We start from the raw sequence: 48,943 nt of genomic DNA on the forward strand, positions 1-48,943 counted from the left end.
TAACACAGCAATTCATTCATTATTAGGCAGTTAATATTAAATAGTGTAATTTGTGACTGATAGACTACTTAAAGACAACTTAAACCCATATGAAGTTATGCTCTTAGCTCTTCACAGACGCCAATTATTCCCCGAACTCATCTTCTCTGATCAGCCTGGCATCAGAGTAGTCCGCCACCTAAGTTTTTGGACAATTTTTCTCGCTATCCATCTAATCCCCGGTCCTTCGCTCAGTGACCGTTTCGAAGGCTCACACGTGCTCTTTTACTGTTTGGCTATTCCCTTCTATTATCTGAGCTGTTATCTGACAGATAAAATGGTTTTAAGCGCAAAGGGAATCGCTGGTTTTGTCATCCTCCCGGCTCTGCTGATTCTGATCGCCCACCTTTCTTTGACCCTTATCACTGCCCTGCAAATTTACTTCCCCGTTTTTCAACAGCCTACACCCGCGCAGCTAGCGTTATACAGTTTTTCAGCCCACAGTCACATCACTGGCTTTTTGCAAGTTTTGGAATATGTGATTTTAGCGCTTTCCTTCATTTTTGCGCCCATGTCCGCTTTTGTCTTCAAAATCATCAAAGAGGTGTATCTCTCTCAAAAAACAGCCGCCCTAATCCAGACCGATGAGCCTCTGAACAAGGCAGACAAAGTTGTTACCGATCCAGGTGATCATTTAACTCTAAGCGCTCTGAAGGCCGTTACGCGCAACATACCCGCGCAAGCTGAAAACGTAAGGGCCGTTTTTGATAGTACGACCGATATAATGGATTATAGACTCAATGAGACAAAGAAAAAATACATTCCGCTACAGTCTGAACTTGACGTGATTGAAAAGCTGCTACACCTGCACCACTCCCGCTTCAGTGATACATTTAGTTCAAACATAAATATCCAGGGAAAAATACTTGCAAATCACAAGCTTCCAACAATGCTTCTGTTCTCGTTGGTAGATTATGGTCTTGCTCTGATTGTAGAAAACAACTATGAAAAAAGCGTGGTCTCGGTCGATGTTCTCATTGATGGCCCTCTACTTCATTTCAAATTCACACAGGCTATCACCGCGCCCGGCATGAGTGCTGCCACAATTAAGGCGCAGTGGCAAGAACATATTGAAACGCTCACCGACTATGCCAGCTGCTACTTTCTGAAAGGATTTAAGATACGTATGGACCATCAAGATAACACCCTTACAGTAGCTGTTATCATGCCTGTTTTATAGAGAACTGACCACTGGACTTACCGGGCAGATTTTGTGTACTCATTGTCAGGGTTCAGGTGACCCGGATAACCCTGGTAGGATCTACTAAGAAAAAGCAGTCTGAAGCACGTCTTCGGACTGCTTTTTCTTTGCAACTCTAAGAGATTACCAGTTTCATTTTTGCCATCGCATTTGAGCTGAGACACCCACCCGTCTTTGATTTTCACCTATTTAGAATCTGAAAGGGTTCAGGCCTTTCGGGTCTTATACTTTAGCTTTGTTTCACAAATTTCAGGCCCAGATAAAGTTTGCCAGCAAGTATCTGCCTGCACGTCAAGCGGGATCCTAACAGATCTGTAAGGTATGAAAGAGTCTTATAGAATGACTTTTTGAAAAGTCTGAAACCACCTGCTTTACCGTGGTTGGCCAGATGTACCAAAGTATCACATTTCAGCATTGGCCTGCTGCCGCAGCCCTGCTGAAATCTGCTACTCCGGGATCTGGCCCTGCCGGGTAGGCCGCGCCGCGTAGGCCGGTAGACCGGGCAGAACAGACCGCCCATCACTCGGAACTCGTGGGCGGTAGCCGTATTAAATCAGAAGTTGCTTTACACAGTGAAAAAGAAAAGTGGAGATGAAACAGAAAAGCAAAAAAGACAGATGGCTGCACGTGCGGCTCTCACAGGACGAGTACGAGGAAATAAAGGCACAATTTAACGCTACTACCTGCCGGAAGCTCAGCGATTTTATCAGGAAGAAACTGCTCTCACAGCTGATCGTTGGCTCCTACAGAAGCGCCTCACAAGACGCGATGATAGAGGAGCTCGCCACGCTGAAAGCCGAGCTTTCAGCGGCCGGAAACAACTTCAATCAGGCAGTTAAAAAGCTGCACACGCTGAGTAAAATCAAAGAGTTCGAGCACTGGCTGATTAGCTATGAACTAGACCGCCGCGCACTGGTAAAGCAGGTAGAAAAAGCCGCTGAACACATCAGTAAAAAGGCCGCGGAATGGTAGCCGTCATCCATGCTTCCGGCACGCTCCGCTCTGCCCTGAACTATAACGAGAGAAAGGTTTCTCAGGCAGTAGCAAGCTTTCTTGATGCAGGGTTTTACCTAGAAAACAAGCAGGATTTAAACTATCATAGCAAGCTTTCCAGGCTCGTGAAACGAAATGCTTTGAACCCGAACGTGAAGGTAAATACGCTTCACATCTCGCTGAATTTCTCACCGGATGAGAAGCTTTCGGATGAGCGTCTGAAAGAAATCGCACGCAGCTATCTGGCCAAAATTGGCTTTGAAAAGCAGCCCTACCTGCTCTATCAGCATCACGATAGTGGTCACCCGCATGTTCATCTGATTACCACTACTATCCGAGCAGATGGAAGAGCGATCCGCCTTCATAACATCGGAAGAAATCAGTCTGAGAAAGCAAGAAAAGAGCTGGAAACAGAGTTCGGATTAATCCGGGCAGAAGACCAGAATAAACAGAATTATGAGCTAAAAGCTCCGGCTTTACAGCTTGCACAGTACAGAAAAACAGAGACTAAAAAAGCAATATCTTCCGTGCTACATGGTGTTCTAAAACAGTATAAATATGCCTCTGCTGCAGAGCTAAATGCAGTTCTCGCTCTATACGGAGTGCTTGCTGACAGGGGATCAGAAAACTCCAGGATTTATAAAAACCAGGGGCTTGTCTACCGGCTTTTAGATCAGAATGGAACCAAGATCGGTGTGCCGATCAAAGCAAGTGACTTTCATTTTAAACCGACTCTGAAATATTTAAATGCACGTTTTGAAATCAATCAAACAGAGCGTGTACAGTACCGCGCACGGATTAAAAACGCTGTTGACCTCACGCTCCTAAGTCAGTCACACTCGGTCGAATCGCTCTCACTTGCACTTAAAAAGCAGGGTATACTACTTGTTTCCAGACGCTCAGATCAAGGTCAGATTTACGGTCTGACCTATATTGACCAGGTCACCAAATGTGTCTTTAACGGAAGCGCACTTGGTAAAACCTATAGCGCCAAAGCAATTGTTGAAAGGTGCAAACTAAAAGAGGAACCAAGGTACCTTGTGAGCCAAATGCCGATTAAATCGCCGCCGCAGCAGCCCTCGCAACTGGTTTCGAAAACCGTAGGTAAACAGCATATCCTGCCCGGGACAGGCAAGACTGCATCTGTTACCGATCCTCTTCTAACGGATCTTTTTGCTCCGGAAACTTCCTCTGAGCAAATCCTCTGGCAGCTCAAAAAGAGCAGAAAGAAAAGACGCAGAAAAATGCAGTAGTACATCATTTAACTTTATAGAAAACATGCAGACATCTGAAAATCAACAGGCGCTTGGAAAGATCCTGGACATGAGCCGCATGATAGCCATCGGCCTTCTAGCGCTTCACTTTTACTACCAATGCTACACAGCTTTTGAAAGCTGGCAGCTCGCCAGCCGCTTTAGCGACAGACTACTTGACAATATTATTAGGACCGGGCTCTTCAGTTTTTTTAGTAAGCCCAAACTGATCTCACTTTGTTTTCTAGCTCTTTCACTGCTAGGTGTGAAAGGGAAAAAGAAGGAAGATCTCTCAGTTAAAACCGGGCTTATTTACCTTGTTGTAGGGCTCTTTATCTACGTTCTGAGCTACTATACCCTAAGGATCACGGCGTCTGAAAAGCTATCAGCGATCTTATATATTACGGTCTGCTCACTGGGTTTCATACTTATCATGACCGGCGGTACGCTGCTATCACGGGTGATATATTTACAGATTAACAGCAAGGACATTTTCAATCAGCTTAATGAAACCTTCCCTCAAGAGCAGCGCCTGCTGCAAAATGAATACTCTATTAATCTTCCAGCCCGCTACAGACTCAAAGACAAATACCATGATAGCTGGATTAACATTATTAATCCATTCCGTGCCACACTCGTCGCCGGATCGCCTGGCTCGGGCAAGTCCTACTTTGTAATCCGGCACATTATCGACCAGCACATCGCCAAAGGTTTTTCAGCCTTTATTTACGATTTTAAATTCGACGATCTTTCTATTATCGCCTACAATGCGTGGCTGAAAAAAAAAGGAAATTATAAGGTGCAACCCAAGTTTTATGCGGTCAACTTTGATGACCTCAGCCGATCTCACCGCTGCAATCCACTTGATGCTGCCGGCATGAGTGATATCACCGATGCAGCAGAATCCGCCCGGACGATTCTTCTGGGACTTAACCGGGAATGGATCAGAAAACAGGGTGATTTTTTTGTCGAATCCCCTACCAATTTTCTCACTGCAGTGATCTGGTATCTACGAAAATATCAGGATGGCGCCTTCTGCACACTGCCACATGTCATAGAGCTTATGCAGCTTGACTATGACAAACTATTCACGCTTCTCAGATCCGAAAAAGAAATAGAGGTACTTATTAATCCTTTTATTACTGCCTATCTAAACGATGCCATGGAGCAGCTTGAAGGCCAGATCGCCTCTGCCAAAATCGCCTTGGCAAGACTCTCTTCTCCACAGCTTTACTATGTGCTTTCGGGCAGTGATTTTACCCTGGATATCAACAATCCGGACGCACCAAAGATCGTTTGCATGGGAAACAATCCTCAGAAAATTCAAACCTACGGCGCAGTGCTATCCCTTTATGTAAATAGGCTTGTTAAGATCGTCAACAAGAAAAACAGATTGAAGAGCTCGCTGATTTTTGACGAGTTTCCAACCATTTATCTAAGCGGTATTGATAGTCTGATCGCTACTGCCCGCTCCAATAAAGTAGCTACCACCCTGGGGATTCAGGATTTTTCACAGCTCAGAAAAGATTACGGTAAAGAGCAGGCTGATGTCATTGTCAGTATCACCGGAAACATTATCTCCGGGCAGGTCACAGGTGATACAGCCAAGCAGCTCTCAGAGCGGTTCGGCAAAATCATGCAGGACCGCACCAGCTACTCCATCAACAGGACAGATACATCTATCAGCCGCTCCAAACAGCTTGATGTGGCCATTCCTGCCTCGAAGATTGCTTCACTGAGCTCAGGGGAGTTTGTGGGCATGGTTGCAGATAACCCGGATGAGAAAATCGATCTGAAAACTTTCCATGCTCAGATTATCAATGACCATAAGGCCATCGCTAAACAGCAGGCTGAATATAAATCGATTCCAGTGGTTCGATTGCTAGATGACTCAGTTGTCATCCGCAATTATGATCAGATCCGTCAAGATGTACAGAAACTTACAGAACATGAAATTGAAAGAATTCTTTCGGATTCTGAGTTGCAGCATCTTTTGATTCAGAAGAAGTAAAAAGATATTACGCTGATACTAATAATCTAAAATACAGATAGAACATTAGATTCAAGCAAACATATTAAGAACGCCATCTGGGAGGTTCTTCTACTGTTTACAGATTTTCGACACCATATTTCTTGCTTTTACGTTGGAGGGCATATCGAAAATGATGCAGCTACCAATGACGAAGATCCTGATCATCCCATCATTTAAATAGATCTATATCACTAATGCAGTTTTTAGTTGTAAATGTTAATTGGCGTCTGAGCCAAGAAATCATGGCTTACTTTCATAGGACCGTCTAAATAGTTGAGATCATGAGTGGATAGACCATAAATCGCATTTAAGAAAGTTGAATTTCATTGGCGGTCTTCCAAAAAGTGTAACTGAATTAGCGCATGATACCATCAAGACAGTTAACAATACAACTGAGTTAGATTATATAATCAGCGAATCAACGATACTTGGTTTTGCTTTTACGTACAAATGAAAATACCGGCTGCCAATGGCCAGCCGGTATCTCATAAAGGTCATGTGTGCCCAGAAGAGCAATAAGCATAACCCAGTTGTATATGCCTGAGATTCCCAGGACATTTAATCAGGTCATCATGATCTGATCCTGTGGCTGTACAAGCAGCCTCATTTAGATTTTCATTTTACTTCTGCTGTTATATCAATGTGAATGTCTATTGCTAACAGCAGTGCTGACCACTTTTCGACTGCATAGCTTTTCTCACAGCCTCTCCGTGTTCTCAGAGAGAGGATTGTGAGAAAAAATATTATTGGGGGTAACCGCGTCAGAAAGTGGCGGGCTTGCATTTTGATTCGCCGGACAACTGCAGACTAATATTCCTTACTCGACCAATACAGCGATGCCGGCTTTATCTGCCTTACGCTCTATTTTTTCTTTTAACCCGTAATATCCCCAGTTCCGAAGCAAGAATGGATCCTTACCTGCCAGCTCTTCTTTTTCGGTCTGATCAACCAATAGCAACGTCGCTGCTTTGTTTTTCACGCACAGATCGATCAAACGCTTGCTATATACGTGCTGCTTTTGATTCACGTAACTACGCTCTGAGGCCTGAAGCTTTGCGATTGTGTTTTGCCGGATACGTTTCTTTGATGCTTTGTTCATAAAGGCTGTCGCCCTCTGCTTTCTTTGGATTGCAGCCTGAATCGCGAGCCGTTTATACAAATACTCGTCTTTGCTTCCGATCTCATAGGTGGCTTTACCGATTGTGACAGTCAGCGGCACATCCAGTGAAAGACTTGCTTCAGCTATGATATTCTCATCCAGTTGCTGCGGCTCATGCTGCTTTTCGAATACCGCGAGTATGAAAATCTTTCTTTTATCCATCACCAGTGAGCTCGTGCATAACTTGATCTCACCGCCAGCGAGTTTTTGCAGCACCGCTCTTTTATCATAGATGTCTCTTCCCAGATATGTCTTGAACGGAATATCAAACAGGGAGAAATAGAAGATTTTGCCTTCCGGGCAGCTTCTGAGATTTTTGACATCAGTGCCTTTAAACGGGACAGGAATCTCTTTTTTAAACGAAGACAACGACCTTTCACCTGAAAGATAAAGCGGTTTGTTTTTACCAAACTGACCCGTCAGAGTGCTATTCAAAGAGCTCATAATATGCATCGGAATCTGGCCTTTGTAATTACGCGCCAGGATCTGATAGGTGGTATTCATCTTTGAAGTGCACAGCATTCCGTCCGGATCTTTACTGATATCTGCCAGTTTCAGCTTTGTCTGATCGCTTAGATAAATAAGCTCCCGGATCTGCTGCTGCAAGTAATGGTGGGTGTAGATCTGATTAGCCGCTTTAAAACAGATGTATCTCCATTTGTATAGCGTATCAAGCACCTGACCTTTGTATTCAGAGTCCTGAGAATCGACAATCAACCGGATTTTGCGTGTGTAAAATGTCTTCTTCATCGCCGGGTTGGTTTAGATAAGTTAAATTATTTGCGGCCTTGCTTCCAGTAGGTTTTTACAACCTGGTAGGCTTGTATATAATGCTGCTGCACCTGATTCTGACACCAACCTAACTGACTGGCAATTCCTGCAAAGGACATTTTCTGTTCTTGTCTGAGCGCATAGACTGTAGCCTGCGGCTGGCTTAAAATATGACTGTATGGATAATCTTTGATAGGTTGTTTCTCTTTCGGGCTGCTGCTCTTCCTCACTTGGACAATCTGTCTGAGCTGCTCGACACTCTTTTCAATTTCCGTTGATATATGATGTGTACTCGATTTAAGCCTCTCTGCGATTTGACGTGCGGGCAGGCCGTCAATAAAATGAAGTGTAGCTATCAGCTGGCGTTTGTCTGACAGATACTGCATCACTTTTTTCAGCTCCTCGATCCTTTTTTGTTCTATTCCAGAGTCCTGTGAAGGCTGAGTATCTACGAGCTCACCAAAAGTTTTTTCAAAATAGTCTATATGAAGCGATTGTCGGTATATCTGATAGTTTGGTTTCTGGATCTGTTTGAGCACCTGCCAGCGCAAGTTCATTCTGATATAATGGTACGCATGTGGGAAGCTCTCAATCTTTTCTCTGTGCGCCCAGACTTTCAGATAGCACTCTTGCAAGATACAGTCAACTAGGAATTCGTCATCTATCAGTTCCTTGCCAATCCAGAAAAGGCTGGAGTAGGATTTCTGATAGAAGTAGGTCAAGCCTCTCTCGTCACCAGTTTGGAACAGAGACAGATTACGGCTGTTCTTTTCGGATTGGAGTGAGAGTTGGAGGAGTGACATGATGGCGACAGTTATAGTAGCAGCGAAATACTATAAAATGAACTTATTACATCACAAAGGTAACAAATAAACTTAAAGACACATATGTGTGTACTGTAAATTTTTATGGATACCGTTCTTCGTATGAGGGATGAAAGACCAAGAAAATATATCGCCAATTGATCAATATGTAATCGATTTTGTGAGAAGACTCAGAACGGAGCACAATCTTCTCCAAGATGATGTTGCAGCTATTCTTGGTACGACAAAATCTTTCGTCAGCAATGCGGAGAGCAATAACCACCGCGCCAAATACAATCTAAGACATATAGATAAGTTGGCTAATTACTTCAACATTTCTCCTCAGCAATTTTTGCCTGAAAAATCGTTATCGGTTGAATAGTTATCACTATTAGTAGTTTGCCGCTGTACTGTATATGAAATTTAACCTAAGGAGATTATCAGCGTTATGTAAATCCTATCTAGTAGCAAGTAATGAAGCTTTACGCAATTGTGTTTTTCAGAGTAAATCAGGGTCGACGTCAATCTACGATTAAAAAATTTAACATTTTAGTTCATTGTCCAAATCAACATGCATAGTAATCAACTAAAAAACAGCAAATTCTCCGTGTTTTGTATTATGAGATTATGAATCTGGCAGAAGAAAATTTAGACATGATATTAATGCGATCTCCTAACTCTTGTAGATAAATTTTAGATACTTAAACCTTTCTTCTATCAGTACTTTTATCTCTAATTATCGTTGCCGTATCTTCACTTAAAATTGTTTATATACTATCTTTTGCCTTATTACCAGCACTTACCTCCAAGTTTAGGGGAATTGATACCAAAAAACCATGTTTCCCGTGCAGTCAATGATTATAATACTCCCCAATAGTTGGACAGCTACTAAAATTTCTAAATTAGTGGTTGACTATGAAAAAGGAACGTAGCAAATTCAGTTCGAGCTTCAAGGCCAAGGTTGCCATCGAAGCCATCAAAGAGATGAGTACCGTCCAGGACTTAGCTTCTAAGTACAAAATCCATCCAACCCAGATTTCGGCTTGGAAACGGGAGTTTCTGGAAAAAGCTGACCTGGTTTTCGACAAAGAAGCGCCAGCAGCAAATGATTCAGAGAACTCTAAGGAGCAGGAACTGTACACCAAGATCGGAGAGCTTCAAGTCCAGGTGGATTTCCTAAAAAAAAGTCTTGGGGAAATGACAACCATGGAAAAACGCGAACTTTTTTCTCCGGAATACACCTTTCTCAGCGTTTCAGCACAATGTAAACTGATTGGCTTACAGAGAAGTAGCTATTATTATTTTAAGCCAAAAGGTGAATCATTAGTAAATCAACACCTGATGAAGGCCATAGACTGAAAGTTTCTGGAATGTCCGTTTTACGGAGTGCAACGCATGACTGATTACCTACGCGGTTTAGGATATCACGTTGGAGTAAAGCGTGTACGAAGACTATATAGGCTCATGAATTTGCGTACAATCGTATCGCTCCGATAAAACCCATCTTGGTAATTTGACAAACGTAGTTTGGGGTTAATTTTCGAGATTTCTGAACTTCTCCCAGTTGTTTGGTAGCAATTGATAAAGATCTTTATGTTTATGGGATTGGATTCTTCGGAATACGTCTGTTAGCCATTCCTGCTCATCAATACCATTTTTCTTACATGTTGCCATAAAAGAGTACATGGCAGCTGTCATTTCTGCTGCCTGGTGCGATCCGGCGAACAAAAAAGCCTTTCGTCCTAGGTTATGTAAAGCTTTACATACCTAGGTCGGAAAAATTATCTTTTTGCCGGATCACACGACGACGCCCAGCGAGCTGCCATGATATACTCTTTCTTCTCGTTCTGCAAAAAACATAATGTCAATCCCTACAATTGGCTAAAAAACACCCTGCTAAACATCTCCACAATCAATCATAAAAACATTACCAAACTATATCCGCAAAACTTTAACAAAGTTCAGCAACTAACAAATATGTAGTTGGTAGGCCGGATACTATTAAACTATCATTATAAATCATTCACAATAAAATATGAATACAACTGCTGTAATAGTGAATGATGTAACTCTCTTCTTAACAGACCAAGGCGTGGCTTACCTGACCGTTAATGGCGAATCCGATGTATTAGAACAGTTATTAAACGGCTCAGGAGGGAGCCATACAACTCATTAGACGTACACCGATCACCTCGGTTCGATTCTTACTGCTACCGATAGTATGGGAACTATTGAGGGGGAACGGCCATTTGATGCCTGGGGAAGAAGGAGAAACGTGACAAGTTGGGCGTCGCTTCTACCAACGGCTTCAATCGGTCTGCAGGTTTGGCTGGTATTACTTCCCCTTAAAGCTATAATTTTAGCAATAAATTTTAGCGTGTGTATTCGAATGGTCAATAGCGTTTTAAGGCGCACGATACACGGTCGTGGCGACTCCTAAATGGAGATTCCGGCGAAAGTGTCCGGAATAAGTGGCTCTCTTTGCTCCGGAATATCCACCTAAATCGTAACGTTACGAAAATTTCGAGCGGCGTACTTAGCGATATGAGAGGCGTCATATTTGGCCTTTGAATGCCAATGGAGCGTTTAATGTAAAGGGGTTATTCAAACCAAAGATGAATTTTCTTCTCTTGGGCGACACTCATGAGATGGTGAGCATAAATGTCTTCAGCACAGAATAGACACGCTTTTAACTTAATTTATAGGGTAGAAACAATAATGGACAACAGATCGCTAAACGCGTTTCTTCATTTTTTACCTCGCAAGTATAGAGACAAACTTCCTGTTTATTTAGCACGGCGACATCCATCGTAACCTCGGATATGTCTATCCCATTGAAGAATTTGTAACCCTTAACGAGTCGATTTCTATAGTGAAAGACCTCCCAATGTGTGCTTTACTGTTTGCTCGCATATTAACCTGAAAGCCAAGGCTTCTCTAAGCATCACAGTAAATTGCAAGTCGACAGTGTTGATCCTGGCTATTTTCTATGGGAATAACAGGTCTGCGTTTCAATCTCACAAACTCCTCCTAGATAAGACGGTTTCCGCCACTGCAAAGTGGACGTTACTACTCGCTCATTCAACACCTATTAATATCAATAAACTTATTAAGTGGTTACACTGACGAGTTTATTTTCGAGAAATTTGCTGACTAAATCTATCTCCTCCTTTTGCAATATGAACAGAACGTTTATTTTATTCAAGTGCACTCTGATGCTATTTTTTTTCCCTTCCCTAAGTGTTTTAGCCCAATATAGTTTTGAAAAAACAGATATTTTGATCAGGGAAGGTCGTTCGGAGCAAGTGAAAATACTTTATCGACCGGACAAAAATTTTAAGCGTCAGGTAGTTAAAATCAGAGTGATTGACAAAACAACCACAGCACAAAAATCTGGCTACATGATCCAATCTAATAATTCACTAGATTTTTCAGTACAGGATAAGCAATCATTCAAAATTGACGCTTTCAAAGACACAAGCAGCCCTATGGATAAATTTTTATCTCTTGAGATCGTTGACGCAAATGGCAAGAGTTTAGATACCCTACAAGTTCAAATTACGAAACCTACAAAAGTGCTAGGAAGTGGCTATACAATCGATAATGTTCGAGGAACTTTTGGGATAGATGTTGATCAAGATTGGTTTCTCGACTTTGTACCTGGTCTGAACGAGGATAGAAATTACACACAAGGAACTGCTTTCTCCTACTCCAAACTTAATCTGGATAAATCAGTACTCTTCTTGCCCGTCAATCTTTTTCAAAAACTTGCATGGAGTTTGACCGGTACTGACCGCGATAACATCGATAAGCGTCCCTCATCCATTTCGCTTGGCGTAACTGCATTTACGCCCCGAGTACTAGAAGATAGTCTAAATCCGGTAATTGGAGATAGACCATTCTCGAATGTTGTTTTCCTTCAAACGGCTTACAGATTCTTTAACAACAAAACCAAGTTTTTAAACACAACTTCGTTTGCATATGGATTTATTGGAAGTAACATAGGAAACACTTTTCAATCCTTTGCTCATAAATCAATAGTCACAGGGCGACCAACTAACATTGGATGGCAGCATCAAATTAGTGATGGAGGACGGCCTGCTTTTCTATTCTCGCATGAAGGCTTGCGAAAATTAGGTAAACTCCCGGACTTACCTCAATCCACCATCGATTATCTAGCACGAAAACATTTTGAGGTCTATTTCGGCTATAAAGTCAATCTTGGTTGGTACAATAGTATTGCTGTAAGCTCCACTTTGAGACTAGGGAGATTCACAAAATATAGTGGGATCGAGGGAATAGGCACTGCAACATCTTCTGCAAATAAGTTTCGTGATGATTCGAATGACAATTACTTAGATACAGAGAAAAATGACAGAGATATAACTTATGAATATGTCACTCCTAAAAATAGGTGGGACTGGTACTTCTTTGGCACACTGAGTCCTAGGCTTATACCGTATAATTCTTTATTATTGGGGCAACCCTTTCATAAATCGTCATACACTTTACCCAGACAGAATTATAATCCATTCATACTAGATATGGAGGTAGGCTTTTTTGTAAGCAAGATTCGAATCGTTCCCGATGTCGATCTGCCACTATCTAGATGGGATCTTGTTTTATCTTTTAACGCAAGAACATCTGAAATCATTTCGAAAGATCCAACAGTCGAAAATCAATATAAGCGAATGCATTCGTGGGGGAGAGTTTCTCTTCGCATACCCATCTTCCGGGACACAAGTAACCAAAGATGGACTAAAAAAGATTACGACGCTATAAATTAAAAACTTTAAACTAACTTGGTTGAGAGTAGCTATTTGAGATCTTGACAACTGCAAATCGTCACGGCCTACACATTTGCAATACATCCATTGAACCGGATTGTGTGGTGCACACAATAGTTAAATTATTATAACATAGATACATCTGTAACCATCAAAAAGTGCAAACTCCAGCCGAAAAACACTGTCCCTGTCCCCAAAATATAATATAAGAGCGGGACCGAACAAAAAACTTGCGGCATTACCTATCGTCAAACACTTGTCAAATCGTGAACGGGAGCTGTGCAGGAAGGTAGACAAGTAATCGATATAAAAAACAAAGGCCATTCTCTGAGATGGCCTTTCTCATTGTTGATACCCACTATCCAGCCGCAAATTGTTTAGATAGAATTTTTTGTCACGCATTCAATTTTGTTTCGAACTATTAGAACCCAAAATCAAATCTAGAAACGAAGTGGCCTTTAAAAAGTAGTTTGGATTTTCCTCTAGTTTCTCTTTGATTAAAATCAGTCCACCGTTTGTATACGACTCCATAGTTCCTAGCAAAGATCTTACAGCGTTATCTTCATCTAATTCCCCTTTCTCTAAAGCTACCAAATCTAGATCAGTTTTTGCAAAAAGTGCCATAAACATATTTTCTTGCAAGTTGGTGAAGTCCTTGCGAGTAGATACGTTTGTTTTACTTCCCCAGTGCTGAATATGATGACTAAAGTCAATCTTTTTCTCGCCTTCAGATAGTGGAGCAAATTCATTTCTGTACAATCCTAAGAAAAATGCGTAGGTGTATAATTCATAATTGGTACTGAAATGTTTTCCTAGATTAATTTTCTTTTCGCCTTCCGCACCAAATTTTTGAGAAAGTGAGGCAAATAATTCTCTGTGCACCTCACTATATTTCGGAATCCGAGTTTTCCATTTGTCAAATAAGCTCTTCATTTTACAATGTGATTACCTGTGAATTAATAGTTTTCAAATTGTTTGAATCAAATGGTCTCTCTAACTTCACCCAAAATGCTTTGTCCCTTCTGACATTTTCAAACTCCTTTTTAATTGACAGAGCCCTCGTCAACTTATCCGTTTGAAGAAAGTCTTTGATCAGCAGAACTTTCTGACTTCTTGTTTCAAAAATTAAATTTAGGAATTGAGCTGTTTTGTTTTCCCCGAATGATGATGTTGGAGCATCAAAAATCATCGGAAAATTCTCCTCCTTTATTTCAGTTGCCAACTCCGATATAGCAAAGAGAATTGAAATGTGCATAGAAGTTAGCAACGATTGATTCGGCTTGTAAAATGTTCTATCAGCTTCTCGCAATTCCACTTCGACAATAGTACGATTCACCTTATTTCGTTTAGCAAAGACTATCATTCCAGTGAAAGAATCAACATTAATTGTTTTAAAAAAAATGTTCGATTTATTTTGAAGTTTATCAATAAAATCATCAAACTTTTTATCTTTTGTTTGAGTAAAAATCAATTCGATATCCCTTAAAATATCTCTTGTTTTTATAAGGAATTCATTAGCCGAATTTGTATCAATTTTATCTTTTTCCTCTTTCTTTTCTCTAAGCTTGGACTCAATATTTTCTATTTGTGTTGTATAGTTAACTTGCTCTTGATTTCGAACTTTTAAGTCCCGATGCCAAGCATTATAATTCCTTAGGACATCACTTAATTTTTCTTCAGCGATGCTTGAATTACCCAAAATTCTCTCTCTTTCTGTTATTTCTCTTTCGAGCTGTTCAGTGAGGTCTTCAATATCCTTTTTACGATCGATATTAAACTTAAAGAGGTCTTCAATTCTACTTCTTATTAATCTGAGATTTTTTAAGTTGTCCTCGTGACTAATACTTAAATTATCGAGCCTATTTGTATAATCAAATTTGAAAAGTGGTTCATCAATTTCAAGTTCATCTTCTTCTACAACTTGGCTTTCCAAATATGCCCTAAGTCGCTTTATCATAAACTCATAAGCCTCTGAGCCTTTTTTAGCGTCCCGATTACAAACCTTACATATTTCATCTTCCAACATCTCTTCCATATGAGATTTAGAAGGTACTCCAACAGGAAGCGGTACAGCATTGTTCAATAGTTCCGCTCTTACCTTTTTTTCTCCCTTTTTAATGCCTTTTTTAATGTCATAATGGGATTGAAGCTCTCGTCGGGTTTTGCTGTGTGCAGATATTTTGCCTGCAAATTCTTCATGGAAAGACTCAAAATTGACTAAAATCCAATTTTCATCAAACAGAAGAGTTGTATAATTCTCATCAATTCCAGCTGCCAGTTTCGAAATTTGTTCCCTCATTTCTCTAATTCGCGTATTCAGAATTCCTAAGGCATCCGCATTACTTACGTGACTTTCTGCCATTTGTATATTGCCCTCAATCTTCCTAATTTCCTCTTCTGTTGAATTCAGGTGCACAAGATACTTAGCTTTATCTTTTTCTAAAGATAGAATTTCGCCCTCAAGCCTTTTATAAAGAACCTCGTTTCTCTTGTCGAGCTTAGAAGAATCATCTACCGCCTTTTCCGCTTTTTCCCTAAGAAATGTACCTTTTTCGGAATACTTGCTGTAATGCCTTGCGTCAGAAAAGAGACTTATCAGATTGGCTAACGCACTATCACTTTTGAAAATATCCAAGTCTGCTTCACCTTTAAACATTGAATATTTACGTATTTGAAAAGGAAAGATCCTGTCTAAAAGTTCTCGGCCATCAACTTGTGTCCGTTCTCCCGAATTATTTTCTGATACTCCTTCGATCATGAAGCTAGATGTAGAGCATTCATTAGGTTTCTCCTTTTTCGCAACAAAAGATCTAGCAATGATATTTTGCTCGCCGTACTGCTCAACAGTCATTGTCACTCTTACTCTAAAGCTATCGCCAATTGCTGTTTCATCCAACTTTTTGGCAGAAACTAACATATTTAATTCCCGATTCTCACCATTAAAAAGCCAATCAACAGCCTCAAAAAACTTAGTTTTACCTTCGCCGTTTTCTCCAAGGATGATGTTTAATCCTTCTGATAATTCAAAAATATTGCTATCATAGTAACAGAGATAATTCTCAATTTGTATCTTTCTGATTATCATAGAGCCGCATTTAATATTTGAGTTACCTGGTTGCGTAAAACGGAATCCGTAACCGGCGCCGTGCCATCCAAACCATCCACTATCAACGCAATAGCTTTCAGGATCGGCTTATCTGAATTTAAAGCTTCTCTAACTGATGTCGGAAGGTCTTCAGTCTTGAGTTTATACTTGGTTTTGAGCTGATCATGAGTTAAAAAACTTTTTAGTATTTCGTCCTTTCTAGCCATAAGTATATTTATAAATCGTTAAGGTTTAAGTCGTAGTAGTCCAAAATGTTCTTGAATGTTTCGTAAGTGTCAGTCTTATTCATCGCAAGGTTAGCAAAGTCTACTACTCGTTCCAATTCCTTCCTCACCAAACCTCTTTCCATTTCAAAGGTATTCTCATCTGAAACCTCCGGAACTACAACCAAGTCGTGAATAGTAGCGTGGATTTTATCCTTATGCAATCTCAGAACTCTTCCTCTTCTCTGGATAAATTGTCTTGGATTTCCTGTGCTCGAGCAAAATATTGCTAACTCTGATCGAGGTACATCTACTCCCTCATCCAAGCATTTCATTGAGGTCAAAACGTGAATTCTACCTGCTTCGTAGTCTTTCAAAATGCCATCTCGGTTTACAGAGTTTGCAGTAAATTGTTTTACCATTACCGAATCATCCGTCTGACTTACTGCTCTTGTATATTCGTCAATTAATTTACTTTCATCATCCGTTTCCACAGTAAAATCCTCTACGTCAAAACTTGCTTCAATTCCTTCAGGCACATAAATCAAGGCATACTTCAAGTTATTTCGTTTATCGAATTCGGCCCTTAATATCTCTCTAAAAGCACTTAATTTGTTAGCGGCTTTATGGATTATTCGTTTCCTTTCAAGGAGTTTTTTCTCAATTTCAGGTGTGCTTCTGAAAGAGCCTGTCTCTTTATCAAACATCCCCATTTTCAACAATTGAACAGAGATATCTTTGTACTTACCCATTTCTCCATCTGTAAGCTTGACTATATGTGGATGATATGTGTACTTACATAACCAACCAATGTTCAACGCTTCTTCCATTGAGTAAGAAACAATGTATGGCGGCTCATCATTAAAAAACTCTTGAATATATTTATTACCCACGTCATCAAACTTTCTGTGTGGTGTTGCCGATAGTCCGATTCGTTTTTTTAGATGAACGTTTGGGAGCAACCTCAAAAGACCTTGGGATCCTAAATTGTGAGTTTCATCAGCGATTAAAATGGTGTCTTGGGGAAGTTGATTGAAGTAGCTCTGAAACTTTAATCTAGGCAAAGAAGCATAAGTCACTATGACGATATAGGAGGTGTCGATTAATTTCGAAGCAGTATTGAAAAATGCAAGATTGTTATCCCAGTTCTCTTTCGAGCTAACTGCAATAATGCTTTTAAAATTGAATTTAGTACACTCAATTTTCCATTGCTCCACCAAGGCGGTTGTTGGAACCATTATGACTACTCTATAAATCCCTGTTTTCTGGTATTCATTTAGCACGCAATTGAGCGACGTGATTGTTTTACCAGTTCCGGTTGCCATAGCGAACATTCCTTGATAATTGTTTGCTACCCAGCTGTTATAGGCATCAGTCTGATATTCTCTCGGACCCTCTGCGTATGGAAATCTCGGCACTCTTCTTATGAGTTCGATTTCGCTAAAAAGTCTGCCAATTGTCTTTCTAAGTTTAGGATTTGAAAACAAACTTTGTTTCCTTTTGAGTAATTGTTCTTCTTGAACCAGCAATTCGTTAATATCTTTCTTACCAAATCTATCTTTTAAAACTACTTCAATTTCTCGAACAGAGATGTATTCAACATCATCATCCCTCTCCATGAAATAGTCATCAATCAGCTTTAATTGTTTTTTGATGAGTTTATTCGACCTTCCATTCTCCCAACTGAGAAAAGCTTCTAATTCCTCCAAATTCTCGGATAAACCATAAAGTGTAAAATTACAAGATGCCTTGTAACCAACAAAGTTGTGTCCATCACTAAAAATTCCAGATTTATAATGAGCAATTCCTCTTCCCGTTTTTGGTTTGATTACTTTTATCTCAATTCGTCTTTCACCGATGAGATAAGCCAAGCATTCAAAAAAGTGCGTATCATATTCATCGAGTACCCTTCCAAGCGAAACAACATCCGTAAGATCAAAAACCTTGTTAAATGATGCATCATAACCTTTCTCAACGGCTTGCTTGTCTTTGGAAGAAAGTAAATGGTTAATAACCATCTTCATTCTCCCTCCTTTGCTTATAAATGTGGCGAAGCCTACAGAAAGAAGGTTAATGGCAGATGAGCTAAAATATCCAAGTAACAGACTAAATTCATTACTATTTGTTAATCCATCTAAATAGAATTGTAAGGGTTCATCGTCTGAACCAGTTTTGTAATCTCTGTCCTGCGACCAGTCGCAATCCCTTAGCATAATTTAACTTGATTGAGTGAGTTCCCTTATTTTCTCAATTACTGTGTCAATATTTTCGCCGGTGTTGTACTTCCCAAGTGAAAAACGCAGTGAGGCAAATGCATCTTCATCTGTAAGCTTCATTGCCTTTAACACGTGTGACGGTTCTACTATTGCAGATGAACACGCTGAACCATTGGAAACGGAAATATTTCTCATTCTACCAATCCAAACGTTGGCGTCATGACCACTGAAACAAATATTTGTTGTGTTATAAATTCTATTTACTGCACTGCCATTTAATGAACAATTAGGCAATTTCAACAATTCATTCTCCAATCTATCTCTTAAATCACCAATTACTTTTTCATTGTCCTTCATTTCTTCCTCCGCAATTTCGCACGCCTTGGCCAAAGCCACAATGCCAGGGACATTAAGTGTGCCGCTTCTCAAACCTCCTTCATGACCACCGCCGTGCATCTGCGGTGTGAGCTTTATCTTGTTAGCACCTTTTCGGACGTATAAGACTCCGATCCCTTTTGGAGCATACATCTTGTGACCACTAAAGCACAGTAAATCAATGTTCAATTCATCTACATCAACATCGATCTTGCCAACCGCTTGAGTAGCATCAACCATTATAGCAGCCCCCTTTGCGTGGACCAAGGAAGCCATTTCCTTGATTGGTTGAATAACCCCAGTCTCGTTATTGACGTACATCACACAAACAAGAATTGTATCTGCCCTAATGGCACTATCAAAGTCCGCTAAATTGACAAGCCCATCTTCTAGTACTGGTAGATATGTTATAGTGAATCCTTTGCCTTCTAAATCCTTACAAGTATCTAAAACCGCTTTATGCTCAGTAGAGATTGTGACAATGTGCTTTCCTCTATTTGAATAATTCTGAGCTACACCTTTAATAGCGATATTGATAGACTCTGTAGCACCACTGGTGAAAATCACTTCGTTGTGCTCCGCATTGATAAAACCAGCTATCTGCATCCTAGCCATTTTAACTTTGTGGTTAACAGCTTGACCAAAATGGTGCGCGCTATTCGAATTAGCAAAATTTTCCCTAAGAAACGGAAGCATTGCGTCAAGTACTCTTGGTTCGATGGGAGTCGTGGAGTTATTATCTAGGTAAATATTATCTTTCAACGGCCAAAATCTTAGTTTAAAATTAAATCACCCCATTTATAGATCTTTTTCTTTTTAATTAGAGATCTGGTACGCTGTATTTTCTTTAGCAGTGTATCAGATGTAGTATCTGTCTCAATCTCAAATACTGAATGAAACTGCTTAATAATGTCAAATACCTCTTTACATCTTGACTTATTACTTTCGAAATAAATCCAATAACACATCAATTTACGAAAATCCAGATTTTCAAGTTGGCTCACTAAATCCCTAATCATACTAGCAATATCTTTTTGGGACTTTACAAAAACACCATTAACTTTCTCCCTGTAAAATGCATTCAACCGTCCCTTTAATATAGTAACCTCCACAGCATATTGCGAGTAGAGATCGCTTAATATCCTATCAAGTTGGACGGTATTGAAATCCTCGTCGATCCAATAAAGAAAAATCAAAAAATCAACCGTATCTTTAATCTGACCTATTTGCTGGAATTCAAAAAAATCAGAAAAGAACTCTTTTGCGGGGAAATCATCCGTATAAAAAAAAATCTTCTTCTCGTTGAACCGACTTAAGTATAAAGCGTAGGCAGTTGAGCACAACTCTCCATTTGTTTTTTTTGTGTAGCCTGTAATTTCCTTAATATCATTAAAATAACTACTACCTAAGTCTTTTAACAACTCAGCATTGTCGCTTTTCTTTCCTCTAAAAAAACTAACCTTCCGGTCAATTTCCTTCTTAAACAATATCACCTTCTCCTCATTGTTATATTTAGAGTCATTATTAGACAATCTGTCATATACGTTTGATCTAATTTCATCAAAAACGGTTTCATTTATATGAAGATCAAGTCGTTTGATCTTTTTTAATAAAAAATCATCATCATCGATGTGAATAAGATTTATTACGGTACACGCGTCTAGCAGACAACATACATTTCCCATGCGTTTAGTCCTTTTGCCAGATTATATCATCTTTGTATTCATTGTACACATCCATATCAATAGGACATTTATTATCCATATCTGAGAGTTCAAGCAGTAATGATAATGATTCATTAAACTGCCTTAGCGACACATTGCCCTGTGTTCTGATAATCTCATCTATCACATTCTCCTCAAAAGGAAAGTACTTGCTATCAGCTGCAGAATCTCTAAATAGAGTAAGTAATTCAACTAAATAATCTTTGAAAACCATTTGGCTTGGCAAGTCAAAACTAATCCTTTCCTTGATTCGGGATCTAACGCTATCATAAATATATTGACCCAAATCTTCGACTGAAATTAAAGCAGATTGCGTAAGGTTTAAAAACAGTAACAAATTATTGGGAACATTGTCGAGAATCTCCCGAATAAAATTATTGGTCTTATCTATGCTAGTGTTATTTAGCACCGCAATATCTTCAAACTCATCAATCCAAAGAATAATACACGAAAACTTTTTCTTATCAAAGGTTAATGACGAGAATAAACCCGCAATTAAAGAGCTATAATCAGTATCATCTCTTAACATCCTAAGAATTCCATGCCTGTTTAAAGACTTCAAATCTGACACAGACATATTCCCATAAAGATATTTCTTAATGTCTAAGTGATCAATTTCAGAGTTAAAAATCCCTTTTAGAACATTTTGAATATGAATATTGGAACTGATCAAAGCTATATACTCACCGACGCTTGGAAGTATGTCAGAGAACAACTTCCTTATTTCTTCAATATTCAACTTATCTATTACAGACGTATAGAGACTAAAAATTGGCTCCTTTCCTTTTGGCAGCGAAATTACCATAGAATAGGGAATGACCCTTTCCACATTCTTAGCAAGCTCCTCCAATACATCCTTTTTATTAAAATATCTAGCCGCATGAGTTTTTCCACTACCGTATTCACCCCAATTTAAAACTAAGGTTGAATTGGGTATTCTAATGCTCCTTTGAATTCTCTTTTCAAACTTATCTTTCATGTCCTTAAATCCCGCCCATTCCAATTCATCGGGATTTGTGGTAGGCGTTAACCTAAATGGATTAGTTTTAAGCTTGAACGATTCTGTTATATCTGCCATTAATAAATTTTTTGTATGTAGCCGTCCTGATATTGCTCTTGAAATTTAAAGATAAACTTTTCTTCATCTTTGTCAGATAGCTTATCCAATATATATTGATATCCAACCTTTATACGGTCGTCTAAGTACAACTTATACTTAGTATAGTTTGCGGCTTGTGATGCGGTGACTCTGTTGGGAGCCAGAGTTTTAAAAAAATCAAAACTCTCTCCAATGTACCTATGCATTTTTTCTAGAATCAAGCTTTCTTTATCTGGATTTATTGCACCGCTATCATTATAACAATCGTCAAAAAGATGGACCATAAACCTATCAAGAAATCCATTTGCCGAAACTATCTCATTTGTATTCACATCATTCCAAATACACAAATGCCGAAATATTTTTTTCCCAATTTCCGTGATTGCGTACTCATTGTTAATACGACTAATAACATTCAAATCTAGCATCCAATTTAACCTTGGCATTATTACATGCTCTAAGTATATGTCCGCTTTCTTCCACCCTTTTATTCTATTTAGTATTATGTCTAAATTACTTAGCACTTTTCTATCACCAAACTCACTCGATTGTCTATACCTTTCTAGACGAGAAACTATCTTATGTTGGAAAACCTTATTCAAGTGAGAATACGTTGTTCTCTCCTCGATAAACATTAACTCCAAAACACAACTAAAATAGAAATAGTCATTTCTTAAAATATGTTCTAAAAAAAAAATTTTATCAAAATCACTTAGAGAAAAAATATTGTCTAAATCCGAAAACTCAGTCTGTAAAGTTTGATAGACTTTAAATGTCTTTCCTGAATAAAAAGCATTATTTATCCTATTTAAAAATTCTAAGTCACAAGCTGTATCGATATAAGGTTTTGCAGAAATACCAGTTTTGGTTGTATTTATCAAGCCTTTATTAAACTGATTACTCTCCAAAAAGCCTTTATATTTCAAACAATAATTCTCGAATTTTCTATTTATTGAAGCTGCCGGAACACTTTTGTTTTCTTTGAGCAACAGTGATAAAACTTTGAAATATCCTAAACGCCTAACTTTCGTATTAGTAGACAAGATGGAAACTGCTCTATTATCTTTAATTTCAATTCTATTGCGAAAAAAAACAGTATAGAAGTCTGGAACACTAACAGTACATTCGCTATTTTCAATAATAAATTTGGCAAACTCATCATTACCCCAAAATTCCTCAGCAATCTGAATAGCGAACAAATAGTTACCTTCCACATCACACATGGCTTCACCGTAATCTACCGTGACATGATATTCAAGAATAGCCCTAGTGTCGAAAGAGTTTATCTTTTTTACTAATGAATACATTTCATTAGTAATAGACTTCCCCTCTGATAAATCTTCCCTCCACCCTAAGTATTCATATCCTTTTATTGTAACAGTGGTAAATTTCCTGCCCTTTCCTAAAAACAATTCCAAATCGGGTAAGGCACAAATAGAATTATAAGAATAGTGTTCATCGTCAAGATCATCATCGTTCTCCTCTTCATTAATGTCAAAAGAAAATGATATGGCATAGTCGTTACCAAACTCGAATGATAATTCGTTTTGGTAAGTCATTGCTTGGCGGCAATTATTCAAATAATATTCCAGTACCTCTTTCATTATATAAAGCAAGCAGCACAGCCTTCTTCCTCCTCATCACTTAAGATGTCTATTAGGTAAGGTGATTTTATTTTTGATCTTCTTTCCATCCTTTTTATATATTCCTCTTTAATTGCACTCATCCTCGCAGGTCGAATTAATTCTTCCAAGCTTTCAGTTTGTCCCCAGGTGTAACCATCTTTCTCATAGTCCATCGCCTTCTTATACAATTCGGGGTGTTGTTCATAAAGCCAAACCCATTCAATCTTCTGTTGAAAAAAGCAAAAAAAACAACCTGAACGGCTTCTTGCATATTGGCCTACTTTACCATTGACTTCAAAATCAATTTTGTTATAATACGCAGGGACACCTACGCCACTTTCCTCCAATATTCTGAAAATATCCGACCTTACTAACACTTCATCATTGTCCAAAAGAGGGAAACTAGCCTCAGTTCCTAGAGGATAATCTGTTGTTTTCAAAAAGGCAAAAACCAAATGATTAAACGCCTTAACGTCGGCATCAAGCAAAGAATTCAGTTTCTGGTCAAGTGTAAAGGTATTATCTACTTTTCGAGAAATAATTTGCAATGCTTTATCTTTATTCTTATCAAAACCAATATTCTTAGACATTTCCGACAACTGCTCCAAATTTTGATTAGACAGCAATTTTGTTACGACATCTTGACTCCAAATATTCTTCCGAAAGGGAAATATTGACTGGATGTTCTTCCTTGTTGAAATATAGCCCTCCCGTTCTTCATCGCCTCTAATTCCAACGTAAGAAATTACAGGATCTGTTCCAACATAGTTTTCGAAAGGTTCTAATTTTAATTTTTTAGTACACCAACGTGCCTGCGATGACGGTAAAAACCCCCCGTACATTTTTAAAAAGTGGTCAAATGGGTCTTCTGAACTTTTTTTAGCACCTTGTAGAAGATTTATCTTCAAACCAAGATATACCTCTAAATTTTGAATCAGCTTGTAGGTTTCGTCCAACTCCTTTCCTGTGTCGCAAGAATAAAACTCCAGGTCAATGGAAGGATATTTTGTTTTTACATACACAGCTAAAGCAGCACTGTCTTTCCCCCCTGAGATGCCCAATACATGTCGTACCTTACTCATTGTAATAATTCTTTAAGTAGATTTAGGACAGCGGCAATATTTGATGTATTGTCTTTACCCAACTTATTTTTCAAATCATTTTTTATCTCTTCGATTTCTACGCTCTTATTTTTTGGTATTCTGACAACCTTTGGATCTATCTTACTAAAGAATGTATCGATTTTGACTCCAATTACGTCTTCATGCCTCTCGTCGATATCAGCTTTCGATATTTTGGTTAAACTATCCAGCTCTAAAATCATCGACTTAAACCTTTGGTAGAGAAGCATTTCGTCTTCATCAGAGAACATCTCCAGCGTTTTGCCAGTAATGGACTGAGCAATGGAGTTCAACCATGCCTTTTTATCGTCCAATGGAGAATCCAACCTTTGAACGAAAGTCTTCTGATTGCTCAAAAGCATATGCTTCTTTAACTTTCCAAACCTTTTTTGGAGATATTCCTTGTATTCTTCAAATTGCGCAGGTTTACCGACAAAATCATTGCAAATGAATTCCTCGAAACGCTTGACTAGTTCGTCATAAGCGACTCTCAACTCCCTCACAGCATCTTGCAAATTCGTTGTGTAAATTTGAAGTTTCGATTTATCTTGTTGTAGTACTGTCAGCGTAAATCCTAGGGCACTTGGAAATACCTCGAAGAATGTGACTTCCGGGTCCTTACTAGTGGCAATTGCTTGTCGAATCTTTATTGCGGAAGCAGAAAGCCTTCTCGTATTCTTACTGTACTCCGGCAATTGCTTATAAAATACAATAAACGGCTTAATAGTCTCTATAAAAGAGCTATTACTAAATGTCAATTCGGTTGATATATTTAAAAAAGTGCGATAACTATTAAAAATATCAAGTTTTACACCATCAATATCAAAAGTTTTTATGGAATACTGATCAGGATATTTTGCTAATAACTCTAAGTTTTCTTCGGAAAGTATGGGAATGTAACCTTCGTCATTGAAAATGGCAAAGTCATTTCGTTTCAAAAACAAAAATGTAGGAATCCAAAAGTCTATTAATCCTTGCTTAAGTTTAAAAGGTCTTTTGCTTAATACGTCGGATAGATCCGAAACCTTTAACTGTTCATATTTAGCACTTTCTATGAAATCATTAGAGGCACGCCATAGTCTATTAAAGGAAGAGTTTTCATCAATGGAAATCACATCTAGTGAGTTTTCTCTAATCGGTGAAATACCATTTTCTTTTAGAAGTGATAAGTAAATAGTCTTTTCTGGAGGAAATTTGAAATCTTCAAAACCCAAATTTTCTTTATCCCAATCGTTGCATAAAGCCCTGAAATAGTTTTTTTTCGCTGTATGGATGGACGATGAAATCTTGTGTTTATTTACCATCTCATTTTTATACACTGGTGTTGCATCATAAACAATGCCACAAACCTGAGAAAGCAATCTATTGAAGTCCTTTTTATCTGCTATCTTCCTTTCCTCACCATTAAAATACCATTTTATGTCCTTGCTCCCAGAATAAATACTATCTGTAATATAATGATTCAGAAGACGAACCTGAGCTAAATTTATGCTTTCTAGTTCCCTTACAGCCACTTTATCTTTCTCATTATCCAAAATTACTTTTTGAATTTTTTCTATCTCAAATAACAAGTTTTTTATCTCCGCAGAGTTTTTAAAAAAGCAATATAAGACAGCTTCCTCTTGCTGTTCCGATTTATTTTGAATATCACTTTCTTTCAACTTGCTATTAAACACAAGATTTATAAATCCATCAATCTCTCCTTCTGGATAATAATTGTTGGGATAATCTGATATTTTAAATTGAAAGTACCTAGGCGTTCCCGTAGTGAAGGAATATTGTTTTGCAAAAACAGAGCTGAATTGAATGTGCTTATTTAAAAGTGTTGTTACGTCAACCACTTCAGATATCTTATTACCTGCTTCCATCAACGCCGTTTGGATATCCAAATCCGTTCCTTCAAACAGAATGAACCGCCTAGAGTGTGAGCGGTAGCGGATGATGTTTTTTGTTTCTAGGTTATTCATCACGTCTCTACTATCAGAAACCCCACAAGCGGTTTTCAAATAATCCGTAAAGAATTTTAAATCCAAGATAGAACCTGATGCAGAGAAGATATTCAGAAGCCCAATGGTCTTAACAGCTTTGATGTAACCGTTGATATTTGAATCAAACGCTCTTTCAACCTCTTCTATTGAAGACCGAATAGAACTCCAAGCTGAAAAGTCAGGATTGTATTTCGAAATTAAAAATGAATAAAAATTGAAATTCAGATAATCATAAACGTTTGTTAAATTGTAGAATGGATTCTCCTGCTTGTTGAACTTTGCTAAGCCCGTATGGTCAGATGATTCAAGAAAAGAAAACAGCGAGCGCTCATTTTGTCCGTATCTCTGCAATGAAAGTGTTAGAATATTGGCCGAAAGAACATCGAGAGGATACAGTTTAGTTGCAATCTCTTGTAAAAAGCCCGTATTAAAGTTGAAAGCCTTTGTTTCGGTTGTGAGTTTTAAGCACTTTTCAATATTTCTATTTAAAGTTTGATTATCCACATTAGCAGCAACGTGTTCCGATGCCAAAAACAATAACTGTTCAACAGGTTCATTGAAAGTAATTTCTCTGAAACGTCCTTTTACTTTTGTCCATTCCTGTTGCTGAGTTTTACTTAGAGAATAGGCATATGATTCCAAGCTTTGGTGAACCGTTGTTATCAAAACGATATTATGCTTGGAATTATTACAAAATTCTGCAAGCTGCTGGACAAAATATAATTCCCTTTCTGGGTTATTTTTAGCCGCATACTCTAAAAACTTTCCAAACTCATCAATTAGAACAAATAAAATCTTATTATCCTTTCCGATGGAATGATATCTGTTGTATATCTCTGACAGAATGTTCTCCTGTTTATTTTTATTTGTCTGAACATCAAAAATATCCGCAAATTGCTCGACAATTGAAGAATAGGAGCCAATAATTTTTACAAAGGAAAACTCCGGTTTAACAAGAAAATTAGATTCAAAGTAGCGTTTTGTTCCTTCAATGCTGTGCTCAAATGCCAACAGAAACGATGACTTCCCTGTACCATAAGTACCTACTATGTTAAAAGAACGAATACCTTTCTTAAAGTCATTAACTATCTGATCAACAACCTGTTTAGCATTAGGCGTTGGTATATAACTGAAATCCCTATCAGTGTCCCTTATAATATTAACCGATGTTGTGAAACTATTTGCCATAGTATTTATCTAAAATTGAATAGGCAGTCACTTTATTCTTGAATTGTAACTCTTTAATTCCTGCTTGGTCTGTAAAAGTTATGTCTTTATAAGAACCAACTATGTCAGAAATTTTATTCATCAAACCGGAACGATTTAAAGAGAAAATTGAACCTGGACTGTTCAAGTCGAACTCCAACGAATTTAAACTGATAGAGTTGCTGTATCTTGGGTTGTCCAGTATCGCATAAAGTATAATTGCCTCAGGAAGACTATCTCTTTCTGTATTTTCAATGTAAAATTGCTCGTCCTTACCTTTTCCAATTGTCTTCAAAAGTTCAATTTCAGAAAGGATTCCCGAAAAGCTATCTTCAACATCCTTATTCTCGGGGTCGCTCTTATATAAGTTGGTAAAGACGATAAAGTCTTTACCAACCGTATTTTCATTAAAATTCAAGTCAGGGTTACTTTCGCCCATCCTTTTTAAGTAGTTAACGAATGTTTCCTTTTTAAACAATAACTTCTCCTTCCTAAACTCATTAAAAATGATACTGTAAATTGAAGCAAAGTCATTTTTTACTAACTGATAATGCAGAAGCCAAAGGCTTGCTTCATCTTCCAAAAATGGATCATATCCGTTTTCATCATCAAATAATCGCTCTCCAAACTCAGTTGCAACGTCTTTATTGTTGATAACGTTGAAGGCTTTTAACCAAAAACGTATCGATGAAACCATATTTTTTCCGACACCAAGTTTTACAACTGCGTCTTCCTCGTTGAAATTCTTCCCTTCTTTCACATAGTCATAGCCCTTCTTCAGCCAAAGTTGTCGACATTGGAAAGAGTCATGACCAGAGAAAGTATATTTAATGTGTCCTATATTATCTATAATCATTCGTAACCATTACTTATGTTTTGATACTTGCGAAGATTCTTCTCTGCTTTGTTAATTCGGATCCAGCCTTCAATTTCAAGCCCTTCATGCCTCAAATAATTATAAAGCGTAGTCTTGCTCCCAATCTTTAACTGCTCGCAGATCTGATTTGTGGTATATTTTTTGCTTAAGTATAAAGTAGCAGCCAGGCTGGCAAGTTCCTTTGATTTTTTGGTCAGCCCCTTTGGTCTGCCTCCTGACCTTCCCCGCGCTCGCGCAGGTTCCATTCCTGCCAAGGTCCGCTCCATCAATATTTCTTTTTCATTTTCGGCAAAGAAGGAGCTTAACATATACCAAAGCTGACCCATTTTAGTAGAAGTGTCAATACCTTCAGAAATACTTCGGAAGTCCACGCCCATTTCTTTCCATTCAACCATTAGCTTGATCAGCTCATAAGTTGTCCTACCTAAACGGTCAATTCGCCAGACAACTATGACATCGCCCTTTCGAAGCTCCGAAATCATTCTAATATATTCCGGCCTCTGCATGGAAGCACCTGATATTTTTTCATGATAAATCTTCTCACAACCTGCCGTTTTAAGGGCATCAAATTGAAGATCCTGATTCTGCTCAGTCTTCGAGACCCTTATATATCCAATTACCATTTTCAGAAAGTACAATTTAACGTGCCACTACGCAATATACGGTAATTTGTTTTAGTGTACTACCAAACTCCAATTTCACCTCGCCATTGATGGATATTTTATTGTCCCCCCATCTCAGCATGCATCCAGACATCAATTTCGCAACCGCTAATTGTTGGGGCTTGCTTTACTGTGACAGTGATTCTTTCCTAATGTCCTTTCCCGTTATGTCTTTTCCAACAAGCAGGTAAATATAAAGTGCTGACAACAATGGAATAGCCTGAAATATCCATACAACAAATGACCGCTGCTATTTAACGTGCACATTCCCCAGATGATCTTGTCGCTGAAGATGGACAGATTAAATACAGATCTCGCCGATAGAAATATCAGATCTAAACAATTCTGAACAACTAAATGCCTCACTATTACATGTTACAGATACAAGCTAGCCTGCTTGTAGCAGATCGTAAAGACTCTTAGAATGAGCTTGATTAAAAGATACACATAGCCAGTACCACTACCCATTTACAGGAACGACTTCATAAGCAGATGCAGCGAGATTTCGAAATTTTGCAATCCGATGCTAGGACTATCCCGACCGAAAATGTGATGTACAGGAGATTTGCTAATGAACGACATCCTAAAAGACTTCAATTCTAAGACATGACCAGCTGAACGCAGATGCTCTGATCGGTGAGCGTGCTATTAAAGTAACCAAAGTAACTACCATGTCTAGAGATCAATCCATTTCGATGGAAATAGCGAAAAGCCATCATACAAGCTGCAAATAGCAAATTAGTGAAAGCACTAGGAGCAAGGATTTTTATTAATGACATCTAGCAAATACCTCACGCAATTGCATTATTAACTATTACTTTCACCCCCCCCAAAAAATCTCCGTAAACAGCTCAAATTCACGAATCACCAAAAATCAACTACCTGATTATCAGAAATATAGAAATCAACATTCAAATCCCCGAAGAACCCGAACCCTCGGAGATTTAAAAATAAAATTTCACAAACACTTGACAATGAGCAAATTACAACTTAAATTTGTTAAGAAAATTGCTTAAATTCCAGTCAAGGTGAGCAATTCGAGAGCAGGTATTTTTAGAGCTTCATAAGTTATTGACAGTAAGCGGGATAGAAAATTGGTTCGAATCCCTCTCTCGTTCATTAAAAATGGCTACAAAAAGAAGCAAAACCATGCAAATATAAGTTTATAACATAGCCGTTTGATTTGATGAATAACCAAAATTTACAAATTTTCACAATTTACTCGTGAGCATCGTATCTTTCCCTCTTCCACCTTATTCCAAGAATAACGGTCGAGATTTAACTCCTTTTCTTGCTTTAGTTAATATTCCTCTATCAACAAGTTTGTCCCCAATATCGGCCTATACGATAAGGTATTTTAAAACCTGACGTTAGCTATTCATGAGTATTTTTTGCTTCGGCATTTTTTCCTATATCGTAAACCAAACATGGGATATGCCCGCAATTTCTCTATCTCCCAAAGCTTGCCCGGGCATTTTTAAATTGTAGTATTTGGGTATATAGTAAAAAAAAATAGATATTTGTCCAGATTTACACCTGAGCTTATAGCCTGAGTAATTTATGAATGGGATTTTGACAAACGAAGCTGAACTACTGCAACTTTTGCGACAGGGAGATAAGGCTGCGTTCGAAGAAATCTACGGTCAGTTCCAATCAAGATTGTACCGCACGGCTCTGAGTAAAGTTCGAACCGGTGAAAATGCCATGGAAATCGTGCAGGAAATTTTCCTTGACCTGTGGCTACGTCGGGAGCTAGTGCAAATCGAAGATCTGGAGCGATATCTGTATACTGCAGTAAAATACAAAGTTCTTGATTTTTATAAAAAGGAGGTACAGAGAAAGCTTTATGCCGAATCGGTGAAGCTGAACAACCAGGATGAATCGTCAGAAACTGATGACATGCTTGCCTACAATGAGCTTTCCAGATCAATATCTTCCTGCATTGAAAAACTCCCCGAAAAAACAAGAGTCATCTTTGAGTTGAACCGAATACAATGTCAGACTGCTGACGAAATTTCCCGTATGCTCGATCTTCCGCTGCGTACAGTAGAATATCATATTACACAAGGTCTGAAATCTCTTCGCGCTAATCTTAAGGACTACCTCATACTTCTTCTTCTAAGTATTGGCTCCTTATTCTGAGTAATTATCAGAAGTAACAAATCCAATATTTTCCTGCCAAAACCGCATATTTTTTATAAATTTTCAAAGAATAGATAAAATGATTTGCGGTCAATTGCAGTTTAATCTACTTACATTATAGTGGATCAAAGAAAAGATGTGAATAATATCTTTTACCACATTCATTCAGAAAATAATAGTTAAGAGTATTCCTGCACCCCCGACTATGATGATAAAGAACCTTCAGGCTTTTTTGCGGCTATTGGACCGCTATCAAAAAAAGCGAATGAACCCCGAAGAGAACAAATTAATGGACATGTGGTACGACTCTATTGACCACACTGAAAACCAAGGTCTGGATGAAGAAAAGACAAGCAAACTCATGTGGGCTGCTATCAACGAAGGAATGGATTCGGGCAATGCCAGGGAGGTAATGATGCCATTGCCTTTTTGGAAGCGAAACTTCTACCTTAGACTTGCAGCTGCCTGTTTACTGTTTGTTGCTGTCTTTGCCGGATATCGATACGCTCTGAACAGTACCACAGTTATTGCAGGTGTTGAAAATGAGATTCTGGAAAACCTGAATCATTTTACAAATAAAACAGCAAACCGGAAAACTTTCAGGCTGCCTGATGGGAGCCAGGTAACTCTTGAACCGGGTGCCAGACTGTTTTTTCCTAGATCGTTCGAAGCTAATGAGCGCAGGGTGTATCTGACAGGAGATGTTTTTTTTGACATAGCCCGCGATACGTCGCGTCCCTTTTACGTTCATGCCAACAATATCGTTACGAAAGTTCTTGGAACCAGTTTTACAATCAAAGAGAATAAGAACAAAAATAGTATTGAGGTGGCAGTGTTGACCGGGGTAGTAGAGGTGCAACAGCGGGAAGAGAAACAGAGCTCCGCAGAGAAAAAAGTGGTTCTTACACAGAACAAAAAAGTTACATTTTACAAGCAGGAAGAAAAACTTGTTACGGGTATTGTGGAGCAACCCAAAATTATATCCATAGAAAAGGCTGATGCGATAAGATTTAACTTCAACTATCTGGAAAAGCCACTGGCTGAGATTTTGCCCGTTTTGGAGAAAGCCTACGGGGTCAAAATTAACATTTCCAATAGTAAACTTCGCAACTGTATTATTACTGCAGATTTATCTCAGGAAAGTACGCTGTTCACTCAGCTTGAAATCCTTTGCGAAAGTATTGATGCAAAATATCAGCTTGTTAATGATTCTGTTATGTTGTCCGGAAAAGGATGCGATTTATCAAAATAATCTTCACTTATAAACCAACCCTGTTATGCTATAGCTATTATCCAAATGTTAAAACAAGGCCGAAGATGCTGGAAACATGCTTCGACCTTTTCCCACCAACATCGTAATGTTGACCGCCTCTCTGGAAAATCGGCGGTGGGAGTTGTAAATCATCGTGTTAAGAGATCTAACAATTACAAATCAATGAAAAAAAGACTTAAGATCATAAATCCTTTGTGGACAATTATGAAGGTGTCAAGTATACAATTATTTCTGTTGTTCATAGCTACCGCCTATGGATATGCGCATACCTCCGAAGCACAGGAGTTATTGACGCAGCGTGTATCTATACAGGTGCACCAAAAAGAGATTCGGGAAGTTCTGTCTTCGCTCGAATCAAGCACTCATTTGAAGTTCGTATATAGCTTACAGTTACTCCCTGTGAACCGTAAGGTTACGCTCAAAGTTGAAAATAAGAGATTGGATGAAGTGCTGGAAACCATGTTCTTACCAGACAATATTTCCTATAAGCTTATCAGAAATAAGGTTGTTATCAAAAAGATAGCACCAGGTACCGGTGAAACAAATTCAGCGGGTCAAACAAACAATTCTGGATCAGCAGAGGAATTGCCCGACCGAACTGTAAGTGGTACTGTAATGGATGATACAGGCAGCCCTCTTCCTGGTGTAAACATTGCCATCAAGGGTACTACATCGGGTACCTCCACTGATGTTGAAGGGCGGTTTTCTCTGACAATACCCAATGACAATGTCACTCTTGTATTTTCCTTCGTTGGTTACAATGCACAGGAAATTCAGCCGGGAACACAAACTACTCTTCAGGTTACCCTGACTCAGGACACAAAAGCTCTGGATGAAGTGGTAGTGGTAGGTTATGGAACTACAAAGAAAAGTGATATCACAGGTGCGGTAGCTTCTGTAAAAGCGGAGCAAATTACGAAGATTGCCACCGTCAATCCGTTACAGGGAATCCAGGGCCGTGTTCCGGGTGTTAACATTGTTAGTCAGTCAGGTGAGCCAGGTGCTCCTGTACGTGTGCGTATCAGAGGTGTAGGTACGATCAATAACAGTGATCCACTTTACGTAGTAGACGGTTTTCAGACCAATGACATCAGCTTTCTGGCGCCAGGAGACATAGCTTCGATGGAGATTTTGAAAGATGCATCCGCGACTGCAATCTACGGTTCACGTGGGGCAAACGGGGTAATTCTGATCTCGACGAAAAGAGGGCAGAGTGGCGCACCAAAAATTTCTTTTGATGCCTATGCGGGTGTGCAAAAAGCCGGTAACAAGGTGGATATGCTTAACGCAAGTCAATATGCTACATTAAGGCTGGAATCATATGCAAATGATGGCACTGTACTTCCGGAGAATGGTGCTCTTTATCAGACACTGAATGATTTTCGTCAAAGTACTGATCCCGGTACCAACTGGCAGGATGAAGTAATGCAGACCGGCATTATGCAAAATTACAGCCTGAATGTAATGGGAGGTAATGAAAAACACCGTTACAGCCTTACCGGAACCTATTTTGATCAGGAAGGGATTGTGAAAAATTCCCCTGTAAAAAAGCTTTTCCTTCGTTTCAACAATGATTTTTATGTAACAAAATGGCTTGACGCAGGAATTTCAGCTGCCTACGCAAATACCGATAAGACTCAGTATTTCGGAGATCAGTACGGTGGTATTCTTACGAGCGCACTTTCAGTTTCACCATTGGCGAAGGCATGGGATCCTGCTACCAATTTCTGGGGCAGACGTCCTGTAGCTGAAGGTAATGCTACCAACCCTGCACGTATCGTTGATGAGTATAAAAACAACAAGGTTTACCAGAAACTGGTGAACGCAAATTTCTTTGCAGATGCCAAAATTGCAAAAGGATTAAGTTTCCGTACGCAATTTGGTGTGAACTGGCTCAATACACAGGATAAGCGCTATCTGGCTCAATACTTCCTGGCCAACGACGATCAGCGTCAGCAGAGCAGTCTTCGTGAAGGCAGAGGGGAAACATTGGGATGGGTATGGACCAATTATCTGACTTATACGAAGGAAATTGGCAAGCACAGCTTCACAGCAATGGCTGGTATCGAAAACCAGCGTACTACTTTTAGTGATATGCGTCTAACTGTTTTGAATGTACCTAATGATAAATCGCAGTGGTATTTGTCCGCTACAAAAAGTACTGACTATTTGCTGGAAACGGCTCAATCGGACGAGTCACTTCAGTCGTTCTTTGGCCGTTTGAACTATAACTTTAATGAAAAGCTATTGTTGACTGCAACGTTGCGTCGCGATGGTTCTTCGCGTTTCCTTCCTGATAACCGTTGGGGAACTTTCCCTTCATTCGCCGTAGGTTACAACCTTGCGGAAGAATCATTTATCAAAGCAATTCCTGCAATCAGTCAACTGAAACTCCGTGCGGGCTGGGGACAGGTTGGGAATCAGAACAGTGCTGCCAACTATGGCTACGTAACCACAGTTTCGGGTAACAATATGTATGTTTTTGGTAATACAGCCGTACAAGGATTTGCCCCGACTGTAGCGAGTAATCCAAACCTGAAATGGGAAACAACTACAAGTTCCAATTTTGGTATCGACGCAGGATTTTTTGGAAACAGCCTGTCACTGACTGCAGATTATTTTATCAAAAATACATCTGATATGATCGTACGCGTGCCTATTCCGGTATTTGCAGGTGTGGGACCTCCTTATGTAAATGCTGGTAGCATGGAGAACAAGGGGATTGAACTTGCCTTAAATTACAGAAATTCGATTAAGGATTTCACCTACGATTTGGGTATCAACGCAAGCAAAATCATTAATAATGTAAGTAATCTTGGTGGTGGAGAACCGATCGCGGGTGGTGACATCAATGGATTCGGACAAACTACACGTACTGAAGTCGGCCGTGAAATCGCTTATTACTATGGACTTAAAACGGACGGAATTTTCAGAACACAAGCAGATCTTGATGCGCATGTGAGAGAAGGGTCGCCGATCCAGCCGAATGCCCAATTGGGTGATGTAAAATTTGTCGATCTCAACAACGACGGTGTGATTGACAATAATGACCGCACGTACTTGGGAAGTGCAACACCAAATCTTTCTTTTGGTTTTAATGCCAACCTTGGCTACAAAGGTTTTGATCTGAGTTTCTTCCTGCAAGGTGTTACAGGCGTAGAGCTTGTGAACGGCTTAGGTCACTGGATGAACAATGCAAACGGTATGTTCAATTCTGTTGCAGAGAGATTTGACCGCTGGACTCCGGAAAACACAGATACTGATCAGCCAAGAATGACTCAGCTGAATCCAAATAACAACGATCAGTTTAGTGACCGTTTTGTAAGCAACGGAAGCTATATGCGTCTTCGTAACCTGACGTTGGGCTACACATTGCCTAAAACGATCACGGGCAAAATGGGTATGAGTAACCTTCGTGTATATATGGCAGCAGATAACCTGCTGACTTTTACCAAATACAAAGGAATGGATCCCGAAATAGGGGAATTCGACAGCAATCCGCTGAACTTCGGAGTGGACCGCGCTGCTTATCCGCAGCCACGTGTAGCACGTATCGGATTGAGCGTAAACTTCTGATAAAAGGATTCATTTTAAAATCTAAAGGTTTTGATTAACATGAAAAAATATAGTTTTCTAAGTCTTGTTATAGCGGGTATGCTCTCTCAGGGGTGCAGTGATTTTTTAGAAAAAGAACCACTTGGCCGTGAAACGGACAGCAATTATTTCTCCGACTCAACGAATACAATACTGGCAATCAATGCAGTGTACGATGTCGCTTCCTACGATGAAGGAAATGACGGATTGGGCAATTATCTTCCTCACAATTATGAGTGGATGTTTGGTGATGTACTTTCCGATGATGCTGAAAAAGGAAGTACGGCCAGTGATTTTATTGATATTCAGCATCTGAAAGAATGGCGGGCGCTGCCTGTCAACGGGCCGGTAAGTGGTGCGTGGGGTAACCAATGGATTGGTGTTTACCGTTCCAACTGGGTTCTTCAGAATATCGAAAATGCGCCTATCAGTACAGCGCTTAAAAACCGTATCAAGGGCGAAGCACATTTTCTTCGTGCTTACTACTACTTTTATCTTGTGCGTCTTTTTGGAGGAATGCCATTATTCTCTGAGCCGGTGAAAACCTCAGAGTATTCAACTACGAGCCGTTCGACGATCTCTGAAACGTATGCGTTCATTGAAGCTGACCTGCAAAAGGCGATCGAATTGTTACCGGAGAAAAATGGCTACGCTGCCTCAGACCTTGGACGTGCTACCAAAGGCGCGGCACGTGGCTATCTGGCCCGCGCAATCATGTACCAACTGGGTACGGATAATGGTAATAACCACAACTGGCAGCAGGTCTATGATCTGACGACTACCATTTCCCAATCGGGACAGTATGGTCTTACGGCTAACTATGCGGCTATTTTTGACGAGGTAAGTGAAAATAATACTGAATCACTTTTCGAGATCCAGGCTGCGGAATCAGGGCAAACCTGGGGGCCGATTAAAACAGGTACGACAAACAATGTGATCCAGAATAACCGTTCAACGTGGGGATGGGGCTTCAACAATCCGACTACCGATTTGGAGGCCGCGTTTGAAGAAAACGATCCCCGCAAAGCAATGACGATGTATGGAAACGGATATATTCTCTTTGGTGTAAGGCAGGTTGTCAACTTCCCGGATGAGAACATGACAGGATTCCTGAACCGCAAAGCGGCTATCGTACAGCCGGCACAGGCGTCGGCAGCTGGTCAGAATATCCGTAAAATGCGTTATGCTGAAATTCTGCTGATGAGAGCTGAGGCAGCCGCAGAACTAGGAAACGAAACCGTAGCACGCGAGGCAGTGAACCAGATTCGTCAGCGTGCCAAAAGATCAACTTTGCCTTTAGGCTCAACTTTGGGTGGTAATACCTACGCACCCACCAACATTCCTGCGACAGCTCTGCCGGACGTAGCGGCTACCGTAACGGGCACAGCACTAAAGCAGGCCATTGCGCATGAACGACGCGTGGAGCTGGGTATGGAGCAGCTTCGTTTCTGGGATCAGGTTCGTACAGGAACGTATATGAGTTCTCTTACCGGTGAAATCAGAACGCGTGCACAGCAGCACTCATTTCAGGGCAGTGTAAACCCGATTCCGGTACTTCCGATTCCTTTGAACGAAGTGCAAACCTGGGGATTGACTCAGAATCCGGGCTACTAAATCTGATTTGAGCTACTATCAGCAAGTTATCTGCATTGAGTAGCATTTCGGATGATAATTTTCAAAAAGGCCACTGCAAAAACTTTGCAGCGGCCTTTTTTGTGCTTTTTAAATTCCTTATTTCTACCGTATGTTCTGTTCCGATTATTCTTTAACCAGCAATTCAGGATATAAAGTACCGTCCGCCGATGGGAAATCAATCTTCAATAATTTGGCAATCAAAGGAGCAATGTCCTGCAGACCCATTTCCGGAACCACCGCGCCTTGTTTAATTCCCTTTCCGAAAGCTACAAACCCGGTTTGAATTTCTTTGAAATCCGGGAAGAAGCCATGTGTTCCGCCACTTGCAGCCCTTAGGAACTCCCCGGTAGCAGCACCGCTTACCGTAACTCCCTGTTTGGGAGCGATAGCAAGTAGTACGTTCGGATCGGAGCCAACTGCATCCAATGCCGCACGATCTTTAACTTCGAAAAGCGCCTTCTGATTTGCCGGTAACTTATCCAATAGTTGTTTCACTTTTTCAAGCGTCTTCGTATCGTTTTTGTCCTTCAGTTGCAAAAATGCAGAACCACCCGCGCTATGGAAATAGGCCTTCCAGTTTGCCTTGTTGTTAGGGTCATAAAGTCCTGCCTGAGACAACAGTATATTAGGGGCAATAGCCGTATGAATATCTACGAAACCATGATCTCCGGTGATAATAAATGTGGTTTTATCTTTGATTCCTGCCTTTTCGGTTGCCTCAATAATGGCTTTAATGCCTCTGTCAACGCCAGCCAATGACGAACGCACCTTATCTCCATCGCGGCCTTGCTCGTGCTCAAAATGATCTACAGCAACAAGGTGTACTGCAAGGAATGAAGGCTTATACTTACGGATCAGATAACCACTGATTCTCGACATGTTGTCGTCTATGCTCAGATAATCGCCGTCAAAGTCGATTTCTTCCAGTTTGCCTGTAGCCTTTTGCTCGATTTCTTCATACAATCCCTTCGGAAAAGCGTTCTCGGAAAGCGCTTTCGTCATATTCCGTTTTCCGCCTTTTGTTTCAGGCAAATACCAATATTCAGGTACGTTGTAAGATGCAGGGCTACCCACAGATACCGGCCAGAATACCGAGGCGGTTTTCAAGCCCTTTTCCTTCGCAACACTGAAAATCGTTGGTACTTTAATCGTATTATATTCCCACATCCATTTCCCGGTAACTTCCAGAGGTTCCGAAGGTGTGTTGTAATAAACGCCATGTTTCAACGGTTTTACACCTGTAATCATGGTGGTATGTGAAGGGTAGGTAACAGAAGGGAAAACACCGGTTACTCCATCTGAATAGGCACCCGTTTTCATGCCTTGGCGCAAATTGACCATCGACCAGGTCGGATCTTTATAGAATTCCGGACGAAGACCATCAATGCTGATCAGAATCACGTGTGAATCCTGGGCAAATGCATTAAGGGAAAACGCAATAGCCAGAACTGAAAGTAGTTTTTTCATTTTTGTTTTGAATCAATTGATAAAAAAAGGTGTGGTCAAATTATAGATGACCACACCTTCTAAGAATGGCCATTCATGACTGGAATGACCATTCTTGACTTCTTTTAAATATTAAAATGCGTATCTCAAACCGATCTGGATCTGGTAAGGGTTACCGTTCAGACTTGATACACCTGTTCCGTTACTCATTCCGTAATTGAAACGCTGAGCCGTTTTGTCAAATGATCTGATCGTGTAAAGGTTTTGCTTACCAAGGTTTGTTCCAACACCCCATTCTTTGTTCAAAAGGTTAGCTACGTTGAAGATATCAACAGATGCTTCGATACCGTGGTTTTTGTAGAAATTGAACTTCTTAGCAAGTCTAAGGTCAAATACACCGTAGAAACCGTTGATACCACCGTTACGCTCAGCCATTTTACCCATATCTCTCATGATATAGTCTTTGATGCTTTGCTCTGCCTCAGGGTTGTTCAGGATATTGTTGATACCGTCGCGAACCACTTGTGGTGTTTCAGGACTGTTTGGATCGTAGATATAAGGCAAGTCGTTCGAAGAAACGAAGTCACCGTTCATGTTACCATTCACAGCCATTGAGTAGCGGGTACCACCGATACCTGAGTAACGAAGACCCAACGTCACACCCCAAATGCTTGGTGCAGTTCCGTAAAATACTACTTTGTTACGGAAATGGTTGTTAGCGTAAGTAATGCGGCTCAAATCGCGTGGGTCGTCATTTACCATCAAATCAAGCGTTGCTGTGTTAGCTACGTTACCGTTGTAGGAAGTATTGTCTTTCGAATCGTTCCAGGTATATGACACCGTGATTTGTCCATCCCTGAAGTAACGGTAAGTACCGTCGATCACCACTGCAACCTGGTTTTTCTTACCAATGCTGTTCAGCTCTAGTACACGTCCAACCTGCTTGGTCTTACGGCTTTCAAGCCAGTTCACAGCACCGTTTGTTGCGTTGATTGTACTGGCAGGAACATATACTCCACGGTTACCCTCAGCAGCAATGCGGAAATAAGGATCTTCTACCATGTTGCGGTCTATGTACATGTAGTTGTTGCGTGCCCATGAAGCATAACCATTGATACCTACACGAAGACGATCACTGAAAAAGTGGTTGTAAGAGAAGTTCGCTTTGTAAAGCACAGGGATTTTCGCGTCAACATTGTTCATGTTAATCGTAAGCAAACGCTCAACCCCAGGTATGTTAAACAATTCGGCACCCGGCGCTGAGGCAGGATTCTCACGGTAGCCAGGGAAATTTGGTTTTGGAACCAGAGCCCCCTGAATTTCCACAGCTGCTACTTTTGTTCCGTCGAACAACATATTGTTGATCATCGAGTAAGGGTTCAATTGAGAACCGAAGATACCTGCACCAAAACGGATAATGTCTTTGCTTTGCTCATTTACATCCCATGTAAACTGTACACGTGGCTGTAATTGCGTTGTATTGATCTTGTTATCTGTACGTAGTTGCAACTCGTCAAACACTACCTGGCTGAAATTAGCTTTGTTCAGGTATTGTGTGTTGTCCAAACGCAAACCTGCCATCATTTCAAGGCCACGAGCCAATTTTGTATCCATTTGTGCGTAAAGACCTGTCGCCAGAGAGTTTACGATAGAGCTTGGATCATCAAGCAAGTTGATCTCACGAGCGTAACGATAAGGAGTCTGATTGTTGAAGTTTTCAAGACCTGTGAAATAGAAACGACCATTCATTTCGCTACCATAAACCGACTTCATACGGTTGAACATTACGTCGATACCGAAAGTGAAGTTGATTTTACCTGTATTGTAGTAAAGGTTGTTAACAGCCTGGTAAGTCTGACCTTTGAACCACTCAGGAGTGTAGCGCTGACCGCCGATCTGGATCGCTGTAATATAGTTGTTGGTTCCCGAAGTCGAGTTGATGTTTTCAACAATAGCACGCGGAATGCTGGCAGCCGGAAGTTCGTTGCTTGGGGTTACCCCTTCGTACTGATAAAAATGCTGCACCTTTAGTTCGTTCGTGATCTTTGGGTTTATGATTGTACGAAGAGAAGCCATAATGCTGTTGTTGAGAGCTTTACGGTTTGCATAAGACTCGTATGAAGTAATGCTCGTGTTGTCGTTGTCGGACAGTAGGTCGTTGTCGCGAACGAAGTTGTTACGCACTGTGAGCAAGTTCTTCGAATTCAACTGCCAGTCAATTCTCGCAAAAATAGCGTCAGTACCTTTTTTCTTGCCAAAAGATCCGAATTGGGGATTGTTGGATACACCGTATTTTGATCTTGCAATATCAAGGAAATTATCCAATGTAGCTTGCGTCACACGGTTTGCAGCTACATCAGCATCTGATTGCAGGTTGGCAATAAAAAGAGGGCGGGCATCAGCCTGGTGATCCCATGCAATAAAGAAATGCGCTTTGTCTTTTTTCAACGCACCACCCAAAGACATACCAAATTGATTGGTAGAGAAATCCTGTGTTCTTTTGTTACCTCTTAGGTCATAACCACTTGACAGCCAGTCTGCACGCATGAAGTTAAATGCGCTACCAGTCAGTTTGTTAGTTCCTGCTTTTGTGACTGTACTGATCGTTCCGCCACCTGCACGTCCCAATGTTACATCGTATTCATTGGTCACTATTTTGAACTCGCGGATCGCTTCCATGGAAATGGAGTAGGCCCCGCCCGTAGTACCTCCTGAAACCGTACCACGTGACGACATCCCGTCAATTGTATAGTTGGTCGACGAAGCAAGCTGACCGCCGAGGCTGCTCCCATTACTCAATGGCGAAAGTTCGATCAGGGAGTTGAAGTTCCGGCCGTTCACAGGAAGTTTTTGCAAATCTTTCGCGCTTACAGCTGTTGACGAACCAAGTGTTACTACTGTGTTTTTCAAAGAGCTAGCCTTGATATCTACAGCCTCAAGTTCATTAGAAGCTACTTCCATTTTGAAGTTTAGCTTAAGCTGATCTCCCTGGTTGAGTGCATATCCGGTTTTTTTCTGTTCTCCGAAACCAATGAAGGTAACAGTAATAGAGTAAGGAGAGCCCAGAGGAAGCTGCTTTACGATATAATCTCCATTTACATCAGTAACAGTACCAGCGGTAAAACCGGTAGATTCATTTTTAATGTAAACTGTGGCACCTACGATCGGGCCGGCTTCTTCGGAAACCTTTCCTGTAATTGTTGCCTCATTACCCTGCCCGTAAATATAGGGTGAGCATAACAAGGTAGTAATCATGACAATTAGTCCGGTAATTAATCGATTCATTTTTGTTAATTAATAAGTAATAGATGTGAGTTGAAAAAATACATGACGATCCGCTCACCAGATTTTCTGGTGTTTCGGGTATTTAAAGTGGGAGAGTTATCTGATGAAAAAGAAAATTGGTGTGAGAGAACGCTGCCGCCAAAGGGTTGCTACGCCTCTCCGGTACATTTTAGATCATCAAATCTGATTCGTTTTCTTATACGATCGGCTGATTTTTCTGCCGCAAAAGTAGACTTGTAATATTATGCTTGTGTGAATCATTCATTAACGCTTGGTTAATCTTTGGGGGCTTTAAAATATCACTTACCAATGTTACTCGCAGGCACCATGCTCTGTGTAGAGTTCCGGAGGAGATTAAAGCTGGTTTACCTCACAGAATCTCTTAGCCATGCCATCCAAGCTACCCCTGGTTGAAGTCAAGCCATGTTAGATTCTTTAATTTGATCTCTTTATCTGAGGCCTGACCAGGTTTACCTTAGGATTTGAGATGGGCTCAACTTTACTTAACTTCCCCAAATAATATCTTTTCGGTACGTCAGCAACTTAATTCCAGGTATAAATATGAAAGCACAGGACATCATCAGGCTCCGGCTTTTTAATCAGAAACTCTCAAAGAGTTCTGAAACTACTCCAGCCGAAATAGTGTCTTGGTTCGGTGCGATGCAGGCACAGGACTTCGCTGGAGCAAAATGGTCGATAGGCCTTCGGGGAAAGGGTATGACAGAAATGGATGTTGGCAGGGCAATTGCTGAAAAGCAGATCATCCGCACCTGGCCTATGCGGGGTACACTGCATTTTGTTGTCCCGGAAGATGTGCGCTGGCTACTGTCATTGCTGGCTCCGAGAATCATTTCCGGTGCCGCAGGAAGACATCGCCAGCTGGAATTGGATGCACTTACTTTCTCCAAAAGTCAGGATATACTTGAGAACGCACTGCAAGGGGGAAAGCAGCTCACCCGTAAAGAAGTGTATGATATACTTAACTTGAACGGTATTTCAACTGAGGGGCAACGCGGCATCCACATTATCAATTACCTGGCCATGAAACAAGTGCTATGCCATGGCGCGCATCAGGATAAACAGCCCACTTATGCACTGCTCGACGACTGGGTGCCCGTGGGTCACGCACTCTCTACCGAAGAATCTTTGCATAGGGTTGCAGTTAAATACTTTCAAAGTCACGGCCCCGCTACACTGGCCGATTTTGTCTGGTGGACAGGTTTAAAAATTTCCGATGCGCGGCTGGCTCTCAACTCAGCATCCCCTCTCCTATCTTCCTTTGAATTCAACGGTCAAAAATACTGGTTTTCATCCGATCTGCCCGATCGGTTGCCTGCAAAGAATATCTCACTTCTACCCGGTTTCGATGAACTGATGCTAGGATACACGGATCGTAAACTATTGGTGCAGGAGGCACTACTGCCCAAAATCGTTCCCGGAAACAATGGTATGTTTATGCCGACCATCGTAATCAACGGCAAAGTGGAAGGCTTATGGAAAAGAACTTTTAAGAAAGACCGTATTGTGATCCAGCTCTTGCCGTTTGACAAAATACATGATAAATATAAAGACGACATTCTCCAGGCTGCCGGCCAATTCGGACATTACCTTGGAACGCCAATAGAGTTGTGTTAAACATCTTCAGAAATAGATAATCTCTGCCCCTCCGAATCAAATCAATGTAAGCCTGCATGAAGTTTGCCATTTTCCTTACTTAAATTCCGGATTTCGGTAAAGACTTAAAATTGATTAGTCATACTCAATCCTTCCTACTGTCAAATAGTCTCACAGTCGGATTAGCATATAGAATTTTTTTGAAGATGCTAAATCAATAGTGATTAAAAAGAGATCAAACAAATCGCTAAAATACGGCGTAGTTGGATTTAGTAACATTCAGTTGCGAACTAAGCAAAAGAGAACAGGTCGATTTTTGACTTTCCAGGCACACCGCTTTCACCAGAAAGAAATGAGCACAAAAATTTAACCAGTTACAATCCTATCATAAGGGTAGAAAAATTTATCATAATTGCTTCATTGACTGTGCCCCTGCACATAAATTGATACTATATACGTATGTTTGCTACAGCAAACTTAAATAGAATTATTTCTATTAAAATCAATACATATTACCGTGAAATATTTGCTTCGATTACTACTGCTTTTCATCCCTGGACTTTTTATTTTAAACAATTCAGGAACAGCTCAGACATTTCAGCATATTTCAGAGAAACCCGGTGCCCCTCAGGGTCTTGTTTATGCAAGTGCTCAGGATCCAACAGGATTCATGTGGTTTGCTACACTGTCTGGCATTTATAAATATGACTCCCATACCTTTAAACATTTCGTCCACAACCCGAAGGATTCTACCTCACTTGCTTCTGATTACACTAAATCTCTGATTTCGGATTCAAATGGCAACATATGGATTTGTACCAATAAGGGACTTTGCCTTTACAAAAACGCTACTGAAAACTTTGAAACGTTTAGACCGAACTCGCAAGATCCATCCTCCGTCAGTTCAGACCTTGTTCATTGCGTTTTAGAGGATAGGCAAAAAAACATATGGATCGGTACCAAAAAAGGTCTTGATCGTGCTGAAGTAAAAAATGGCAAAATACAGTTTACTCACTTTTTACAATCCAAATCCGGGAGTCCTTCGTATGCAGTCCAGGCTATTGCCATGGGTAGAAATCAGGAATTATGGCTGGCTACCTCTAATGGACTTGTGTGGTTTGACCGCGGAAAAACTAAAATTTATAAGGCTAGTACAGATACCAGACTACCATTAATTAATGACTTCAGATATATTTTTAACGACCACGCAGGGAATATTTGGCTGGGTATAAATAGAGGTGGATTGATGCGGTTCAGTATTTCATCTCAAACCTTTGAACTTATGTCCAGCTTCAAAAGTGCTGCAGGCGATTGGCCCGATCTCTCAGGATTTACAGGTGGCAGGCCAGGACGAGTATGGATGGCGACGATGTCAGGATTGGTAGACTTTGATTTGAAAACACATAAAGCTGAATGGTATGTCAACAATCCGGCAAGCGAGCAAAGTCTTAGCGACGACGTATTAATGTCTATATTCAAAGATCGGCAAGGTGGCCTGTGGATCGGGAACTACTATGGAGGACTGGATTATATGAATACATCCGTTCCTGCATTTTCCGGCTGGCCATTTTTTACCAACCGCATTACCAATAGCACGTTTAACAGTGCCTGGATGGGTTTAACACCGAACCAAAAGCCGTGGTTAATAGCAGGAGATAAAAGTAAGATAATACAATATGATAAAAACACTAATAAAACAACAATATACAACCTATCTATAGAGTTTGCACGAAACTTTAACCATTTCTTTGTTGATGATCACGATATGCTGTGGTGCGGAGGAGGAGGAAAACTTTACAGCTATGATATCAAAAAAGGCGCCACAAAGGCATTCCCTATGCCAGTTCATGAAGGCGTTCCGGTTGAAAAAGACATTGTATTCACTATCATGCAGGACAAACATCAAAAACTATGGCTAGGTGGTCCTTCTGGTGTATCATCATTCGACAAATCAGCATTAAAATTTCAGAAATGGGGTAACGATAAGGGGGTAACCAGCTTTTTTGAAGATTCAAAGGGAAACGTCTGGTTTGGAGCTAACAACCATATCGGAATCATAAGAAATGGCCGAGCTTACAATGAACGCATCTTACTTGAAAAAAATCCATCTACGGAAACAAATATAAAGAACGAGGTCTGGCGTATTTGTGAAGATGTAAAGGGTAGAATTTGGATAGCCAGCTCGAAAGGTTTGCAATATTATAACCCTCAAAATAAGAAGTTTAATTCTGTAAATAACAACTTCCATAGTCTATTAAAGGGTATAGGAGATGTACAGGCGGATAAAAAAGGCAACTTATGGATTGAGGCAGGAGACCTGATACGCTTCCATCCTGACTATGGAACAATTCAATCCTATAGCCATCTGGATGGGCTACCAAGAAAAGCGCCACTGACACTGAGAGGATCTCAAAAAAATGATCAAGGAATATTATTTTTCAATACCAACCAAGAGATGTTTTCTTTCGATCCAGAAAAAGTTTTCACTGATAAACAGCCTGAGAACATTGTCATCAGTTCGCTCAAACTTTTTAATAAGGACGTTAAAGCCAATGATGAAACTGCAGTACTCAAAAAGGACGTTGGGAGTGAAAAAAAGCTCACATTCAGGCACGATCAGAACATCTTTACGCTGGATTTTGCTCTGCTAAGCTATGCAAGGTCACATAAAAACATGTATCGCTATCAACTGGAAGGTTTTGATAAAGTATGGACCGAGACTTCGACTCCCTCGGCAACGTATATGAACCTACCTTTGGGCACCTATACTTTTCAGGTTAAAGCCGCCAACGGAGACGGCTTCTGGGTAAAAGATCCACTTAAGATAAAAATAACCATCCTCCCACCCTGGTGGAAAACCTGGTATGCCTACCTGTTCTACGTACTTATTGCGGGCGGAGCGATCTATGCGATCAACCGTTTCTTCTGGCTTCGCTCGTCGTTCCGGAAAGAAAATGCGCTGAATCAGGTCAAACTTGATTTCTTCACCAATGTTTCGCACGAAATAAGAACTCACCTCGCTCTGATCAGCGGGCCGCTTGAAAAAGCCTATCAAAATGCAAATGCTGACCAAACGATCGGAAGTTACCTCACCTACGCCCGCAACAATTCGGACAGACTGATGTTGCTTGTCAATGAGTTACTAGACTTCCGAAAGATTCAGAACGGAAATATTCAGCTTCGTGTAGCAGAACATAATGTGGTAAGAGTGATCCAAACCGTGGTCGCATCGTTTGAACATCTCGCCAAAGAAAAAAACATCAATACCACCGTTTTAAGTCCGGATACACGCGTTATGCTTTGGTTTGACATGGCACAAATGCAGAAGGTATTTTATAACCTGCTGAGCAATGCCTATAAGTTCACACCAGACGGAGGTAAAATTACAGTTCACATCGCTGAACTCTCCAACGAAGTAAATATCAGTGTGGAAGATAACGGCAAGGGCATGTCGCAGGAGCATCTGAAAAAGCTCTTTACTTATTATTATCAGGCAGATTCCGACAAACCCGGATATGGCATTGGTCTTGCACTTTCCAAAAGTATTGTTGAGCAACACCAAGGGTACCTCTATGCAGAAAGTAGCGAAAGCAGCGGGGAGACGCCCGGCGGAACCAAAATGACCATCCGGTTATTGACTAAAAACCGGCACTTCACACAGGCTCAGCTTACGCCGCGGGCTACCGGTCATTTGGATAATGTGTTCAGCCCCGTACCGGAAGCCCACAATAGCTTTGACACTCCTGAAAATACAAACAAACAAACCCTGCTGATCATTGAAGATAATGATGAACTGCGCGCTTTTATCAAAGAGTTATTTAATGCAGAGTACCATATTCTGGAGGCCGAAAATGGTCTCCGGGGATTGGAGCTTGCCAATGAACATTTACCGGATATCGTACTGTCAGATGTAATGATGCCGGGGATGAATGGTGTAGAGGTTTGTAATCAGCTCAAAAGCGCAGAACTCACTTCTCACATTCCTGTGGTGCTACTTACTGCCAGAACGCAAAATGAACAGGTTATTGAAGGACTGACCTTCGGTGCAGATGATTATGTTTTCAAACCCTTTGACCCGAGAATATTGGAGTTAAAGCTGAGTAATCTGATCAGATTAAGAGGTGAGCTGAAAAAACGTTACCAGCAAACACTGCTCAGTGACAGCTCTACTTCCAATAGCATTGCTCATGATGTCAACGACGCTTTTATCAATAAACTGAGAGCTATTGTTACCCAAAATATTTCAAAAACTAATTTCGGGGTAAATGAAATGGCCAGTGAGGCGGGCATGAGCGTATCAGTTCTATACCGAAAAATGAAGTCACTTACTGATATGACCGTCAATGAATTTATTAAAAATATCCGCCTCAACGAAGCAAGAAAGTTTCTTGAATCCGGTGTGTATCAGGTAAATGAAGTAGCCACCATTGTCGGATTCGATGACAGTAAATACTTCAGCAAGGAATTCAGAAAAGTATTTGGTAAAACACCTACAGAGGTAAGAAAGCAGGCTCCTCATAAAGAATAGTATTCTTATCCTGCACAGATTCGATTTGAACAAGTTTGTGTCGCAAATCGGATCACCGTCACAAGAAAAAAGGCATGAAAAAAAATCCCCATACCTTTCCATTTATCAGAGAGGCTGTCTCAAAAGGGCAGCCTCTTTTTGCTTTTATTGGGTTGTTTATTTTTTCGAAATTGATTATCTTTAGAT

At 40.2% G+C, this 48,943-nt stretch carries 31 protein-coding genes and 1 pseudogene; 15 read left to right on the plus strand and 17 right to left on the minus strand.

Going from position 1 to position 48,943, the window contains the following annotated elements:
- Positions 1–97 precede the first annotated feature (97 nt).
- The 4 genes from DSL64_RS21595 to mobC all read left to right on the plus strand — a co-directional run bounded on the left by DSL64_RS21595 (position 98) and on the right by mobC (position 5,497).
- Positions 98–1,219: a LytS family sensor histidine kinase gene (locus tag DSL64_RS21595; protein ID WP_115833021.1), complete on the plus strand. Its 1,122-nt coding sequence runs from the start codon at positions 98–100 to the stop codon at positions 1,217–1,219.
- A 612-nt stretch (positions 1,220–1,831) separates the two neighbouring features.
- On the plus strand, positions 1,832–2,212 hold the full coding sequence (locus tag DSL64_RS21605; protein WP_115833023.1) for a plasmid mobilization protein: 381 nt from the start codon (positions 1,832–1,834) through the stop codon (positions 2,210–2,212).
- Entirely contained in the window at positions 2,206–3,486 is a 1,281-nt protein-coding gene (locus tag DSL64_RS21610; RefSeq protein WP_115833024.1) for a relaxase/mobilization nuclease domain-containing protein, read from the plus strand. Before DSL64_RS21605 ends, DSL64_RS21610 begins: the two co-directional genes overlap by 7 nt.
- 25 nt (positions 3,487–3,511) lie before the next feature.
- The gene (gene mobC / locus DSL64_RS21615; RefSeq protein WP_115833025.1) at positions 3,512–5,497 is read left to right on the plus strand and encodes a conjugal transfer protein MobC; all 1,986 of its coding nucleotides are present in this window, start codon (positions 3,512–3,514) and stop codon (positions 5,495–5,497) included.
- Positions 5,498–6,335: 838 nt separating this feature from the next.
- Here mobC and DSL64_RS21620 read toward each other — a convergent pair.
- Complete coding sequence (locus DSL64_RS21620; protein WP_115833026.1) at positions 6,336–7,427, minus strand: hypothetical protein; 1,092 nt, start codon at positions 7,425–7,427, stop codon at positions 6,336–6,338.
- 26 nt (positions 7,428–7,453) lie between these two features.
- On the minus strand, positions 7,454–8,251 hold the full coding sequence (locus DSL64_RS21625) for an RNA polymerase sigma factor (protein WP_115833027.1): 798 nt from the start codon (positions 8,249–8,251) through the stop codon (positions 7,454–7,456).
- Between the two features lie 130 nt (positions 8,252–8,381).
- Here DSL64_RS21625 and DSL64_RS21630 point away from each other — a divergent pair, with 130 nt between their 5' ends.
- The 3 genes from DSL64_RS21630 (at position 8,382) to DSL64_RS29585 (ending at position 9,748) form a co-directional block, all read left to right on the plus strand.
- Positions 8,382–8,633, plus strand: coding sequence for a helix-turn-helix domain-containing protein (locus DSL64_RS21630; protein ID WP_115833028.1), 252 nt, complete (start codon positions 8,382–8,384; stop codon positions 8,631–8,633).
- A 533-nt stretch (positions 8,634–9,166) separates the two neighbouring features.
- Complete coding sequence (locus DSL64_RS21635; protein ID WP_115833029.1) at positions 9,167–9,610, plus strand: transposase; 444 nt, start codon at positions 9,167–9,169, stop codon at positions 9,608–9,610.
- Positions 9,611–9,637: 27 nt separating this feature from the next.
- The gene (locus DSL64_RS29585) at positions 9,638–9,748 is read left to right on the plus strand and encodes an IS3 family transposase (protein WP_374755840.1); all 111 of its coding nucleotides are present in this window, start codon (positions 9,638–9,640) and stop codon (positions 9,746–9,748) included.
- A 36-nt stretch (positions 9,749–9,784) separates the two neighbouring features.
- On the opposite strand, the gene DSL64_RS21645 is transcribed toward DSL64_RS29585, so the two are convergent.
- Positions 9,785–9,949 (minus strand): transposase domain-containing protein, encoded by a 165-nt coding sequence (locus DSL64_RS21645; protein WP_374755841.1) that lies wholly within the window; start codon positions 9,947–9,949, stop codon positions 9,785–9,787.
- Between the two features lie 69 nt (positions 9,950–10,018).
- Between DSL64_RS21645 and DSL64_RS21650 the strand changes: the two are divergent.
- Both DSL64_RS21650 and DSL64_RS21655 read left to right on the plus strand, forming a co-directional pair.
- Positions 10,019–10,234, plus strand: a pseudogene (locus DSL64_RS21650) (IS66 family transposase); the annotation flags it as partial.
- Positions 10,235–11,466: 1,232 nt separating this feature from the next.
- Positions 11,467–13,038: a lipid A-modifier LpxR family protein gene (locus DSL64_RS21655; RefSeq protein WP_158547962.1), complete on the plus strand. Its 1,572-nt coding sequence runs from the start codon at positions 11,467–11,469 to the stop codon at positions 13,036–13,038.
- Between the two features lie 402 nt (positions 13,039–13,440).
- On the opposite strand, the gene DSL64_RS21660 is transcribed toward DSL64_RS21655, so the two are convergent.
- Genes DSL64_RS21660 through DSL64_RS21715 form a run of 12 tightly spaced genes read right to left on the minus strand, consistent with a single transcriptional unit; the run spans position 13,441 to position 29,201 of the window.
- Positions 13,441–13,971: a glycoside hydrolase family 15 gene (locus tag DSL64_RS21660; RefSeq protein WP_115833032.1), complete on the minus strand. Its 531-nt coding sequence runs from the start codon at positions 13,969–13,971 to the stop codon at positions 13,441–13,443.
- 1 nt (position 13,972) lies between these two features.
- The gene (locus DSL64_RS21665) at positions 13,973–16,123 is read right to left on the minus strand and encodes an AAA family ATPase (RefSeq protein WP_115833033.1); all 2,151 of its coding nucleotides are present in this window, start codon (positions 16,121–16,123) and stop codon (positions 13,973–13,975) included.
- A complete protein-coding gene (locus tag DSL64_RS21670) occupies positions 16,120–16,350 on the minus strand; it encodes a hypothetical protein (RefSeq protein ID WP_115833034.1) in 231 nt (76 codons plus the stop codon). Before DSL64_RS21670 ends, DSL64_RS21665 begins: the two co-directional genes overlap by 4 nt.
- Positions 16,351–16,358: 8 nt before the next feature.
- Positions 16,359–18,560: a DEAD/DEAH box helicase family protein gene (locus DSL64_RS21675; RefSeq protein WP_115833035.1), complete on the minus strand. Its 2,202-nt coding sequence runs from the start codon at positions 18,558–18,560 to the stop codon at positions 16,359–16,361.
- A 3-nt stretch (positions 18,561–18,563) separates the two neighbouring features.
- The gene (locus DSL64_RS21680; protein ID WP_115833036.1) at positions 18,564–19,700 is read right to left on the minus strand and encodes a cysteine desulfurase family protein; all 1,137 of its coding nucleotides are present in this window, start codon (positions 19,698–19,700) and stop codon (positions 18,564–18,566) included.
- Between the two features lie 11 nt (positions 19,701–19,711).
- Positions 19,712–20,623 carry a hypothetical protein gene (locus DSL64_RS21685; protein WP_115833037.1) on the minus strand — a complete coding sequence of 304 codons (912 nt, stop codon included), beginning with the start codon at positions 20,621–20,623 and terminating at the stop codon, positions 19,712–19,714.
- 4 nt (positions 20,624–20,627) lie between these two features.
- Positions 20,628–21,740 carry a hypothetical protein gene (locus DSL64_RS21690; RefSeq protein ID WP_115833038.1) on the minus strand — a complete coding sequence of 371 codons (1,113 nt, stop codon included), beginning with the start codon at positions 21,738–21,740 and terminating at the stop codon, positions 20,628–20,630.
- The gene (locus DSL64_RS21695; protein WP_115833039.1) at positions 21,740–23,365 is read right to left on the minus strand and encodes a hypothetical protein; all 1,626 of its coding nucleotides are present in this window, start codon (positions 23,363–23,365) and stop codon (positions 21,740–21,742) included. The genes DSL64_RS21690 and DSL64_RS21695 overlap by 1 nt, the downstream gene beginning before the upstream one ends.
- Positions 23,365–24,468 carry a phosphoadenosine phosphosulfate reductase family protein gene (locus DSL64_RS21700; RefSeq protein WP_115833040.1) on the minus strand — a complete coding sequence of 368 codons (1,104 nt, stop codon included), beginning with the start codon at positions 24,466–24,468 and terminating at the stop codon, positions 23,365–23,367. The genes DSL64_RS21695 and DSL64_RS21700 overlap by 1 nt, the downstream gene beginning before the upstream one ends.
- A complete protein-coding gene (locus DSL64_RS21705; RefSeq protein WP_115833041.1) occupies positions 24,465–27,683 on the minus strand; it encodes a hypothetical protein in 3,219 nt (1,072 codons plus the stop codon). The genes DSL64_RS21700 and DSL64_RS21705 overlap by 4 nt, the downstream gene beginning before the upstream one ends.
- A complete protein-coding gene (locus DSL64_RS21710) occupies positions 27,673–28,557 on the minus strand; it encodes a DUF4007 family protein (protein WP_115833042.1) in 885 nt (294 codons plus the stop codon). The genes DSL64_RS21705 and DSL64_RS21710 overlap by 11 nt, the downstream gene beginning before the upstream one ends.
- Positions 28,554–29,201 carry a recombinase family protein gene (locus DSL64_RS21715; RefSeq protein ID WP_115833043.1) on the minus strand — a complete coding sequence of 216 codons (648 nt, stop codon included), beginning with the start codon at positions 29,199–29,201 and terminating at the stop codon, positions 28,554–28,556. The genes DSL64_RS21710 and DSL64_RS21715 overlap by 4 nt, the downstream gene beginning before the upstream one ends.
- A 1,599-nt stretch (positions 29,202–30,800) precedes the next feature.
- Between DSL64_RS21715 and DSL64_RS21720 the strand changes: the two genes are divergently transcribed.
- The 4 genes from DSL64_RS21720 to DSL64_RS21735 all read left to right on the plus strand — a co-directional run bounded on the left by DSL64_RS21720 (position 30,801) and on the right by DSL64_RS21735 (position 37,863).
- Complete coding sequence (locus DSL64_RS21720) at positions 30,801–31,382, plus strand: RNA polymerase sigma factor (RefSeq protein ID WP_115833044.1); 582 nt, start codon at positions 30,801–30,803, stop codon at positions 31,380–31,382.
- A gap of 265 nt (positions 31,383–31,647) precedes the next feature.
- Positions 31,648–32,634 (plus strand): FecR family protein, encoded by a 987-nt coding sequence (locus DSL64_RS21725; protein ID WP_158547963.1) that lies wholly within the window; start codon positions 31,648–31,650, stop codon positions 32,632–32,634.
- Between the two features lie 183 nt (positions 32,635–32,817).
- Positions 32,818–36,231 (plus strand): TonB-dependent receptor, encoded by a 3,414-nt coding sequence (locus DSL64_RS21730; protein WP_158547964.1) that lies wholly within the window; start codon positions 32,818–32,820, stop codon positions 36,229–36,231.
- A gap of 39 nt (positions 36,232–36,270) precedes the next feature.
- Positions 36,271–37,863, plus strand: coding sequence for a RagB/SusD family nutrient uptake outer membrane protein (locus DSL64_RS21735; RefSeq protein WP_115833047.1), 1,593 nt, complete (start codon positions 36,271–36,273; stop codon positions 37,861–37,863).
- Positions 37,864–38,007: 144 nt separating this feature from the next.
- Here DSL64_RS21735 and DSL64_RS21740 read toward each other — a convergent pair whose 3' ends face one another.
- Positions 38,008–39,351, minus strand: a complete 1,344-nt coding sequence (locus DSL64_RS21740) for an alkaline phosphatase family protein (protein WP_229217179.1) — start codon at positions 39,349–39,351, stop codon at positions 38,008–38,010.
- A gap of 111 nt (positions 39,352–39,462) precedes the next feature.
- Positions 39,463–42,615, minus strand: coding sequence for a TonB-dependent receptor (locus DSL64_RS21745; RefSeq protein ID WP_115833048.1), 3,153 nt, complete (start codon positions 42,613–42,615; stop codon positions 39,463–39,465).
- Between the two features lie 561 nt (positions 42,616–43,176).
- Here DSL64_RS21745 and DSL64_RS21750 point away from each other — a divergent pair.
- Complete coding sequence (locus DSL64_RS21750; RefSeq protein WP_115833049.1) at positions 43,177–44,250, plus strand: winged helix DNA-binding domain-containing protein; 1,074 nt, start codon at positions 43,177–43,179, stop codon at positions 44,248–44,250.
- A gap of 505 nt (positions 44,251–44,755) precedes the next feature.
- On the plus strand, positions 44,756–48,757 hold the full coding sequence (locus DSL64_RS21755; RefSeq protein WP_147300398.1) for a hybrid sensor histidine kinase/response regulator transcription factor: 4,002 nt from the start codon (positions 44,756–44,758) through the stop codon (positions 48,755–48,757).
- Positions 48,758–48,943: the final 186 nt, after the last annotated feature.

This window comes from Dyadobacter luteus, assembly GCF_003383615.1.
Lineage (GTDB): Bacteria > Bacteroidota > Bacteroidia > Cytophagales > Spirosomataceae > Dyadobacter > Dyadobacter luteus.

Excerpts from the sequence above, each read along its gene's own strand:
- DSL64_RS21625 (WP_115833027.1), bottom strand. The coding sequence starts at position 8,251 with ATGTCACTCCTCCAACTCTCACTCCAATCCGAAAAGAACAGCCGTAAT.
- DSL64_RS21670 (WP_115833034.1), bottom strand. The coding sequence starts at position 16,350 with ATGGCTAGAAAGGACGAAATACTAAAAAGTTTTTTAACTCATGATCAG.
- DSL64_RS21710 (WP_115833042.1), bottom strand. The coding sequence starts at position 28,557 with ATGATTATAGATAATATAGGACACATTAAATATACTTTCTCTGGTCAT.
- DSL64_RS21610 (WP_115833024.1), top strand. The coding sequence starts at position 2,206 with ATGGTAGCCGTCATCCATGCTTCCGGCACGCTCCGCTCTGCCCTGAAC.
- DSL64_RS21665 (WP_115833033.1), bottom strand. The coding sequence starts at position 16,123 with ATGATAATCAGAAAGATACAAATTGAGAATTATCTCTGTTACTATGAT.
- DSL64_RS21725 (WP_158547963.1), top strand. The coding sequence starts at position 31,648 with ATGAACCCCGAAGAGAACAAATTAATGGACATGTGGTACGACTCTATT.
- DSL64_RS21630 (WP_115833028.1), top strand. The coding sequence starts at position 8,382 with ATGAAAGACCAAGAAAATATATCGCCAATTGATCAATATGTAATCGAT.
- DSL64_RS21605 (WP_115833023.1), top strand. The coding sequence starts at position 1,832 with ATGAAACAGAAAAGCAAAAAAGACAGATGGCTGCACGTGCGGCTCTCA.
- DSL64_RS21720 (WP_115833044.1), top strand. The coding sequence starts at position 30,801 with ATGAATGGGATTTTGACAAACGAAGCTGAACTACTGCAACTTTTGCGA.
- DSL64_RS21715 (WP_115833043.1), bottom strand. The coding sequence starts at position 29,201 with ATGGTAATTGGATATATAAGGGTCTCGAAGACTGAGCAGAATCAGGAT.
- DSL64_RS21745 (WP_115833048.1), bottom strand. The coding sequence starts at position 42,615 with ATGAATCGATTAATTACCGGACTAATTGTCATGATTACTACCTTGTTA.
- DSL64_RS21595 (WP_115833021.1), top strand. The coding sequence starts at position 98 with ATGCTCTTAGCTCTTCACAGACGCCAATTATTCCCCGAACTCATCTTC.
- DSL64_RS21660 (WP_115833032.1), bottom strand. The coding sequence starts at position 13,971 with ATGAAGAGCTTATTTGACAAATGGAAAACTCGGATTCCGAAATATAGT.
- DSL64_RS21620 (WP_115833026.1), bottom strand. The coding sequence starts at position 7,427 with ATGAAGAAGACATTTTACACACGCAAAATCCGGTTGATTGTCGATTCT.
- mobC (WP_115833025.1), top strand. The coding sequence starts at position 3,512 with ATGCAGACATCTGAAAATCAACAGGCGCTTGGAAAGATCCTGGACATG.
- DSL64_RS21735 (WP_115833047.1), top strand. The coding sequence starts at position 36,271 with ATGAAAAAATATAGTTTTCTAAGTCTTGTTATAGCGGGTATGCTCTCT.
- DSL64_RS21750 (WP_115833049.1), top strand. The coding sequence starts at position 43,177 with ATGAAAGCACAGGACATCATCAGGCTCCGGCTTTTTAATCAGAAACTC.
- DSL64_RS21700 (WP_115833040.1), bottom strand. The coding sequence starts at position 24,468 with ATGAGTAAGGTACGACATGTATTGGGCATCTCAGGGGGGAAAGACAGT.
- DSL64_RS21730 (WP_158547964.1), top strand. The coding sequence starts at position 32,818 with ATGAAAAAAAGACTTAAGATCATAAATCCTTTGTGGACAATTATGAAG.
- DSL64_RS21655 (WP_158547962.1), top strand. The coding sequence starts at position 11,467 with ATGCTATTTTTTTTCCCTTCCCTAAGTGTTTTAGCCCAATATAGTTTT.
- DSL64_RS21740 (WP_229217179.1), bottom strand. The coding sequence starts at position 39,351 with ATGAAAAAACTACTTTCAGTTCTGGCTATTGCGTTTTCCCTTAATGCA.
- DSL64_RS21685 (WP_115833037.1), bottom strand. The coding sequence starts at position 20,623 with ATGGGAAATGTATGTTGTCTGCTAGACGCGTGTACCGTAATAAATCTT.
- DSL64_RS21695 (WP_115833039.1), bottom strand. The coding sequence starts at position 23,365 with ATGAAAGAGGTACTGGAATATTATTTGAATAATTGCCGCCAAGCAATG.
- DSL64_RS21645 (WP_374755841.1), bottom strand. The coding sequence starts at position 9,949 with ATGACAGCTGCCATGTACTCTTTTATGGCAACATGTAAGAAAAATGGT.
- DSL64_RS21635 (WP_115833029.1), top strand. The coding sequence starts at position 9,167 with ATGAAAAAGGAACGTAGCAAATTCAGTTCGAGCTTCAAGGCCAAGGTT.
- DSL64_RS21705 (WP_115833041.1), bottom strand. The coding sequence starts at position 27,683 with ATGGCAAATAGTTTCACAACATCGGTTAATATTATAAGGGACACTGAT.
- DSL64_RS21690 (WP_115833038.1), bottom strand. The coding sequence starts at position 21,740 with ATGGCAGATATAACAGAATCGTTCAAGCTTAAAACTAATCCATTTAGG.
- DSL64_RS21675 (WP_115833035.1), bottom strand. The coding sequence starts at position 18,560 with ATGCTAAGGGATTGCGACTGGTCGCAGGACAGAGATTACAAAACTGGT.